Genomic DNA, 57,671 nt, shown 5'->3' with positions numbered 1-57,671 from the left:
GGCCATGCGGTACGACGGTTCGTCCAGATGCTCCTGGTTGCAGATGAAGACGAACTGGGTCTCGCCCGGAAACAGGTCGATGACGTGAGCGATGATCGGCTTGCCGTCGACCTCGATCAGCGGCTTGGGCACGCGATAGCCCGCGCGCCTGAAGCGTTCGCCGAAACCGGACATGGGAACTACGATCTGCATGGATTCCTTCCGTGGATCTGTTCGCGTTGGATGGATCAGTTGTGTGTCCGCACCAGCGAACGTCGGTATTTCTCGGCTTCCCAGTCGATCAGCGCGGCCACGTCGGCCTCGCCCAACCGCACCAGCCCGTCGTCCTCGCACACCCGCAGCGCGACCAACGCCAGGCACTGCAACATCGCCTGCGCACCGTCCGACAGGCCCGGCACGGTCAGCACGCCAGCGCCGGGCACCAGCGCGAACGCCGGGGCGACGCCGCTGTCGCGGGTGGTGCGTTCGACCGCCTGCGACAAGGATTCGCTCTCGCCCACCACCGCCGCGCAATGCCCCAGAAACACCGCGTGATCGGGGTACAGCACGCCGTCGCGCGCGATCTGCAACGCCTGCGCATCGGTCGCCAGTCCGTGCACCGATTCGGTGCCCGGCAGCGCCCACTGCAGATCATTGACCGCAGCCAGTCGCTGCGGCTGCGACGGCGGCGCGACTCGTTCGACGATCGCCACGCGGCGTTCGATCTCGGCCAGCAATGCATCGGCTTGAGCGCGGTCGTTCGCGCCGATCACCAAGCCGTGATTGGCCAGCACCAGCACGTCCGGCGCGCGCGTGGACAGCACTTGCGCGACCGCTCGGGTCAACGGATAGCCAGGTCGTTGATACGCAATCCACGCCCAGTCGAGGCCATCGAGCAATCTCGCCAGCTGCGCTTGCGCGCGTGTGCGTATAGCCCACGCGATCGTGTTCACCGAGTGCACGTGGACCACCAGCGGATGCGGCAGCAGTGCATGCAACGAGGTTTCGATCGACGGACGCAGCGTCAACGCGCTGCCGAGCTGGGCCAGACGCGCTTCGCCATCCTCGTGGCGCAACGCGTCGCGCACCTTAGCTAATGACAGCGGGACGAAGATGTCGCGCTCGCGCGCATGCGCAAGCCAGGTGCCAGAAGCCTTTACCCACAGCACATCATCGCGTTTAAGCGATGTGTTGCCGCCACCACCCTGCACCAACAACGGATCGGCGCCGATCCGCGCTGACAGGTCGATTAGATCGGTCAAAAAGTCGATGTTGGCCACATCACCAACCCATGGGCAATGCTCGTTTCCGGCACGTTTCGCGCCTGTATGAACAGCCATTCCATGCATAGCCCCCCGGCTAAAAAAACTCCTGAAATCCCCTTAACGCAGCGGTATTCGAGAATCGGACGCCCCCGTCCGTTCCCTGCAGCGCGCCGTTGGTCGGCACCGCAATCGTTTCCCCTGCCGAGAATTCGAGGTCTCGACAACCGATTGCGGCCCGCTTTGTGCCTAAGCCCCGTTATGTGGATAGGATATACGCGGGGGGCACAGCCAACAGCATGCCTAGGATGATAGCGGCCACATGCCGTGCGTAACAACATCTCATGGTTTGCGAATAGTGCGTGCCATAAAAACACCGACAGGGTAGGTCGGCTGACGAGAGTCGTCACAAGGAAGGTAGAGGGATGAGCGAGATTGACCATCGCATCGCAGGGTTGTCCCCGGCGAAGCGGGAACTGCTGCGCCAGATCGCGGCGCGCCAACGCGGTAGCAACCAGATTCAAGCCCGGCCACGGCCCGATCGGATCCCGCTGACCTTCGGTCAGCGCCGCCTGTGGTGGCTGGACCAGTTCACGCCCGGCATGACCGCGTACAACTCGCCGGCCGCGCTGTGGCTGGAAGGCACGCTCGATCGCGAAGCGCTGCATGCCGCGGTACAGGCATTGGCCGATCGCCACGAAGCACTGCGCACGGTGTACCGCAAGCACGACGGCGAACCGTTCCAGAAAATTCTCGACCAGGTGCAGGCGCCGTGGCGCGAGTTGCGCGCCGACGGCGCGACGCCGCAGGCGCGGCGCGAGGCCGCGCTCGATATCGCGCGCGCCGAAATCCGTGGCACCTTCGACCTCAGCGCCGACGCGATGCTGCGCGCGGCCTTGATCGAAGTCGAACCGCAACTGCATCTGCTGGTGCTGACCTTCCACCACATCGCCATCGACGGCTGGTCGATCAGCAAACTGCTCGACGAGATGTACACGGTCTACAACGCGCGCCTGGCCGGCGAAGCGCCGAAGCTCGACGCGCTGCCGCTGCAGATCGCCGATATCGCGCTGTGGCAGCAGGAAACCCTCGGCGAAACCGGCCTGCAGCCGCAGCTCGACTACTGGCGCGAGCGCCTGACTGGCGCGGCGACCACGCTGGATCTGCCGGCCGATCGCCCGCGTCCGGCGGTGCAGAGTTTCCGCGGCGCGCTGTATCGCGCGGAAATTCCGGCCGCGCTCAACGAACGCATCGAAGCGTTCGCGCGCGAGAGCAAGTCGACCCTGTCGATGGTGTTCATGGCCGCGTATCAGGCGCTGCTCGCGCGCTACACCGGCCAGGACGACATCACCGTCGCGATGGGCATCGCCGGGCGCAACCGGATCGAACTCGAATCGGTGGTCGGCTTCTTCGTCAACACGTTGGCGCTGCGCACCACCTTCGAAGGCGATCCGAGTTTCGCTCAGTTGCTCGAGCGCGTGCGCGAAAGCGTGCTGGCGGCGATGGAGAACGGCGACGCGCCGCTGGACAAGGTGCTCGAAAGCCTGCGCCTGCCGCGTTCGTCCAGCCATACGCCGCTGGCGCAGGTGATGTTCTTCTTCCAGAACTACCCCGCGATCGAGTCGGAATTGACCGGCCTGCGGGTCGAATCGATGCCGCTGACCGAACTGCAGCCGGGCAACGCACAGGGCGACCTGAGCCTGTTCGTGACCCAGGACGCCAAGCGCGAAATCGTGTTCGAGTACAGCACCGACCTGTTCGACGCCGCGCGCATCGAGCGCCTGGCCGAGCATCTGCTGACCCTGCTCGAGCATGCGGTCGCCGCGCCGGACACGCGCGTGGCGCAGCTGCGCCTGATGAACGACGCCGAGCAAGCCGAACTGGCGCACTGGAACGACACCGTGCGCGAATTGCCCGCGCAGCGCACCTTGTCGACCTTGATCCAGGCGCAGGTCGAACGCACGCCCGACGCGATCGCGCTGAGCTTCGGCGCGCGCGAAATCAGCTATCGCGAACTCGACCGCCGCGCCAATGCGCTCGCGCACGAGTTGCGCGCGGCCGGCGTGGTCGCCGGCGCGCTGGTCGGGCTGTATGTCGAGCGCACGCCCGAGATGCTGATCGGCCTGCTCGGCATTCTCAAGGCCGGTGGCGCTTACGTGCCGCTGGACCCGACCTACCCGGTCGATCGCCTGGCCTACATGCTGGAAACCTCGGCCTCGCGCGTGCTGGTGACCCAGCGCGAACTGGCCGCCACGCCGCCTGCGGAAGTCGAAAAAACCGTGCTCGCCGACGCCGACGCGGTGCTCGGCGACAACGCCGATCATCCGCCCGCCGACGGCGCGAGCGAAGACGATCTGGCCTATGTGATCTTCACCTCCGGCTCGACCGGCAAGCCCAAGGGCGTGGAAATCCGCAACCGTTCGGCGGTGAACCTGCTGCGTTCGGTCGCGCGCGAACCCGGCCTGGCCCAGGGCCAGAAGCTGTGCGCGATCAGCACCTTGTCGTTCGACATCGCGCTGTTCGAACTGGTGCTGCCGTTGACCGTCGGCGCGAGCATCGTGCTGGTCGACCGCGACACCGCGCGCGACGGCATGAGCCTGCGCCGCCTGGTCGACAACGCCCATCTCGACGTCATGCAGGCCACCCCGGCCACCTGGCGCATGCTGTTGGAAGTGGGCTGGCGCGGCAACGACACGATCAAGATCATCTCCACCGGCGAAGCGCTGCCGCGCGAACTCGCCGATCGCCTGCTGCCGTGCTGCGGCGAGTTGTGGAACCTGTACGGCCCGACCGAAACCACGGTGTATTCGGCGCTGTGCCGCGTGCATGCCGGCGAAGGCCCGATCCTGGTCGGCAAGCCGGTCGACAACACCCAGATCCACATCGTCGACCGCAACATGCAGAGGCTGCCGATCGGCGTGCCGGGCGAGTTGCTGATCGGCGGCGACGGCCTGGCCGCGGGTTACAGCGGGCGTCCGGACCTGACCGAAGAAAAGTTCATCCCCGATCCGTTCAGCACCGTTGCCGGCGCGCGTTTGTACCGCACCGGCGATCTGGCGCTGTGGCGCCGCGACGGCACGATCGAGGTGATCGGCCGCATCGATCACCAGATCAAGCTGCGCGGCTTCCGCATCGAACTGGGCGAAATCGAATCGGTGCTGGCGCAGTACGACGGCGTCACCCAGGCGGTCGTGCATTGCCGCGAGGACACCCCGGGCGATAAGCGCCTGGTCGCCTACGTCACCGCCGAAGGCGCCGCGCCCGCATTGATCGCATTGCGCGATCACCTGCGCGCCGCCCTGCCCGACTACATGGTGCCCAGCGCGTTCGTGGTGCTGGATCAGTTCCCGCTCACCCCGAACGGCAAGGTCGACCGGCGCGCGTTGCCGGCGCCGGAAACCGCGAGCGGCGCGCAGGACGGCGAGGCCGACGTGCTCGCGCCGCGCACGCCCGAGGAAGAAATGCTGGTCGAGCTGTGGCAGCAGCTGCTCAATCTGCGCAGCGTCGACGTGCGAGCGAATTTCTTCGATCTCGGCGGCCATTCGCTGCTCGCCACCCGGCTGCTGTCGCGCATCGATCAGGCCTACGGCGTCGAATTGCCGCTGCGCACCCTGTTCGCGGCGCCGACCCTGGAGCAACTGGCCGTGTGCGTCGCCGATGCGCGCGCGCAGTTCCAGCCCGACGATCTCGAAGCGCTGCTCGCCAGCCTGGAAAACCTCAGCGACGAAGAAGCGAGCGCGCAGTTGAACGCGGCCTCGCAGCCCGGAGCCTCGTCATGAGTGAGCTCGACGCACGTCTGGCCGGCCTGTCGCCGGAAAAACGCGCGCTGCTGTTGCAGCAACTGGGCCGCAAGCAGAACGCGGCCCCGAAGCAGGACATCGTTCGCAGGCAGCGGCCGGCGCGTCTGCCGCTGTCGTTCGCCCAGCAGCGCCTGTGGATTCTCGACCAGCTCGACCCAGGCTCGGCGGTCTATAACGTTCCGCTCACCCTGTGGCTGCGCGGTCCGCTCGACCCCGCGCTGATCCAGCGCGCGCTCGACGAGATCCTGCGCCGTCACGAGAGCCTGCGTTCGGTCGCGCGCGCCGACGACGACGGCCCGTTCCAGGTGGTGCTGCCGCCGTCGACGGTGCAACTGGCTCAGCAGGACCTGCGCCATCTGGACGAACCGGCGCGCGAAGCCGCAGCGTTCGAACTCGCGCGCGCGCAGGCGACGCGCTCGTTCGACATCCACAACGGCCCGCTGTTGAGCGCCACGCTGAGCCGGCTCGAGGACGAGCGTCACCTGCTGACCGTCAACGCCCATCACATCGCCGTCGACGGCTGGTCGCTCGGCATCGTGCTGGACGAATTGCAGCAGTTGTACGCGGCCTATCGCGACGAGCGTCCCTCGCCGCTGGCCGAGCCGGCGCTGCAATACGTCGACTACGCGCTGTGGCAGCGCGATCAGTTCGAAAATCAGGTCCTGGCCAAGCAGCTCGACTACTGGAAACAGCAGCTGTCCGGGCGCCTGCCGGTGCTGGAATTGCCGGGCGACCGCTCGCGTCCGGCGTTGCAGAGCCATCGCGGCCAGGTGTTCCGCGACGCGGTGCCGGCCGAGTTGTACGAAGAGGTGAAGCGCCTGAGCCGGCAGGAAGGCGCGACCGCGTTCATGACCGTGCTGGCCGCGTTCAACACGCTGCTGATGCGCTATTCGGGCCAGTCCGACCAGATCGTCGGCGTCGGCATCGCCAACCGCAATCGCCAGGAACTCGAGTCGCTGGTCGGCTTCTTCGTCAACACCCTGGCGGTGCGCAACGACCTGTCCGGCGATCCGACCTTCCGCGAGCTGCTCGCGCGCGTGCGCGACAACACGCTCAACGCCCAGTCCAACCAGGACCTGCCGATCGAACGGCTGATGGAGGAACTCGACCTGGACCGGGCGCTGAGCCATTCGCCGTTGTTCCAGGTGATGCTGTTCTTCCAGAATTTCCCCGGCGAATCCAATCGCGTGTCCGGCCTCGACATGAGCCCGGTGACTTTCGACGCGATCAACCAGGGCACCGCGCGCAACGACCTGTCGCTGTTCGCCAGCGAACACTACGGCGCGCTGCAACTGTTCTTCGAGTACGCGACCGATCTGTTCGACGAAGCCACGGTGGCCGCGTTCTCGCGCCATCTGATCCAGTTGCTGCGCGCGGTGGTCGCCGATCCGTCCAAGCGCCTGAGCGAAATCGACATCCTCGGCGACGACGAACGCCGGCAACTGCTGCGCGACTGGAACGACACCGCGCGCGAGCTGCCGGCCGATCCGACCCTGCATGCGCTGTTCGAAGCCCAGGCCACTCGCACGCCCGACGCGATCGCGGTCGAGCAGAACGGCGCGCGCGTGAGCTACGCCGAACTCGACGCCCAGGCCGAGGCCATCGCCCGCGCGCTTGTCGCGCATGGCACCGCGCGCGGCGACAGGATCGGCCTGTTTGTCGAACGCAGCCCGCGCATGCTCGCGGCGATGCTCGGCGCGCTCAAGGCCGGCGCGGCCTATGTGCCGATGGACCCGAGTTATCCGAGCGAGCGGCTGCGCTTCATGCTCGAGGATGCCGCGCCGCGCGTGGTCCTCGGCGAACGCGCCCTGCTCGCGCAGTTGCCGGCATCGACGAGCCCGACTCTCGCGCTCGAGGACGCGCTTGCCACACCCGCGGGCGAACGTGTCCTCGCAGGCGTCGGTGCGGACGACATCGCCTATGTGATCTTCACCTCAGGCTCGACCGGCCGTCCCAAGGGCGTGCAGATTCCGCACCGCGCCGCCGCGAACTTCCTGAGCTCGATGGCGCGCGAACCCGGCCTGAGCGCTGGCGACGCGGTCTGCGCGGTGACCACGCTGTCGTTCGACATCGCCCTGCTCGAACTGATGCTGCCGCTCAGCGTCGGCGCGCGCGTGGTGCTTGCCGATCGCGACACCGTCGGCGACGGCGCCGCCCTGGCGCGTTTGATCGAACGCTCGGCCAGCACCGTCATGCAGGCCACGCCGGCAACCTGGCGCATGCTGCTCGATGCCGGTTGGCGCGGCGCGCCGCAGTTGCGTCTGCTGTGCGGCGGTGAAGCGTTGCCGCGCGAACTCGCCGATCGATTGCTGGCGTGCTGCGGCGAACTGTGGAACCTGTACGGCCCGACCGAAACCACGGTGTGGTCGACGGTCGAACGCGTGCAGCCCGGCGACGAAGCAATCAGCATCGGCACGCCGATCGCCAACACCCAGGTCTACATCGTCGATCGCCAGATGCAGCCGGTTCCGGCCGGCGTGCCCGGCGAATTGCTGATCGGCGGCCTCGGTGTCGCCCGCGGCTATCTCGACCGGCCCGAACTCACCGACGAAAAGTTCATCGCCGACCCGTTCGGTGCTGAGGCTGGCACGAATCCCGACGCACGCCTGTACCGCACCGGCGATCTCGCCCGCTGGCGTCGCGACGGCCGGCTGGAAGTGCTCGGCCGCATCGACCATCAGGTCAAGCTGCGCGGCTTCCGCATCGAACTGGGCGAAATCGAATCGGTCCTGGCCGAACAGCCCGATGTGCTGCAGGCCGTCGTTATCTGCCGTGAAGACCGTCCCGGCGACAAGCGCCTTGTGGCCTACATCGTGCCGCGCGCGAGCGACACGTTCGACACCGGCGCCGCGCGCGCCGCGGCGCGTCAGCGCCTGCCCGACTACATGCTGCCCTCGGCCTGGGTCGTGCTGGCGCAACTGCCGTTGACTCCGAACGGCAAGGTCGATCGCCTCGCCTTGCCGGCACCGGAGGCCGGCGCGATCGAAGCCGATCGCTACCTCGCGCCGCGCAACGGCGAGGAAGCCACGTTGGCCGGTCTGTGGGCGGAAGTGCTGGGGCTCCAGCGCGTCAGCATCGACGGCGATTTCTTCGAACTCGGCGGCCACTCGCTGCTCGCGACCCAACTGGTCACCCGCATCAACAAGGCCTTCGGCGGCGAAACCCCGCTGCGCGCCTTGTTCGAAGCGCCGACCGTGGCCGGCTTCGCGCAGTGGCTGATGCAACAGCGGGTCGACAGCGTCGATGCCGACGATCTGCTCGGCATGCTCGATCAGCTCGAAGGTTTGTCCGACGACGAAATCCAGGCCCTGCTCGCCGACGCCGGCGCTTGATCGCACTCTCAAGGACGAACCGCACCGCATGAACCAGTCTTCTTCCAATCCCGCCGACATCGCCGCCGGCACCGGCGCCGACACCGTCGTTTCCGACGCGGCGGCCGAGCGGCTGGCGCGACTGAGCCCGCAACAGCGCGAGCTGCTGTTGCGTCAGCTCGCCGCGCGCAACGCCGCGGCCGCGCCGAAGCCCGACGCGGTGACGCGTCGCAGCGTCGCCGGCGTGCCGTTGCCGTTGTCGCCGGCGCAGCAGCGGATGTGGTTCTTCGAGCGGTTCCAGCCGGGCACCGGCGCGTATCACGTCTGTGATCACCTGCGCCTGCGCGGCGCGCTTGACCTCGCCGCCTTGCGCAACGCATTCGCGCGGATCGTTCGCCGTCACTACACCTTGCGCACCGGCTTCAGCGAAGTCGCCGGCGAGCCGCGCCAGACCGTGTTCGACGAGGTGGCCTTCGATATTCCGACCATCGACCTGAGCGCATTGGCGCCGGACCTGCGCGAGCAGGAAATCCAGCGTCTGGTCGACGCCGAGACTGAGCGTCCGTTCGATCTGGGCAAGCCGCCGCTGATGCGCGCGAGTCTGCTGCGGGTCGATGCGCACGATCACGTGCTGATGGTCGTGCTGCATCACATCATTTCCGACGCCTGGTCGATCGGGGTGATCTACGACGAACTCGGCCGCCTGTACGCGGCCGGCCTCGACGGCGCCTCGCCCGATGCGCTCGACGCGGCATTGCCGGAACTGCCGGTGCAGTTCGGCGACTGCGTGCTGTGGCAGCGCGAACCGGCGCAGGAACAAAAAGTCGCCGCGCACATGGCGTTCTGGCGCGATGCGCTGGCCGGTCACGCCGGCCTGCTCGATCTGCCGACCGATCAGCCGCGTTCGGCGACCGCGCTCGGCCGCGGACGCCGGCAATCGCTGCGGCTGCCCAAGGCCTTGGCCGACGGCGTGGCCGAACTCGCGCGACGCGAAGGCGCGACCTTGTTCATGGCCTTGCTGGCGGCGTTCCAGACCTTGCTCGCGCGTCACAGCGGCCAGGACGACATCGTGGTCGGTTCGCCGGTCGCCAATCGCGGCCTGGCCGAATCGACGCCGTTGATCGGCCTGTTCGTCAACACCGTGGCGCTGCGCGGCGATCTCAGCGGCGATCCCTCGTTCCGCCAGTTGCTGGCGCGCACGCGCTCGCATTGCCTGGATGCGTTCGAACACGTGCAGGCGCCGCTCGAACGCGTGGTCGATCAACTGCGGATCGAACGCGTGCCCGGCCGCACGCCACTGTTCCAGACCATGTTCGTACTGCAGAACGCGGTCGGCGCGCCGCTGACCCTGCCGGGCCTGGAACTGGACTGGATCAATCCGCAGACCCAGGCCGCGCGCTTCGAACTGACCTTGTCGCTGGCCGCCGGATCCGACGGCATCAACGGCGTGCTCGACTACGACATCGACCTGTTCGACGCCGGCACCGCCGAGCGTCTGCTGCGCCAGTTCGAACATCTGCTCGGCGATGCGGTCGCGCATCCCGACCGGCCGCTGTCGCAGCTCGCGCTGCTGAACGAGGCCGATCGGAATGAATTGCTGCACCTCGGCCACGGCGGCGACGCCGAACTCGACGACACGAACGAGCATCTGTACACGATGTTCGCGCAGCAAGCAGCGCGCACGCCCGATGCGGTCGCCTTGATCGAACCCGGCCGCGAACTCACTTATCGCGAGCTGCTGCAACGCGCCAACGGCCTCGGCCTGGCGTTGCAGGCGCTCGGTGTCGGCGCCGAATCGCGGGTCGGCGTGCTGACCGATCGCTCGATCGAAGCGCTGGTCGCGGTGCTCGGCGTGCTCGCCGCGGGCGCGGCCTATCTGCCGCTGGACCCGGCGCATCCGGACGAACGCCTGCATTTCCTGCTCGACGACACCGCCGCGCTGGCGCTGCTGGCGCCGCCGCAGTGGCGCGCGCGCGCCGAGGCCTTGAACCTGCGCGTGCCGGTGCTGATCAGCGACGAAGTCGCCGCATCGGCCAGCGCGCCGACGGTCGAGTTCGCGCCCGAGCACGCCGCCTACGTCATCTACACCTCGGGCTCGACCGGCCAGCCCAAGGGCGTGGTGATCGAACACCGCGGCGCGGCCAATCTGACCCGCGGCTTCATGGCGCGGCACGATTTCAAAGACCAGCGCTTGTTGATGATCCCGCCGCTGGTGTTCGACGCCTCGGTCGGCGACGTGTTCCCGGCGCTGGCTAGCGGTTCGGCGCTGGTGCTGCATCCCAACCCGACCGAGCTGGGTCCGTTCGAACTCGAAGCGTTCTGCCGCGAGCACCGGATCAGCGCGATCGACGCGCCGGCCGCGCTGTGGCGGCGCTGGAGCGAAGGCTGGTCGACGATCGTGCGCAGCGAACCGCTGCTACCGCATCTGCGCCTGATGATGATCGGCGGCGAGAGCGTCGCGGTCGAACAGGTGCGCCGCTTCGCCCAGATCACCGACGGCCGGGTCGCGTTGAGCAATCACTACGGCCCGACCGAGACCTCGGTGTGCGCGGCCATGCTCAGCACGGTCGACGCCAGCGAATACGTCGCGCGCGAGTTGCCGATCGGCCGGCCGTTGCCGGGCGTGCGGCTGTACGTGCTCGATCCGCACGGCGCATTGGCGCCGCGCGGCGTGGTCGGCGAGCTGTGCATCGGCGGCCTCGGCGTGGCGCGCGGTTATCTCAATCAACCCGAACTCAGCGCGGCGAGTTTTCCGCCCGATCCGTTCGCGGCCGATGGCCGGCTGTACCGCACCGGCGATCTGGCGCGCTGGAACAGCGATGGCAGCCTGCAATTTCTAGGCCGCCGCGATCATCAGATCAAGCTGCGCGGCTTCCGCATCGAACTGGGCGAGATCGAAACCGCGCTGGAATCGCATGCGCAGGTCGAAGCCGCGGTGGTGCTGCTGCGCGAAGACCGGCCCGGCGACAAGCGCCTGGTCGCCTACGTCGTCGCCGACGAGGCCAGCGGGCCGAACCAGTGGCGCGAGCATCTCGCCCGCAGCCTGCCCGAAGCGCTGCTGCCGTCGGCGTATGTGCGTCTGCCGGCGATGCCGCTCAACCGCAACGGCAAGGTCGATCGCAAGGCGCTGCCCGAACCGAGCGCTGAACTGCTGGTCGAGCGCACCCTGATCGAAGCGCAGACCGACACCGAACGCGCCGTGCTCGCGGTGTGGCGCGAGGTGCTCGGCCGCGAGGAGATCAGCGCCGACGACGATTTCTTCTCGATCGGCGGCGATTCGCTGATGACCCTGCCGCTGGTGTTCAAGCTGCATGCCGCGCTCGGCGTGGAACTGCCGCTGGCCTCGGTGTTCGCCGCGCCGACCCTGTCGGCGCAGGCACGTCGCATCGACGAACTGCTGTCGGGCGAAGCGGTCGACGAATTCGATCTGGCCGCGCAGGTCCAGCTCGCCGACGATATTCACCCGCGCAACGCCGCGTTGCCGGCGGTCGCGCGCGCCAATCCGCGTTCGGCCTTCATCACCGGCGCCACCGGTTTCCTCGGCGCGTACATGGTGCGCGAGTTGCTCGACGTAACCAGCGCCGAAGTCATCTGCCTGGTGCGCGCCGCCGATGCCGACGAGGGCCTGGCCCGGATCCGCGCCAACCTGCACGGCTACGGCCTGTGGCGCAGCGGCGACGAAGCGCGTCTGGCGATCGTGCTCGGCGACCTCGCCCAACCGCGCCTGGGCCTGGACGAAGCCGCCTTCGATGCGCTTGCGCAGCGCGCCGAAGTGATCTTCCATAACGGCGGCCAGGTCAATTTCCTCGCCCCGTATCAGCATCTGGAAGCGGCCAATGTCGGCGGCACCCGCGAAGTACTGCGGCTGGCCACCTTGCGCCGGATCAAGCCGGTGCATCTGGTCTCCACCCTCGGCGTGTGCCTGACCGGGTCGAACCTCGATCGCACCGTGTTCGAATCCGATCCGCCGCCGAGCGCCGACGAGCAATACGGCGGCTACAACCAGAGCAAGTGGGTCGGCGAACAACTGGCCCTGGTCGCGCGCGAACGCGGCCTGCCGGTGGCGATCTACCGGCCGGCGCGGATCACCGGCGACAGCCACACCGGCGCCAGCAATCTCGGCGATTATTTCAACGCCTGGCTCAAGGGCTGCGTGCAGATGGGCCGCGCGCCGCATCTGCCCAACGAAGCCTTCGACATGGCGCCGGTGGACTATGTCGGTCGCTCGATCGTGCGTATCGCGCTCGGCGCGGGCGACGCCAACGGCAACTTCCATTTCTACAATCGCCGCCGCCTGCCGATCCCGACCGCGGTCGCGACCTTGCGCGAGGCCGGCTTGGCGCTGGAAGAAATCGACTACTTCGAATGGCGGCGCGAATTGCTGGCGAACGCGGCCGTCTCGCGCGACAACGCGCTGGCGCCATTCGCCGGCCTGTTCCCGTCCAACCCCGATCCGCGCGAACCCAGCTTCGATTGCAGCGCGACCACCCGCGCGGTCGAACCGCTCGGCTTGATCTGTCCGCCGGCCGACGCCGCCTTGCTGCGCCTGTACGTGCGCTTCCTGCAATCGCGCGATTTCTTTCCCGCCAACACTCACGCGGCCGCCGAGGTGAGCGCATGAATCCGTGGGCGGGTCTGCGCAATTTCCTGCTGATCTGGTTCGGCCAGCTGGTCTCCGGCGTCGGTTCGCGCCTGACCGCGTTCGCGCTGGGCGTGTGGGTGTTGCAGACCACCGGCTCGACCACGCGCTTTGCGATGGTGTTCGTGGCGATGGCTGTGCCGTCGCTGCTGATCTCGCCGATCGCCGGTGCGCTGGTCGATCGCTGGGACCGGCGCCGCACCATGATCGTGTGCGAGGCGATCTCGGCCATCACCATGCTCGTGATGGCCGGCCTGCTCGCGAGCGGTCATCTGGCGATGTGGCATATCTACGCGGGCGTCGGCATCACCGCGCTGGCCAACGCGTTCCTGCAACCGGCTTACGCGGCGAGCATTCCGCTGCTGGCCACCTCCGATCAGCTGACCCGGGTCAACGGCCTGGTGCAGACCGGTTTCGCGATCGCCCAGGTCGGCGGTCCGCTGCTGGCCGGCATCCTGGTCAGCACGATCTCGATGCAGGGCGTGTTGATCGTCGACGCGCTGACCTTCGTGACCGGCCTGCTGGCGCTGGTGTGGGCGCGGATACCGCGGCCGCAGCGCAGCTCCGACGACGAGGATCGCGGCCTGTGGCACGAAGCGGCGACCGGCTTCGCCTACGTGCGCGATCGCCGCGGCCTGTTCGGCCTGCTGATCGTGTTCGGCCTGAGCAACTTCATGTTCGGCATCGCCAGCATCGCGATCACGCCGCTGATTCTGTCGTTGGCCGATCCGGCATTGCTCGGCATCCAGATGGCGATCGGCGGCGTCGGCCTGTTGCTCGGCGGCGTGGCGATGACCACCTGGGGCGGCCCTCGCCGGCGCGTGGTCGGCGTGCTCGGCTTTTCGATGCTGGCCGGCCTGTTCCTGGCCGCGCACGGGCTGCGGCCGTCGTTCGCGCTGGTGGTGGTGGCCGGGTTCCTGTTCTTCCTCAGCGTGCCGATCATCAACGCCAGCAACGCCACGCTGTGGCAGAGCAAGGTGCCGGCCGATCTGCAGGGCCGCTGCTTCGCGATCCAGCGCGTGCTCGCCGAGGCGGCGATGCCGTTGGCGTTCTGCCTGGCCGGACCGTTGGCCGAGCACGTGTTCGAACCGTTGATGGCCATCGACGGTCCGCTCGCCGGTTCGATCGGTCTGTTGATCGGCACCGGCCCCGGCCGTGGCCTGAGCCTGATGTTCATCGTGCTGGGCTTGTCGATGGTGGCGATCGCCGCGGTCGCCTGGTCGGTGCGTTCCATTCGCGAAGTCGAACAGCAGTTGCCCGACGCGCCGGTCGCGGTCGAGCACGGCGAGATCGACGAGCCCCCCATCAAATGCGTGGCCTGAGTCGCTCAGGCATCAACAAGGAGTCGTTCATGCAAGAGCCAGCCATCGATCCAGGGCCGTATCGCGCGGTACGCGACCGTCGCGACCCAAGCTGTACACCGCCGCTCGACGACGCGTTCGCCGGCGGCCAGCGCGGGTAAGGATTCAAACGCAGTGCCTCGCCGATGCCGGCGAGTTATGGACGGACTCGCGCACGCGCATACATCGCGGCACGGTCTGAGCTAAGCCAAGTGATGCAGGGATGAAATGGCAATGACCCCAGACAACGACTCGACTTCGGTCATCGACTCCGACCGCCTGCTGATGCAGGGACAGGCTTTCCTCGAGAGCCCGATCGCCGCGGTGCGCGGCAAACTGCTGCAGGCCTCCGTGGTCGAACGCGAACAGGACCCGAGCGCTCCGCTGCCGCAGACCGTGGCGTGGATCCGCACCTTCCTCGCCCGTCCGCACCCGGACGTGGGCCGGCCGGGACCGGTGTGTCCGTTCACGCCGACCGCGCTCGCGCTCGACACGATCTGGCTGGCGGAAATCCACGACCGCGATGTCAGCGTCGACAGGATTACCCAACTGATCGGCGAATACCGCGACCTGTTCGCCGAAATCGAGCCGCGCACCGGCCAGGTGGCGATCAACAAGACCGTGCTGATCGTGTTCCCGCATCTGGGCGACGAAGCGGCGGCGTTCATCGACGAAGTGCAGCAGCAGTTGAAGCCGAGCTTCGTCGACCTGGGGCTGATGCTCGGCGAATTTCATGCGAGCAACGAAAGCCCCGGCTTGCGCAATCCGGACTTCCGTCCGCTGCGCAGCCCGGTGCCGATGCTCGCGATCCGGCACATGGTCGAAACCGACCTGCCGTTCCTGCGCCGCTCGCTGGATACGCCGCAGGTGCGCGGCCAGTACCTGCGTTCTTACCTGCGCCGGCTCGGCCCGACGGTGCGGCGCAACTACTTCGAGCAGGCGGTCACCGCGCTGGTCGATGCGGAACTGGAAGTGCGCGCGCTCAAGCGGTCCAAGGCGGACAAGACCGCCGACAAAGCCGCCAAGACCGACAAAGCGGCGCGCGCCTGAGTCGCCGCCGATACCTTCGAATGTACGGATACTCACTTCGATGACTGAGCAAGACATCAACGCCGGCGGACGCGTGGCGATCGTCGGTGGCGGCCTGGCCGGTTCGCTGCTGGCCTTGTCGCTGGCGCGCCAGGGCGTGGGCGTGGACGTGTACGAACGGCGCCCGGACCCGCGCGTCGGCCTGAGCGAGGGCGGACGCTCGATCAACCTGGGCCTGTCCAAGCGCGGCATCCAGGCGCTGACCGAGGTCGGCCTGATCGATCAGGTGATGCCGCTGTCGGTGGTGATGGGCGGCCGCGTGATCCATGCGCCCGACGGCAGCACCCGCTTCCAGCCCTACGGCAAGGACCGCGGCGAAGTGCTGCACTCGATCGACCGCAACGAACTCAACCGGCTGCTGCTCGATCACGCCCAGCGCCATCCGCAGGTGCGCCTGCATTTCAACCATCGCCTGGAGCGGATCGACAAGGCCCGGCGCGAGCTGGAATTCGATCACGACGGCGAGAAAGTACGCGCGCAGCCGGCCTGGGTGGTCGGCGCCGACGGCGCGTTTTCGCGCGCGCGCCAGGAAATGCAGCGCGGTGAACGCGCCGACTACCACCAGGAATACCTGGAATGGGGTTACAAGGAACTGAGCCTTGCGGCGCTGCCCGGCGGCGGCTCGCAGATCGAACTCGAAGCGCTGCATGTGTGGCCGCGCGTGCATTGCTTCTTCGTCTCGCATCCCAATCGCGACGGCTCGCACACGCTGACTTTGTTCCTGCCGCATGAAGGTCCGGACAGCTTCGCCACCACGCGCACGCCGGACGAGGTGCGCGCGCTGTTCGGCAAGTATTTCCCCGACTTGATCCCGCTGCTGCCCAACTTGGTCGACGACTGGGTCAGTCATCCGACCGGCTCGCTGATCACCACCCGCACCGCGCCGTGGAGCATGGACGAGTGGATCGTGCTGGTCGGCGACGCCTGCCACGCGGTGTATCCGTTCTACGGCCAGGGCATGAACTCGGCGTTCGAGGATTGTTCGGCGCTGATGGCCGCGTTCGCCGCGCATCCGCGCGACCGCCGCGCCGCCTTCATCGCCTACGAGCAATCGCGGCGGCCGCACACCGACACCCTGGCCGAGTTGTCGAAGGCCAATTTCATCGAGCTCAAGCAGAAGGTGCAGTCGTTCTGGTTCCTCGCGCGCAAGCGCGTCGACGCCGCGCTGAACCGGCTGCTGCCCAAGACCTGGCTGCCGCTGTACACCATGATCGCGCACACCACCATGCCGTACGGCGACGCGCTCAAGCGCTCGCGGCAGCAGGAGAAGATCCTGCTCGGCGCGGTCTCGGCGCTGGCGCTGGTGGTGGTCGGCGCGGGCGTGTGGGTGGGCCGGCTGCTCTGAGTCCGGTCCGGCGGTGAGCCGCTTGCAGTAGGCGGCTTTCATCGGATCGACACGATCTTGCGATAAGGATATCGGCATGAACGAGAACTCTGCGACCCAAGCCAACTTGCCCCAAGCCGCCCTGACCGACGTCGGGGCCATCGAAATCGGTGTGAGCCAGGACGGGCTCGCCCGCTGCGGCGAGCGCGAACTGGGGCTGTTGCGCGCATTGCACGGCTCGCGCGACGACGCGGCCATCCGCATGCCGTCTCACGGCGGCGCCGAGGCAAGCCTGGGCGGCGGATTGAGCCCCGATGAGCAGGCGCTGCTGCTGGCCGCGTTCGGCATCGATGCGCGCACCCGCCCGTTGAGTCTGCTCGCGGTCGACTTCATCCGCACTCGCCGGCGTCTGCGCGACGCGCGGCCGCGGATCGCCGGCGCGACCTGCTGAGTCGGCCGCGGCGAAGCACGACTACACTGATGGCGTCCAAACCGCCGCCATCGCGTACCGATCGATGATCCGCCGCAAGACCCAGCTCGACCGCACCGGTTGCGGCCTGGCCTGCGTGGCCATGCTGGGCCACATCGGCTACGCGCAGGCGCGTTCGCTCGCGCGGCAGCTCGGCATCGTGCCGAAAGCGCCCGGCGAAGCCAGCGGCGGCGCCACCCGCGGCAGACGCAAGGCCTACTACACCAGCGCCAGCGAACTGGCGCGGATGCTGCGCCTGCTCGGCGCGCGCCCTGGCCGCGAGCGCATGCTCGAGCGCGCCGACGCGCTCGACAGCGACGGCATCCTCGGCATCAATCCCAACCCGCGCGACGGCAGCTGGCATTGGGTGGTCTACATTCACGACGACGCCGGCGGCTACGTGCTCGATCCGAATCCGCGCGTGCGCAGCGAACGCCGCAACGATCTGCGCCGGATGCGCTGCCGCAGCTTCCTGCCGGTGCATTCGCGCACGGACTGATCGCGACGCGATCGCGCGCCGACCGCGCCGGTTACAACGACTTCAGCGCGCGCCGAACCTTTCGCAACGCCACGCCGATCTCATCGGCATCGATCACCCCATAACCGAAGGTGATGGCCGGCCGCGGCAACGGCGCGATCGCGTAGTCGTCGATCGTCTGCGCGCCCGGCAACAGCGGCAGCGCGCGCGCCATGATCGCCGGCGCGAGCGCCGGGTCGCGGATGCGCGCGGCCAGATGCAGGCCGGCCTCGCACGGAATCGGCTGCATCCACGGGTCCAGTTCGTCGCGCAATCCCGCCAGCAAGGCCTCGCGCCGCTCGCCGTAGATCGCGCGCATGCGCCGCACATGCCGGGCCAGATGGCCGTCGCGAATGAACGCGGCGAGCACCGACTGGGTGACGGTGTCGCAATGCGAATCGGCGCAATGCTTGACCGTGATCAAGGCATCGCGCGCCCACGCCGGGGCGACGATGAAACCCTTGCGCAGCGCCGGGAACAGGCTTTTGGAAAAGGTGCCGACGTAGAACACCAACGCATCGCGGTCCAGCGTCTGCAAGGCATCCAGCGGCCGCCCGCCGAAGCGGAACTCGCCGTCGTAATCGTCTTCGATCACGATCGCGTTGCGCCTTCGCGCGAAGTCGAGCAGCGCGCGCCGTCGCGACAGCGACAAGGCCACCCCGGTCGGTGACTGATGCGACGGGGTCACGCTGATCACCCGCACGTCCTCGGGCAACTGCTCCACGCACAGGCCTTCGTCGTCGACCGGCATCGACACCAGCCGCGCGCCGGCCGCGGCGAACGCGGCGCGCACCGGCGGATAACCGGGCTCCTCGACCGCGACGTTCGTGACACCCGGCGTCACCAGCACACGCGCGAGCAGATCGAACGCCTGCTGCGCGCCCGAGATCACGATCACATCCTCGGCCACGCACGCCACCGCGCGCGCGAACGCGACGTGCTGGGCGATGGCCTCCCGCAAGGGCGCGATGCCTTCCGACGGCGGATAGCTGAAACCGGTCTTCGACCACGCGCGCAACGATTGCGCCGACAGGCGCCGCCATACGTCATGCGGGAAATGGCGATGATCGGGAATGCCGAGGCGGAAGCAGCGCTCGGGCAGGTGACGCGGCGGTTCGGGGCGCAAAAACGGCGTGCGCCACAACGGATTGAGCCGCGGGTCTTCGATGCCGGCAGCCAGCGACTGCGGGCCGCGCCGGTCGCGCCGTCCGGCGACGTCGGCGACCACCGCCTTGGCGCCGGCGCGTGGGGTCGCGTAGCCCTCGGCGATCAACAGGTCGTACGCGGTCACCACGGTGTTGCGGGCGATCCCCAGCGCGCTGGCGACCTGGCGCGTGGCCGGCAGCGCCGAGCCCGCGCTCAGGCGGCCGTCGAGGATCGCCGCGCGCAGTTGCTGGTGCAGCGCCTGGGTCAGGCTGCCCTGGCCGCGCTCCGGCAGGGCCAGCGGAAACTGGAAAACTGGTTCCATGGAATCTATCCAATCTGGACCAACCATGGCACCAGCTTACCCCTAAGCTGACCCCATGAAAGCGGCCCCTGCCGCGCGGAGCGCCCCCATGATCGACCTGTATTTCGCCGCCACGCCCAACGGCCTGAAGCTGCGCCTGTACCTGGAAGAGACCGGCCTGGCCCACCGCGTGGTGCCGGTCAAGCTGTCGGCCGGCGACCAGTTCCAGACGGAATTTATGGCGATTTCGCCGAACAACAAGATCCCGGCGATCGTCGACCACGCGCCCGTCGACGGCGGCGAGCCGCTGGCGGTGTTCGAATCCGGCGCGATCTTGCTCTACCTCGCGCGCAAGACCGGCCTGCTGTGGCCGCGCGAAGAGCGCGCGCAACTGCAGGCCACCCAATGGCTGTTCTGGCAGATGGCCGGACTCGGGCCGATGGCCGGCCAGGCCGGGCACTTCCGCGCCCACGCGCCCGAAGCGGTGCCGTATGCGATCGAGCGCTACACCCGCGAAGTGAAGCGTTTGTTCGGTGTACTCGACCGGCAGTTGCAGGGACGCGACTTCATCGCCGGCGACACCTATTCGATCGCCGACGTCGCCTGTTATCCGTGGATCGTGCCGCATGCCGGCCTGGGCCAGACGCTCGCCGACACACCGAATCTGCAGGCCTGGTTCGAACGGATTCGCGCGCGACCGGCGACGCAGCGCGCGTATCAGGGTGTCGAAGACCCTTATGCGAAAGCAGCGAATTTCACCGACGAGGAGCGCAAGGTTTTGTTCGGTCAAGGCGCGAAGACGTAAGCGGCCATCGCAGCGCAAGCGGTGATGCGGCTCGCACATCAGCGCCGTCGTGTCGCATGAATAACGCCGCTGGCCGCCATCGCCCACCAAGACCGCAACTCCGCTTCATCTGGCAACACCGACAAGTCACTGGATCCCCGCGTTCGCGGGGATGACGGAATCGGGAAAAACGAATCGCACTCAAGACGGCCAACGCCGTCACGGCAGCGCTTTTCCCGCTCGAACCCCAAACCCACATCGCCACCTCGACGAGGCCCGCCATGCATCCGATCTGCGAAACCTGCGGCACCCAGTTCGCCGAATCCTCCGCGCCGCCCGAGCACTGCCCGATCTGCGAAGACGAACGCCAGTACGTCGGCTGGAACGGCCAGCGCTGGACCACCCGTGAAGCGATGGCGCAGCGCTACAGTCTGCGTTTCGAAGACGATGCCGGCGTGCTCGGCATCGGCCTGAGCCCGGACTTCGCCATCAACCAGCGCGCGGTCTATCTGCAGACCGACGCCGGCAACATCCTGTGGGAATGCCTGACCCTGGTCACCGAGGAGGCCGTCGCCGAACTGAAGGCGCGCGGCGGCGTCGATCTGATCGCGATCTCGCACCCGCACTTCTACGCCTCGATGGTCGAATGGAGCCAGGCGCTCGGCGGCGTGCCGATCTACCTGCACGAGGCCGACCGCGAATGGGTGCAGCGCGACTCGCCGCTGATCCGCTACTGGAGCGGCGACGAACTGGCGCTGTCGCCCGACGTCACCCTGATCCGCTGCGGCGGCCATTTCACCGGCAGCACCGCCCTGCACTGGCGGCGCGGCGGCGAACGCGGCGATGCGTTGTTTCCCGGCGACGCGCTGCAGGTCGTGTCCGACCGTCGCCACGTGACCTTCATGTACAGCTACCCGAACTACATCCCGATGAAGCCGAGCGACGTGCATGCGATGCAAGAGCGCGTGTCGCACTACGACTTCGAGGACGTGTACGGGTACACCTGGGGCCGCAACATCATCGGCGGCGGGCGCGATGCGGTGGATGCTTCGTTCGAGCGTTATTACGCTGCGATTTCGGCTTAAGCAGCGTTGCGTGATCGGAGTACGCGCGAGCGATGCCGGCGTAGGCGAGTGGTTTGCGCTCGTTGAACGCCGCGTCGGCTCTCGGAGTTCTTCGGTCCCTTCTTGATGTTCGACCTTTCAATGGAGCTGTTGCCATGACGCTTGGTCCCGACACCCTGCATCAATACCTGCCGGCGCGCATCAGCACCAGCGCCGATCTTCCGTGGATTCCCTCGGCCACGCGCGGCAAGTACGCCAAGCCGCTGCGCTTCTTCGCCGAGGACCGCGGCTTCGTCGAACTGCTGCGCATGGACCCCGGCGTGACCATGCCGCTGCACCGGCATACCGGCGAGATCCACGCCTACAACCTCAGCGGCACCCGCCAGCTGTGCACCGGCGAACTGATCGGCCCGGGCGATTACGTGTTCGAACCGTCCGGCAACGTCGACTGGTGGAAGATCGTCGGCAACGAACCGATGATCGCGCTGGTGGTGGTGATGGGCACGGTCGAATTCCTCGGCCCGGGCGGCAGCGTTCGCGCGCGCGCCAACGCCACGACCCAACGCGCGGAGTACGAGCAGTACTGCCGCGAGCATCGGCGGGCGATATTGGACCTGACCGATCGCTGAAACATGGCTAGTTTCGGCCGCATGCGCGATACCGGCCACCTTGCGTGCCCGAAGTCCAGACCCTCGCCACACTGGCGATCGCCGCATCAATCCTGCCCGTGATCTTTCGCGGCCTTCATGTACCCGATCAGTTCCTGTATGGACTCGATCAAGCCCACAAACGCGAAAATCACCGTCGGCGCGAACCAGACCGTGAATCGGGTGGACGACGTGGCACCGTGATCGATAACCGGCCACAAGAAATACAAACCGAGCCCTATCAAGGCCCCGCCGGCGAGGCCGATCAAGGGATAAATGGCCATCAACAACAATAAGGTCTTCTTGTTCATCGATTGGACCAAAAAAGGACTATTGGCCACGCAGGTGCCCACTCACCTGCTCGTGGCATGCCCAGGGTCATGTATCTGCGGTCGATAAAGCTGAAGGTAATCGACGGCGGCCCCAAAGCAAAGGACGAACTCGTGGACGCCCGACATTAGAAAGCAACGAGACGCAAGGTACGGGCTGGATGGCTCGGTCCGCGCCACTGGATCGGCCTGACTGGGTCGATTCCCTCCACCCGCGAGCGCCGCATGTGCCGCGGACGCTCAGCCCTCGACGAACGCCTGCAACCGCAACAACGCCTGCTCCCACTGACCGGCGATACTCTCCAGCGACCGTCGCGCCTCATCGATCTGCGACGGTTCGAACTCCCACAAGCGCTCGCGTCCGACCTTCAGATCGCGCGCCAGCCCGGCTTCGGCCAAGACCTGCAAATGCTTGGTCACCGCCTGCCGGGTGATCTGCGTGGTCGCGGTCAACTGCGCGATCGAAAATGCACCGCCCGCGCACAAGGCCACCACCAAGCGCAGCCGCGTTTCGTCGCCGAGCGCGCCGAACACCCGCGCCGACTTGCGCAGCGCGGGCGCTTTCAACGCCGCCGGCTTAGCTGACATAGCGTTCGATGTTCCCGATCTGCTCGTCCCACCCGCCGGAATTCATCCGGAACGCTTCTTCGCGGCGCGCCACCGGCACCTTGTCGAAACCGGACTCGACCGTGCGCAACAGCGTGCCGCCCTCGACTTCCTCAAGCATGAACTCGACCAGGGTAGGCTCCTCCGTGGAGTAATCGACCGCCGGATCGACCGCATACGGATGCCAGTTGAACGAGAACAGCCGCTGCGGCTGCAACTCGCGCACCGTCACCTGCATCAGCAGATGCTCGAAACCCGGATAGGTGATTTTCCCCTCGGTGACTTCCCCGGGCACAAAGCGTTGGCCCTCGAACTTCACGCCGAACCACTGGCCGAAGGACTCGGCGTCGGTCAGCGCGTGCCAGACCTTGGCGCGCGGGGCCTTGAGCAGGATCTGGCGTTCGATGCGATCGGTGGATGATACGTTCATGACAGGCAACCTCCTGGGTGCATTTGGTAGCGGCATGCTGCCACAGCCTAAATGCAACCGTCAAGTTGCTTGTCGATGTTCGCCGTGGCGCCCGAGTTTCGGTCGGCACAGGACTGCCGAGAATGATCGGAAAGGCCCACGACCGCCAAGATCACCTCGGTTGCCAGGTTCATGAAGTCTGTAACGCAGGCATGAGCGAGCTCGAGCGCGCACGCTGGAGCCCGTGGGCGATTCAGACGACGAGCAGACACGAAGCCTGGCCCCGTCTCCATCGACGCATCCGATTTCAATCCACGGCGATGGTTCTGGATACGCCGAACCTCACCCCGCTCAACCGCACCGACCGCGCGACCGTCCTGAGCTCCTCGGGAAGCTCGTTGCAGCGAATCGGAGCGGCGGGCACCGCCATCAATTCATAAGCATCGAGGTGTCCGGAACCTCGGCTTATGTCGGTCCAGTCGTACACATACAAACCCCTGCTGGCCAACTCGATGTAAGAGTCCGGTCGCGGCACCTTGACCAGCATCTCGACGCCTTGACGATCTCTGACGCCCATGTCCAGAACCCTGGGTTCGACCTCGATGACAGGGAAGAACTCGCCGTTCAACGCCGCACTCGCGATCGGTCCTTCACCCGCGGTAATGAATATGCCGACATTGCCCTCATCGTCGGATGCAATCCAGCCAAAATCCTTGGCGTGCGGATACGCTTGCTGATTCATATCGCTCCTTGCCTGTGAATCATTCGCCGGGTCATGACCTTGCAGGAAAAACCGGCCGTGTCGGGACCGAACCCGCGCGAACGCTCAGAACGGCCACTTCCTGCCGACAATTTCATCGATCGACCGGAACTGCTTGTGATCGCATTGACTGAAGTGTTCCACACAATCGTAGCCGCGGGTATGCGTGGGCCCTAGCGTAGGCCGCAGTTCTTCGCCGAGTTGGGCGACGGTCATGCGCAGATCATTGGCCTCCACGCCTATGCGCGCCTGCCCGTCGTCGAGATAGCGAGCGATCTTGCGCAACGCATCGTTCGCCAGCGGATACAACGAAGCACTGACGAGCGGATCGCGCCGGAACCGATTCATCAGCTTCAGCCGCACCAGCCGCGGCACTGAACTGAGCCGATCGTTCGCGTCCAGGCGGATGCCGCTCCAGAAAAAATCGCACACCACACGCGGTATCGCGCTGTGCTCGCGCAGATAGTTTGTCAACACGCGACGTGGATGGCCGGCGGCCCGATGCAGGGACAGATCGACCTGCAGCAGGTAGGCGCCCAGACCGATGGCAACCAGGCGATCGACTTTCTGGTGCTTCATGCAAACCATCTCCTTGGCCACCAGGCATTACGCATAAAGAATCGGATCCAAGCGCCTGGAAAATTCTTCACTGCCAGATCCCCTCCATGGCCTAGCCCCCCCGGATCGGTTGATGCATCGAGCGCGCGCCGCTTCGGCTAATTAGCATGCCCGCCGCGAACGCAGCAAGCGTGGGCGGGAACCCTTGGCGAGCGGGTATCGAACAGCATTCAGTCGTCGGGCCAAAATAATCCGCAACGAACACCAGCCTAGTCTCGCTGCGCACGCCCGATCGATGAAGGCGACGATTCCATCCGCGAGCGCGTCGACACCATCGCCCGTCGACCGTGCGAACGCCGGAACGCGGATCGCCCCCACGACGCTCGCATGACGTTTGTCATCGATCGCCACTGCGCCGCGCCTCAGCGCCGGCATCCCGTCAATGCGAGCGTCACGCCGCATACAATGCGCGGGTCGCCACGCGCGATGCGGATTCGCACGCGCACTCGTCGATCCAGGCTTGCAACCTATCAGCCGCTCGCGGCATCACCACTATCAACGCCCCCGCCAGACCGATACTGGATGCCCCCATCGCCGCGTCACCGATACGATGGACAGTCGCCCGGCTCGTCCCCTCGACGCATCGTCCGCCGCCTGCATGCGCGCGTTCGTCAGGCCAGGCGCATGCCGAACGATCGCGACGTGTGCGCCGGATGCGCTTGTTCGTTTTGCCCCGGCCGACCGCGGCGGCCGGGGCTGCCCCGCCGGCTCGCATGAGGTGGCCATGAACAAAGTGCTGCTGATCGAGGACGACGCCCGCCTGGCCGGGTTGATCTCCGAATACCTGCAACGTTACGACTTTCGAACCTCGGTGGTGCTGCGCGGCGATCAGGCGCTGACCGCGATCGAGACCGATCCGCCCGACGTGATCGTGCTCGATCTGATGTTGCCCGGCATGGACGGCTTCGATGTCTGCCGCCAGATCCGCAAGCAGTCGGACTTGCCGATCGTGATGCTGACCGCGCGCGCGGATCTGTTCGATCAGGTGACCGGGCTGGAAGTCGGCGCCGACGATTACGTGCTCAAGCCGGTTGAACCGCGCCTGCTGTTGGCGCGGCTGCGCGCGATCCTGCGTCGTAGTCAGGCGCAGCCGCAGGCCGCGATGCCGTCGCTGTTGAGCTACGGCGGGTTGCAGATCGATATGAGCGCGCGCCAGGTGTATTGGCGCGGCGAGGAAGTCGACCTGAAGACCGCCGACTACAACCTGTTCGTGATCCTGGCCCAGGCCGCCGGCCGCGTGCTCAGCCGCGACGAACTGCTGCGGCGCTGGCGCGGCATCGGCTTCGACGGGGTCGATCGCACCGTCGATGTCAGCATCTCGCGGCTGCGCCGGCACTTCGCCGACGACGCGCACGAGCCGCGCAAGATCAAGACGGTGTGGGGACGCGGCTACTTGTTCAGCCCGATCGCCTGGGAGGACTGAATGCTGCAGATGCTGGTGCGGCTGTACCTGACCGTGGCCGGCTTGCTGCTGTGCTCGTTCCTGTTGGTGCAGCAGGTGTTTCCGTATGTGTTCCCGGACCAGTACGGCGAATCGGCGCGGCAGGAATTCGTCGGCGAACTGGCCTTGCTGCGCGAACGTCTGGCCGGCGCCAGCGGCGAGGAACTGCGCGCCCGCGTCGCCGCGCTCAACCGCGTCACCGCCGACCGTTATCGACTGTTGCCGGTGTCGGGCCTGAGTGCATTGTCGGCGCAGGTGCGCGACGACCTGCGCCGGTCCGACACCGCCAGCGACCACGGTAACAACGATCACCATCACGTCTACCTGCGCCTGCACGGCGGCGAGGTGATCCAGATCGGCTACGACGAAGGCGATTTCCCGATCCGCTACATCGCCTACTTCACCGTGTTCACGATGGTGCTGCTGGGGCTGATGATCTGGCTGCAGCCGCACTGGCGCGACCTGGAGCGCCTGCGCGACGCGGCCGCGCGCTTCGGCGACGGCGACCTGAGCGCGCGCGCGCGATTGCGCGGCGGTTCCTCGATCCGCCATCTATGCATGTATTTCAACAACATGGCCGATCAGATCGGCCGGCTGATCCAGTCGCAGCGCGACATGGTCAATGCCGCCTCGCACGAGTTGCGCACGCCGATCATGCGGCTGGAGTTCGGCCTGGCCAATCTGGCCGACACCGTCGACGACCGGGTCGCACGCGCCCGCGTGCATGCGCTGCGTTGCGACGTCGAAGAACTCGATCTGCTGGTCGGCGAGCTGCTGACCCTGGGCATGATGGAACGCAATGGCCCGCTGCCGACCCTGGAGCATGTCGACGTGGGCGCGCTGTTGCGCGCGTCTACCGGGGTCTCGGCCGAGGAACTGCGGATTCGCGCGACCACGATCGAATGGGCGATCGCGCCGGGGCTTGAGCAGATCGCGGTGGAGCCGCGCAGCCTGGCCCGCGCGTTCTCCAATCTGATGCGCAATGCGCTGCGCTATGCCGACAGCACCATCCGGGTCAGCGCCGAAGGCGACGGCGCGGCCTGGCGGCTGATCGTCGAGGACGACGGCGTCGGCATTCCGGCCGAGGACCGACACCGGGTGTTCGAACCGTTCTATCGCCTGGACCGCAGCCGCGACCGCGCCACCGGCGGCTTCGGCCTGGGCCTGAGCATCGTGCGCCAGGTGATCGAGCGCCACGGCGGCGAGATCCAGGTCGACGGCTCGAGCCTGGGCGGCGCGCGTTTCGTCGCGCGCCTGCCGCGACATCAGCCGGGACCGTGGGCGGGCCGCAACCGGGGCGAGGGCGAGGATCTGGACGAGCTGGAGCATTCTTTCCATATTCAGTGACCCTTTTTTGCCGCAAGCGGCGTTATTTCGTTACGCAAGCTCCCTTTACCGCCCTACCGGCTTCCAGGATGGAATCCCAAGGACATCTCAATGCATATGGATATGAATGCGTTCCGCGACGACACCCGCCACGACGGCGGCGCCACCGAGTTGCTGTTCGACGACGTCGAGTCGCAGGTGCTGGACCTGGCCAATCAGGCGATCGGCTACCTCGCCAGCGAACAACCCCGCCAGGCCGCCCAGCACTGGGCACGCGCCATCGCCCTGGCCGACGCGGGCCTGCCCGGCGACGAAATCCGCTTCTGGTTGCGCAGCGGCGTGGCCGAGGCTTATTTCCAGTTGGGCAACGACGCGGCCTGCATCCACGCCGCGCGCGAGGCGCGGGCCTGGTGCCTTCAGCAGCAGGCGCCGTTGGCGACTCTGCTGCTGGGTCAGGCCTTGCTGCGCAGCGGCCAGGTCGATGCGGCGCTGGACGCGCTGCGCGAGGCACGCTCGCTGATCGGCGCCGGTTTCTTCGAAGCGCTGGACCCGTCCTTGCGCGATAGCATCGCCGAATTGCTCGCGCAGACCCGCGCGGCCTGAGCGGCGCGCGTCGCCTCAACAGCAACCGGCGAACGCCAAGATGCGCTACGCGACGCGGTTCAGAACCGCGTCCACCACTGCACCGAGCGTTCGAAATAGCCGATCAAGGTCTGGCTGAGGCGCTGCCGGTCGGCCGGTTCGCCGCTGGCGATCACCCGGTCGACCGCGCTGTGCATCGCGGTGAAGAAGATCACCGCGGTCAGGCGCGGGTCCGGCGCGACCCACACCCGCGCGGCGATCCCGCCTTCGAGCAGTTCGACCAGCCGCTCGATCACCGGGTTTTCCTGCCAGGCCTGGCGGTCGTGGCTGCGCTGGTCGTGAAAGACCACGTCGTGCAAGGCGACGTGATCCAGGTAACCGTCGACGCCGGTGCGCACGAAGGTACGCAGGCGCGCGCTCCAGTCGCCCGGCGGGCAACGCGCCATCGCTTCATCGAGGTGCGCGCAGTAATCGCTGACGAAGCGATCCTGCATGGCCTGCAGCAACTGCTCGCGGGTGGCGTAGTGCCCGCGCGCCGCGCGCGCCGGCAGGCCGGCGGCCGCGGCGATGTCGGCCAGGCCGACGCGCTCGACCCCGCGTTCGATGAACAAACGCTCAGCCGCATCCATCAACGCGATCGCGGCGGCGGGCGACGTGGGCGATGCGGGCGGCGGCGAAACGGCGAGCGCGGACGACCGGAACGTCGTCATCGGGACATCCATCAAATGAGAATGGTTCTCATCATAGTCGATTTGTCAATTCTGTGCCGGGCCGGTCCAGTCCGGTCCGCCCGACACCATCATGTGGCTAAGCATCCGCGCTGCGAATCGTCGATCGATAACGGTCCAATTTTCCCGCGACGATAAATTTTCACCGTTGCTCACCGGCGTTTGCGACGGCGATCGATATTCGCATGAGACAAATCCGTTCGCGCGCGCGCAAACCGATCGGCGTTCGCCGGAAACAAATCCGAAATCATCACAACCATTGCGTGAACTCCAACGCGCTTGCGAGCGCGCGAGGAAACACGCGGTTTTTCAGGGAAAAACGCGACGCACAACGGGTTGTCCGGATTATTCGCGACGCAGTCGATCGCTGTATAAAAAGCTTCACATATCCGTCTTGTGATCCGGCTCTCACCGCACGCTTCGTAAATACTCGACTTGTGATCCGGCTCTCACCGATCTCGATGGACACGGCCTGAGCGCTCGGGGATATTGATTCCGCAGGTGGCGAACGGCACTGCCGATGTGTCACTTGCGAATCAACCGCTTTGGAAGCGAGCCGCTTTTTTCGCACGCCGCGCTCTGAAGATGCATCGCCTCCTTAAGCACGCGCCACGCAGGACCGTCAGCACACCAATAACAACTCTAGGCCCACCGTTCGCGCGCAAGCGCGCTGGATGCATACGGACAGGGTCATGCCCAAGCGCGCTGCGCTCAGGCCATGGCGGTATTTGAATCGCGACACATGGAGAGGGGGCCACTCGTAGGAACGAGGCGGCCGCAGGCTCGCGCGCGTCGAACACACGCGCCGTCGGACAACGTCCGCCGGCCGTCGGCGGCGTGCGGCCCCACGGTCGCTCAAAGGAAGCGCAATGAACGAACTCCATACCCCCGGCCTGCCCCTCACCACCGCCCAGCGCGGCTTGTGGGTCGGGCACAAACTCGCTTCGGTCGAAGCCACGTTGAACATCGCCGAAGCGGTGGAGATCCACGGTCCGATCGAACCGGCCCTGTTCCTGCGCGCGCTGCGTCAATTCACCCAGGAGGCCGAGGCCACCCGGGTGCGCATCGTCGAGCAAGGCGGACTGCCTTATCAGATCGTGCGCGAGCACTACGAATTCGATTTCCCCTACTTCGACGTCAGCCAGGACGCCGACCCGCGCGCCGCGGCCGAGCGCTGGATGCAGGCGGAAATCATCAAGCCGGTCGATCTGGTCCACGATCCGCTGTGGGTCGGCGCGCTGTTCAAATTCGCCGACGACCTGTTCTGCTGGTATCAGCGCGCGCACCACACCGTGTACGACGGCTTCAGCGGCGGCATGGCCGCCAAGCGCATCAACGAACTGTATTGCGCTTACCTCGACGGCCGCGAGCCCGAGCCCAACGACTACGGCACGCTGGCTTCGCTGGTCGAGGCCGAGGCCGCCTATCGCCAGTCCGAGCGCTGCCGCCGCGATCGCGAGTACTGGCTGGAACAACTCGCCGACCTGCCCGAAGCGGTGACGCTCGCGCGTCGACGCGTGCGCAACAACGGCGGCCTGCGCCGGGTCAGCGGGCATGTGCCGGAGCATGCGCGCGAGCGCCTGTCGCAGATCGCGCGCGACTGCGGGGTCAGCCTGCCGCAGGTGCTGATCGCGCTGATCGCGGCGTATTACCACCGCGCCAGCGGCGCCAATGACCTGGTGTTCGGCATGCCGGTGACCGGGCGCGTCAATCACGCGCTGCGCAACACCCCGGGCATGGTCGCCAACGTGGTCGCGATCCGTCTGGCGATGCGTCCGGACATGGGCATGAGCGAGTTGTTCGGACAGGTCTCGCGCGTGGTCAAGTCGGCGCTGCGCCATCAGCAGTACCGCTACGAAGACCTGCGCCGCGACCTGGGTCTGGTCAACACCGACCAGCACATGGCCTGGCTCGGCATCAACATCGAACCTTACGACTACGGCAGCTTCGGCGGCCACCGCGCCAGCGGCCGCAACCTGCACAACGGCACCGCCGAAGACCTGACCGTGTTCGTGTTCGATCGCCTCGACGGCAACGGGCTGAGCTTCGATTTCGACGCCAATCCGACCCTGTACCCGGCAGCCGAACTCGACCAACACCTGCGCCGGTTGATGCGCCTGATCGACGCGGTGCTGGACAATCCCGATGCGACCCTCGGCGCGATCGACATTCTCGGTCAGGACGAACGCGAACGCCTGCTGCTGGGCTGGAACGACACCGACGCGCCGTTGCCGGAAGCCACCGCGCTGGCGCAGTTCCAGCAGCAGGCCGAGCGCACGCCCGACGCGGTCGCGGTGATCAGCGGCGACACCAGCCTGAGCTATCGCGAACTCGACGAAGGCAGCACGCGCCTGGCCCAGCGCCTGATCGCGCGGGGCGTGCAGCCCGGCGCGATCGTCGCGATCGCGCTACCGCGCGACGAGATCCTGATCGCCGCGTTGCTGGCGGTGTGGAAGGCCGGCGCGGCCTACCTGCCGCTGGATCCGGAAGCGCCGATCGAACGCATCGCCATGACCCTGGACGATGCCGCGCCGAGCCTGCTGCTGACCACGGCGAATTACGCCGACGCGTTCGGCGCGCACGGCGTGCCGCTGTTGTTCGCGCACGAACAGGACGAACGCTACGACGCCGACGCGGCGACGCCGCTGCCGCATGCGCACGCCGATGCCGACGCGTACCTGATCTACACCTCCGGCTCGACTGGGCGGCCCAAGGGCGTGCGCGTGAGCCAGGGCAACCTGAGCAACTTCCTGCTCGCGACCCAGCGCCTGTTCGCGCCGACCTCGGCCGACCGCTTCCTGGCCCAGACCACGGTCGCGTTCGACATCGCCTGCTTCGAGCTGTTCCTGCCGCTCAGCGTCGGCGCGCGGATCGTGCTGACCACCGCCGAGGTGATCCGCAATCCGCTCGCGCTCGGCCGTCTGATCGCCGAGCACGCGCTCAACTTCGTCCAGGCCACGCCGTCGCTGTGGCGCATGCTGCTGGCCAATCCCGACGTGCGCCTGGACGGCGTGCACGCCTTGTCGACCGGCGAAGCCTTGCCGCCGGAACTGGCCCAGCGTTTGATCGCCGCGGCCGCGCGCGTCACCAATCTGTACGGCCCGACCGAAACCACGGTGTGGGCGAGCGCGATCGAACTGAGCGCGCTCGACGTCGCCGACGGCGCCGCGCCGCCGATCGGCCGGCCGCTGCTCAACACCCGCGCCTATGTGCTCGATTCGCAGTGGCAGCCGGTGCCGACCGGCAGCGTCGGCGAGCTGTACATCGGCGGCGCCTGCGTGGCCCAGGGCTATCTCAATCGCGACGATCTGACCGCCGAGCGCTTCCTCGCCGATCCGTTCGCCGCCGACGGCGCGCGCATGTACCGCACCGGCGACCTGGCACGCTGGCGCGACGACGGGGTGATCGAATACCTCGGCCGCGCCGACCAGCAGGTCAAGATCCGCGGTCATCGGGTCGAACTGGGCGAGATCGAAACCCTGCTCGGCGCCGACGATAGCGTCGCCGAGGCCGCGGTCGCGCTGCACACCGACGCGGCCGGCCACGCCCTGCTCGCCGCGTACGTGGTGCCGACGCCCGGCGCGCGGCTCGACAGCGACGCGCTGCGCCGCCGTCTGGCGTTGAAACTGCCCGACTACATGGTGCCGAGCGTGTACACCGAACTGGCCGCGTTGCCGCTGAGCGCGAGCGGCAAGCTCGACCGCAAAGCGCTGGCGCCGCCCGAACGCAGCCGCAGCGCGCGCTACGTGGCGCCGCGCAGCGAGACCGAGCACAAGCTGGCGCTGATCTGGCAGCAGATCTTCGGCCTGGACCAGGTCGGTATCCACGACAACTTCTTCGAACTCGGCGGCGATTCGCTCAGCGCCGCGGAACTGGTCGCGGCGTTCCCGCGCCACTTCGGCAGCGAGTTGTCGCTGGGCGCCTTGTTCGAAGGCTCCACCATCGCCGGGCTGGCCGCGCATCTGGAACGCAACGGCGGCGAGAACGATCCGCTCGCCGGCCTGCTGTCGCTGCGTCCGTCCGAACGCGACCGGCCGCTGTTCTGCATCCACCCGGTCACCGGCTTCAGCTGGTCGTACGCCGGCATGCTGCGCCATCTCGACGATATGCCGGTGTACGCCTTGCAGTCGCGCGGATTGCGCGGCGGCGGCGCCCTGCCCGGCAGCATCGAGGAAATCGCCGCCGACTACATCGCGCAGATGCGCAAGGTGCAGCCGTACGGGCCGTACCGTTTGCTCGGCTGGTCGCTGGGCGGCCTCATCTGCCACGCCATCGCCGCGCAGTTGCAGGCCAACGGCGAGCGGGTCGAGTTGCTGGCGATGATGGATTCGTACCCCTTCGTCGCCGACAACGCCGATGCCAGCGAAGCGCAGCAGGCGCAGGCAGTGCTCAAGTTCCTCGGCTTCCACCAGCGCGCGCGCGAAAACCCACCGCAGGACATGCGCGGGCTGGCCGATCTGCTGTGTCAGGAATACGAGGTGTTCTCGATTCCCTTGGTGCAGGAAATCATGAAGGCCGATGCGCGGTTGATCGAGAACGTCGCCGCGGTGACCCGCAATAACCTGATGCTGGCGCGGCGCTACCGGCCCAGCGCGATCGACGCCGACGTGGTGTTCTTCAATGCGCGACTGAAGGAACACGTCGACCTCGACGGCCTGCTGCACTACCACCCCAAGGCCTGGCAGCCCTTCGTCGGCGGACGCATCGATGTGCACGACATCGACTGCCATCACCAGAGCATGCTCGAGCCGCGCGCCGCCGCGCACATCGCGCGCCTGCTGCGCGAACGCCTGCAACCGCCGCAGGCCGAGCCGCAACGGCTGGAATCGCCCGTGCCGACGGCCGCCGCGCCGCGCGCCATCGCCGCTTACTCGTAAGGAGACGCACGTGTCCGCACCGACCTTAGCCATGCCCGCCGCCGGCCCGGCCGCCAACGATCACAGCGTCGACGGCCCGGTCCAGCCCGGCGCGATCGTGATCTTCACCGTCGGCACCCAGGGCGACGCGCGCCCGTGCATCGGCCTGGGCCAGGCGCTGCATCGCGCCGGTTATCCGGTGCGCATCGTCACCAGCGACAACTTCGCTGCGCTGGTGCGCGAGGCCGGGCTGGAGTTCTGCGCGATCAGCGCCGACTTCAGCGATCTGTTGACCAACAATCCCGAGACCGTCGACAAGGCGCTCAATCCCTGGTTCCTGGTCAAGCACACGCGGGCCAAATTCGCCGAGTGGGCGGCGACCTGGGCCAAGGAAGCGCGCCCTGCGTGCAAGGGCGCGGCGCTGTTGATCGGCAGCGGCATCGTCACCCAGCTCGCCAAGGCGCTGGGCGAAGCCGAGAACGTGCCGTTCCTGCAAGCGCATCTGCAACCGTTCACGCCGTCGCGCAAACTCTCGCCGCTGTCGTTCTGGTCCAAGCGCGAGTTTCCCGGCTGGGCCAACATGGCGCTGTTCTCGGTGATGAAGCTGCTGGCCTGGTACACGCTGAAACCGGCGGTCAACGGCGCGATCCGTCCGCAGCTCAAGCTGCCGCTATATCCGTGGTACGGGCCGTACTTCGACAAAGACCCCGAGCGCATGCGGGTGTTGTACGGCTACAGCCGGCACATCCTGCCGCGTCCCGACGACTGGCCCGAACAGGTCTGCGTCACCGGCAGCTGGTTCCTCGATCAGGCCGGCGAATGGCAGCCGCCGCAATCGCTGACCGACTTCCTGGCCGAAGGCGAGAAACCGATCTACATCGGCTTCGGCAGCATGCTGGCCAACAACGCCGAAGCCTTCACCGACATCGTGGTCGACGCGGTGCGTCTGAGCGGCCGTCGAGCGGTGCTGGCGACCGGCTGGGGCGGCCTGCGTCGCGAACCGGGGCGCATGGACGATCAGATCTACGTGATCGAAGCCGCGCCGCACGACTGGCTGTTCCCGCGCATGGCGATGGCGATGCATCACGGCGGCGCCGGCACCACGGTGGCAGCCGCGCGCGCCGGCATTCCGTCGGTGTTCGTGCCGTTCTTCGGCGATCAACCGTTCTGGGCGCGGCGCATGAACGAACTGGGCGTGGCGCCGCCGGCGCTGGATCGGCGCACGGTCGACGCGCAGCAGATGGCGCAGGCGATCGCGCAGGCGCTGGAACCGCAACGCGTCGACGCCGCGCACGCACTGGGCGAAAAAATCCGCGCCGAGAACGGCAACGCGACCGCGGTGCGAACCTTGGGGGAGTGGGGCCTGCTGCCGCCGTTGCGCGGCGGCCACGAGGCGGCGACGCCGGCCACCGCGCCAACCAGCGAACCGCTGGTGCAGGTGGCCTGAGCGAACGCGCCGGCCCGGGCGTGAGCGCTGCGGCCTCTCTCATGGCGTGAGCGAGGCCGCAGCGCGGCGAGCACAACGCGTTACCCGCCATGCCCTCTGCAGGAGCGGCGCGAGCCGCGACCGGGAAACTTGGCTGACGTCGTCACTTCATTGCCGCGGTCGCGGCTTGTGACCGAAGGAAATCCAGCAGGACGCCGCTCCTACAGGGAGCATCGCGGCGACTGCATGACCTTGCAGCCGTTGAGCCCCTCTCCCGCTTGCGGCGACCGTAGGAAGTGCAGAGCTGAGAGGGGTTGGGGTGAGGGACAGTGCGCTTCGAAATCGCAGCCTCAGCGACACCCCTATCGGACAATAACCGGCTGCCAGCGCGGTCCCCCGCCGCGCCGCAAACCGCGAGGGCGTCCGCGATGAAAAGCACCGATGTCGAACTCGAACGCCTGCGCATCCGCCGCGAGGCGCTGCGCGCCGAACTGGCCGCCGACACCCGCCGCGCGAGCGAACGCGAAGGCCGCGCGCTGTGCCTGTCCGGCGGTGGTTACCGCGCCGCGCTGTTCCACCTGGGCTCGCTGCTGCGGCTGCACGAAACCGGCCTGCTGGCCGGCACCACCTTATTCAGTTCGGTCTCCGGCGGCAGCATCGTCTCGGCCTGGCTGGCCTGCCGTTACCTCGACACGCGCACCTCCCGCGACGAATCCTTCGCCGCCTGGAGCGACCGCATCGATTTCCGCGCGACCGTGGTCGAACCGTTCCGCGCCGTGGCCGCGCGCGACCTGCGCACCTGGCCGGTGCTGGCCACCCTCGCTCACAACTGGCTCATGCCCTCGCACCGCATCGCCCTGCTCGAACGCGGCTATATCCACGCGCTCGGCGAACGCACGCTCGACGATCTGCCGGATGCGCCGGCGTTCGTGTTCTGCGCGACCGACCTGACCTTCGGCGTGAACTGGGAATTCTCGCGCCGCCGGGTCGGCGACTACCTCGCCGGCTATCTGCGCGACGGCGCACAGCGCACGCGCCTGAGTTGCGCGGTCGCCGCCTCGTCGTCGTTCCCGCCGGTGTTCGGCCCGGTGCGCTTCGCCGCCGCGCCCGGCGGCTACCAGCGCGGCAATTACCAAGGCGACGACGCGCCGTTGCTGCGCGCGCGCATCGAGCTCAGCGACGGCGGCGTGTACGACAACCTGGCCACCGAACCGAGTCTGCGCCGCTACCGCGAAGTGCTGGTATCCGACGCGGGCGGCCCGTTCGTATTCGAAACCAAGCGCTGGTGGCTGCAAACGCTGATGCGCTACACCCAGGTGATGAGCAATCAGGCCGAAGCGCTGCGCAAGCGCCTGTTCTTCGGCCAGGCCGGAAGCGGTGCGATGATCGGCGTGTACTGGGGCTTGACCGGTGGCCGCGACGAAGGCGCCGACGGTTACAGCCCGGCGCTGGTGCGCGAGGTGATCGGGCGGATCCGCACCGATCTGGATCGCTTCCTCGATCCGGAGTTCGAAGTGCTGGTCAATCACGGTTATTTCGCCTGCGTCGATGCGTTGTGGCGGCAGGACGATTGGATCTCGCCGAATACGCAGGCCGCGACGTGGCCGTATCCGCAACGCGCCAATGAGAGCGAGGTGCGGCGATGGTTGCGTTATAGCCATCGGCGCGTGTTGCATCGGCGCTGGTGGGGCGCGACTTGATTCAATTGGCGGGTGCGGTGATGCGGTAAGTCGCTGCCTCGGGCCTAAGCGCTTTTAGTCGTCATTCGTGGGAAAACAGGTTTCGCTTTACTTCGGTGAAGTTGAATATCCTGCGACTTCAAGCGCTCTCGCACGAAAGGCACTGGATATTCGGCTTCGCCGAAGTAAAGCGAAGCCCGCTTTCGCGGGAATGACGGACTGGAGAGATGAAGCTGAAAGCATGGGATATTCGGCTTCGCCGAAGTGGAGCTGAGCCCGCCTTTGCGGGAATGGTGGACCGGCGGGATAGCGCTGAAGGCTCTAGATATTCGGCTTCGCCGGAGTAGATAAGAGCCCGCCTTCGCGGAAGCAACGAGCAAAAGATATTGCGAACCGGCTCTTACCTCTTCGCCACAATCTTGCCATCGCACGGCGCGAACAAATCCAGCCGCTTCTGATACACGCCGGTCTCCACCTGCATCAAGCCCAGCACCGAGTGGAACAGGTTGTCCTGGCTCGCCGGCTTGGCCGCTTCCTCGCGCAGGCAGCGCAGGTCCAGGCCGCGCGCGGCGCTGAAGCCCGGCGAGAACCACATCACCATCGGCACCCGGGTCTGGGTCTTGGGCGCGATCGCGTACGGCACGCCGTGCAGGTACAAACCGTTCTCGCCCAGCGACTCGCCGTGATCGGACAGGTAGATCATCGCGGTATCGCGCGTACTGTCCTGGGCCAGGTAACGGATCGTGCGCGCCAGGAATTCGTCGGTGGCCAGCACCGCGTTGTCGTAGGCGTTGACGATCTGCTGCTGGCTGCACTGGCCCAGCTCGCTGGTTTCGCAGGTCGGGGTGTAACGGCGCAGGCGCTGCGGATAACGCAGGTAATAGCTCGGGCCATGATTACCGAGCTGGTGCAGGATCACCACCGCGTCGCCGGGCTTGGCGTCAATGCGCTCGCGCAGGCCCTGCAGCATGACTTCGTCGAAGCAGCCTTCGGTGGTGCAGAACTTGGGATCGGTGCCGTGTTCGAACGATTCGAACGCCAGGTCCTTGCACACGTTCTTGCAACCGGTCTGGTTGTCGCGCCACAGAGTCTGGATACCGGCGTACTCGAGCACGTTGAGCAACGACTCCGAGCCCTGGATTCGATCCTTGTTGTAATTCTCGCGTCCGTACGGCGAGAACATGCACGGCACCGACACCTCGGTGCTGCTGCCGCACGCGGTCATGTCGGGGAAATTGATCGGTGCGATCCGCGCCAGTTCCGGCGTGGTCTGGCGCGCGTAGCCGTTCAAGCCCCAGTTCTGCGCGCGCACGGTTTCGCCGACCACGATCACCAACAGGCGCGGCTTGCTGCCCACCGGCCGCGCGGCGACGCGCGCATCAGTGCCGATCGGCGTGCGTCCGCGCACTCGCGAGGCCGAGTCGTCCAACACGACCCGGGTCAGCGAGACCAGGTAATTGGCCGGCGTCACCAGATGACGGATTTCCTTGTGATTGCGCAGCAGCGAGGAAATGTCCTGGTAGGAGCCCAGCAAGGCCAGTGCGGCGATCACCAGCGAGGCGAGCAGCAAGCCCACCCGGACCAGCACCGCGCGGCCCAGCGCGCGTGTCTTCAGCCGCACCCGCCACAGCAGCGACGCGGGCAGCAGGCCGTACAGCAGTACCGAAAACAGCATGCCACCGGTGATCAGCTCGCGCGATTCCTTGGTATCGGACTGCAGCACGTTGCGGATCATGCCGGTGTCCATGTAGACGCCGTAGTTGCTCATGAAATAGGCCGCGCCCGCGCTGACCAGCAGCAACACCGTCAGCAGCGGCTTCAATGTCCATCGATTGAGCAACAGGCCCAGCAGCAGGAAGGTGATCGCCACCACCGCCACGAACACGCATACCGCGACCCAGGCGCCGTGCGCGCCGCTCAATACGCCGGTCGCCGCGGTCGCGCGCCAGAACGCGCTGTTGGCGCATAGCGCGAAGTAGACGCTGGCCATCAGAACCAGCGCGTCGACGCCGAATTCGGGCCGGTACGCGAACCACGCCGGCCAACGCAGCTGGGTGCGTGCAATCACGTTCATCGCGCGGCGCCTCCCGACAACGGCAGCGCATCACGCGCGGCTATCGGCGCCTCGCGCGGGACCATCGCCAGATACAGCGCAAGCGCGACGAACCAGCTGATCGCCAGGGTCCACACGTCGTGCGAAAGAAAATGCGCGCCGCGCAACTGCTGGGCGAAACCGAACAGCAGGCCTAGCCCCAGACCGGTCGCGAGCCCGGCCCAGCGCAGGCGCGGCCGCAGCATCATGAAAAAGAAGTACAAGGCGACCCAGGCATAGCCCGCGCTGGCGTGGCCGGCGGGGAAGCACACACCGCGCGCGAGCGCGGCCGGTCGCGCGTCGAACAGACCGAAGAACTCGCGATCGCCGCCGTAGCGGCTCAGGTCCCAGGGGCAGTCCATGTTGGTCAGCGACTTGAGCCCCGACGCCAGCACGATCGCGATCAGTGTCGACAGCAGCAGATAGGCCAGCGGCCGGCGCCAGTGCGCCAACGCCGGACGGCTGCGGGCGAACAGCCACAGCGCGAACACGCCGATCCACGCGGCGGTGCTGGCGTCGCGGCCGAAGCGATGGATCACGTGCTCGGTCAGGAACGCGTTCTGCAGGCTCCAGTGCCCGCCCTGCCAGGCGTAGAAGCGATCGGCGAGCCAGAAGTCGCCGCCCAGGCCCATGCTCAGCAACGACAGCGCCAGCCACGCCAGCAGCGGCCACAGCGCATGCCGCAGCAGGAACATGCGGGGCGACGGCACGGACGACAGCACATGGGACGACGGCACATAGGACGACGGCTGCGGCGCGAAGCCGGGCAAGGCAGGCGAAGCGGCCACCGTCGGGCGGGGCCAGGAAGCGGAACGGTTCATCGACGGCAGCGGGCTCGAAGGCGATCAGGGAACCGGTGCAACACACGGACGTCGTGGAACCGGGTGCGGCGATGATCGAAACGGTGCTGTCGGAGCGCGGTCGGAGCGGAGTTGCGGCTTCGTTAAAAGCACTTGGCACGTGGAAAGGATGTGGCTGATCGTTCAGCCTTGGGCGGCGATCGCACCCACTTGGCTGAATCCCCGCCAGATTCCGACAAGGTTCCGACGCTTGCGGCCGCAAGCTGGCGGTTTGGTTCGACGCCGCCGTCGGCGCCGACCCTCGCCGGCCCCGATCCAGACTGCTCCGACCCGGACTGTTCCGACCCGGACTGTTCCGATGCGGGAACCCCAGCGGCCCCGCGGATGGGGCACTATCGCAATCGCCGCTCCCGCGGCATGGAGAACCCGGCGCATGCGCCTGTTGGTGGTGGAAGACAACCGCAACCTGGTCGCCAACCTCTTCGATTATTTCGAAGCGCGCGGCTACACCCTCGACGCCGCGCCCGACGGCCCGACCGGCCTGCACCTGGCGGTGACCCAGCGTTACGACGCGATCGTGCTGGACTGGATGCTGCCGCGCCTGGACGGGCGCGAAGTGCTGCGCAGCCTGCGCGAGGAGGCCGGCTCGGACGTACCGGTGCTGATGCTGACCGCGCGCGACGAACTGCCCGACAAGATCGCCGGCTTCCGCGCCGGCGCCGACGACTACCTGACCAAGCCCTTCGCCCTGCCCGAACTGGAAGTGCGGCTGGAAGCGCTGGCCGCGCGCGCCGCCGGCCGCGGCCGCAGCCGGGTACTGCAGGTCGCCGACCTCAAGCTCGACCTGACCACGCTGGAAGTCAGTCGCGGCGGTCGCGCCCTGCACCTGTACCCGGCCTGCCGCAAGCTGCTGGAGGTGCTGCTGCAGTCCAGCCCCGGCGCGGTCACCCGCGAGCGCCTGGAACACGCCTTATGGGGCGACAGCCCGCCTGACGGCGACATGCTGCGTTCGCATATCTACGAATTGCGCCGCGCGGTCGACGGCCCCTATCCGGTCAAACTGATCCAGACCTTGCCGCGCGTGGGCTACCGGCTCGCGATCCCGCCGGCCGCGGACGCCGCGAGCGATGACAGCGTCGGCTGATTCCAGTTCCAACGGCGCGGCGACCGCCACGCCGAGCGCGCGCAGCCCGCGCTCGAGCCTGCGCAATCGCATTCTGCTGGGGTTGTTCGGCTATACCGCGCTGCTGTCGATCGCGGTGGTCGTGCAGGGCGTGATCGTCAACGAACACGCCGAGCATCTGGTGTGGACCTCGTTGATGGACACCGAGCTCGATCATTTCGTCGAGCGCAGCCGCCTGGATCCGGATTACCGCTGGACCGACACCCCGGCGCTGCACCTGTACGACGACGCCACCCGCCCGCCGCCGGCCGAGCTGCGTTCGCTGGAGCCGGGCGTCCACGACGAGATCGTGGTCCACGGCACCGAGTATGTCGCGCTGGTGCGCGACGTCGACGGCCGCCGGCTGACCCTGGCGCTCGACATCGACGACATGGAGCATCGCGAGTTCGACCTCGCCCTGACCATCGCCGGCTCGGCGATCACCACCTTGCTGCTGCTGTGCGCGGTGATCGCCTGGGGCGTGCACCGGCTGGTGCGACCGCTGAGCAACATGGCCCGGCGCATCGGCAACTTGCAGCCCGACCGCGCCGGCCAACGCATCGACGTGCCCGAATCGGCGAGTTCGGAACTGGTCGTGATCGCCGACGCGGTCAACGATTACGTCGAGCGCCACGATCGTTTCGTCGCGCGCGAACGCGCCTTCATCGACAGCGCCAGCCACGAACTGCGCACGCCGATCGCGGTGATCGCCGGCTCGACCGAAATCGCGCTCGACCAGCCCGACCTGTCGCCGGCCACGCGCAATCAGCTCGGCCGCATCCACCGCACCGCGCGCGATGTCGAGCAACTGATTTCGCTGCTGTTGGTGCTGGCCAAGGACCCCAAGCGCCTGACCGCGAGCAGCGACCGGTTTTCGCTGGATCAGCTGCTCCCGGAGATCATTGAGGATCACCGCCACCTGACCCGCGACAAGGACCTGACGATGGTGCTGGCGCCGATGGCGCCGTGCGAGATCGTCGCGCCGCTGCCGATCGTGCAGGCCGCGATCGGCAATCTGCTGCGCAATGCGATCGAGAACAGCGACCGCGGCGAGATCACCGTTCGGTTGGAAGCCGACGCCACCGTGGTGATCGAAGACCCGGGCCACGGCATGACCCCGGAGGAAATCAGCGAGATCTACACCCGGGTCGCGCGCGGTGGCCGCGAAGGCGGCGGCATCGGCCTGGACCTGATCTCGCGGCTGTGCGAACACCTGGGCTGGAATCTTCGCTTCGACAAGGCCGAGCGCGGCACGCGGACGACCTTAGTGCTGCGCGGCAGTCAGTAAGGCGTCGGGTTCGGAGTAATCCGGGAAGTGGCGTGGGACTGATGCCGCTGTCACACGCGCCGCATCGCATCGCCTGATGCCGACGCGAAGGTCGGACGTCTTGCGCGCAATCCCGGCGAATCCCCAACCCTCATTGCGAGAGAGACTCCAGCGCCGACGCCGCGCGTGAGGATCGGCGCGTCAATCGCCGCCGTGCTGCAACGCCGGCAACGCGCCCTCGCCCGCCTTGACCTGGCGGTACGCCCGCTCCACCGCATCCGCGCCGTACTTGCGTTCCAGCCGCTTGACGATGAAATGCCCGCGCGCCATGTCCTGATAGTGATTGGTGAACAGCACATTCATCGTCGCCGCGGTCGCCGCGCCGATCACCGGCACCAGTTGCGCGGCGGTCTTCTCGGTGATGATCACGCCGAAGCGCGTGGCCACCGCGTCGATCAGCTTGGCCATCCACGCCGCGCCCTGCTTCTTGGCATAGGCATGGGTGACCTGTTCCGCGCCGCGATGCCCGGCCAGATGCACCAGCTCGCGGGTGGCGTTCTTGGTCAGTTCCGACAACACGCCGCGCGAGGCGTAATACCCCGACTCCGACGCATCGTCGTCCTTGCTGTTGCCGCCGAACGCGAACACCTCCACGCAGGCCGCCTGCACCCACGGCTCGGACACCGAGAAGCCTTCGCTGCGGGCGATATCGGCGACCGAACGCATCATGATCACGGTGGTGACCGGCAGCTCCAGGGTCAATCCGAGCGCGCCGAACATCCCGCCGGCCACGCCCGACGCCGCCGCCGCGAGTTTGTGGGTCTTGGTCGACGAGCCCTTGTTCGGCACGTCCTTGACCGTCCACAACGCCGCCGATGCGGCCTTGTGCAAGGCCGCGTGGACGGTCTTCTGGATGCCGCGATGGGCGAACTTCGGCAGCTTGGACATGCCGAACTCGATCGGCGCCCCGGCCAGCGCGGCCATGCGCGCGGTCAGCGACGGGGTTTCCAGCAACGCGACCGCGCGCTTGAGGTCGGACGCGTCGCGCGCATCGTCGAAGAGGTTCGGTCCCTGCTCGCTCATATCCATCTGGGTCATATCGCTTCGCTCGCTCCTGCCGCACGATGCCGCGGCCGGACGGCCTGGGCCTGTGAAACATAGGGACGATGCCCGAGTACGGCAAGGTCGACGTCGGCGTCCGCTCGATGGTCGTCAAGGCGAAACGTGGTTGGCTGGTGGCCGCGGTTTATTCGTGACCCGCTTTCGCCAGCAGTCGATCCAGCAATGGCCGGTACAACGCACTTCCGCGCAATCCGGTGCGCCAGCGTTCGGGTATCGCGCCGATCCCCTCGCGCAGTCCGGCTATCCCACCGGCGATGCAGGCCGTCGTATCGGTATCGCGACCCAGCCCGATGGCGGCCCGCACCACTTGCTCGTACGTCGGCAGCGACGACGCCCACAGCGCCGAACGCAAGCTGTCGACCACATAGCCCGAACCGTGGCCGATGGCCTGCTCGTCCGGCCGCAACGACCACTCCAACTCTTCCAGCGCCTGCGCGTTATCGACCCACAACGCGCGCAGGGTCGTCACCGCATCGCGCCACGGATCGTCCACTGACTGCAATATCCGCCGAGCCCACAGGCAATACAGCGCGCAGCACACTTGCGAGCGCACATGCCCGTGAGTGACCCGCGACTGCAGTTGCGCATCACCTACCAGCTCGGCATCGCTACCCCGGTGCCACAGCGCCAGAGGCAGCGAGCGCATCAGCGCGCCATTGCCGTGGCTGCTGTGCTCGCCATCGCGGTGCCCGGCGGCCAACGGCGACGCGCCGTCGCGCAGCGCGAGCAAAGCGCGACCGGTCGCTACGCCGACATCGAACACCACGCCGTCCACGGCCAGATGCCCGTCGTCGTACCAGCGCACCAGGCGGCGCCCCAAGTCGTCGATATCCAGACGATCGCATTCGAGCAGGGATTCAAGCAGACACAGCGCTTGCGCGCCGTCGTCCGACCACGTGCCCGGCTGGATCGGCTTGTGCGAGCGATCGAATCCCGGCGGCGGCGTGTACTCGATATCGTCGGCGGATGGAATCTCGTGCGGCGGATGGAATTCGTAGGGCACGCCCAGCGCATCGCCCACCAGCAGGCCGACCAGCCCTCCAGCGATGCGATCGCGTCTATCGAGTCGTTTCGATTCCATCAGCGGCGCCCCTGTTCCGAGTCGGTGCGAGTTCGATGCACCGACGCTTCGCTCATTCGAAACTTCAATCGCGCGGCGCGGCCACCCGCACCATCCGCTGCAACAAATGCTCGACGATCGCATCGGCCTGCAGGCAGCGGCCGGTGTGCACCGGCGAGAGCTGGATGATCGAGCTGCGCTTGGCGGTCAGCCAATGGAAACGCGCGCGCGGCGGCAACTGGCCGATCGGGCCGGAATCGGCGCCGCCTTCGCAGATCTTCGCGATCGCCTGCAAATGCAGGCGCACCGCGTCGATATCGACGTTGGGATCGAGCGCGAGCAGCCGCCGTGGATCGAGTTCGATACCGGCGACCAGCAACTTGGCCTGCGGGCACGAGACCAGCACGCCGACGTTGACGAATTCCTCGCGCTCGACCCGCGGCACCACGCGGATCACCGCGTAGTCATAGCTGGAGCGAACGAGCATGCAGCGCCTCCTCGACGAAAGCGCGCGGCGCGAGCACGCGGCGGTTGAGGTAGTCGGCATAGGCGCGGCGGTGGGCGTCCGCGTCGCCGAAGCCGGGTTCGTCGATCAGCCAGCTGTCGGGAATCAGTTCGACGATGGCTTGCACCAGTTCGGGGGTGATCTGCGCGGCCAGCGCTTCGTCGACCTGCGCGAGTCGGTCGGCCAGCGGCAGCAGTACGTGGTCCTTGATCGGCGCAAAACGGCTCGCCGCGGCATCGGCCGCGCCGGCCCAGTTGTGATGGAAGTACAGCGCCGCGCCGTGATCGATCAGGGTCAGGCGACGGTGCCACAGCAGCATGTTGGTGTTGCGCGCGGTGCGGTCGACGTTGGTCACGAACGCATCGAACCAGACGATGCGCGAGGCCAGTTCCCCGTTCGGCCGATCGACCAGCGGGTCGTAGTTGACCGAGCCGGGCAAGTAATCGAGGGCGAGATTGAGGCCCGCGCTTTCGCGGATCAGGTGCTGGATTTCCGGATCGGGTTCGGTCCGCGCCATGTCGGGGTCGAGCTCGATCAGCACGATTTCGGGCACCGGCAGGCCGAGCCGGCGTGCGAGTTCGCCGCCGATGATCTCGGCGATCAGCGCCTTGCGGCCCTGGCCGGCGCCGCGGAATTTCATCACGTACAAACCGTCGTCGTCGGCCTCGACCACGGCCGGCAACGAGCCGCCCTCGCGCAGCGGGGTGACGTAACGGGTGGCGCACACGGTTCTCAGCACGGCGGGGTCATCGGTCGGTTCTCGCGCGACGGCGATCGCGGCGGGCGACGCGATCCGGTCGCCCACCTTAGGTCCGGGCGGTGAAAAGTCCAAGCCCGGGCCGTGCCGGACCTTGCCGATCACGCGTGCGCGGATCGCTTGCGATTCGTCACGCGGCGGCTCGGGTCGCGCGTTCGTGCGAAAGCCGCTGCACCAAGGCGTCCACCTGCGCTTCGGCGCGCTCGATCGAGGCGCGCAGATCGTCGCCGCCGAATTCGTCGTACTCCACCGCCGCGCCGTGACTGTCGGTGATGCCGAGGTAGCGCATCGGCGTCAGCACCGCTGGTTCGACGTGGTTGATATGGGCCAGGCGTTCGCCGGCGCCGTAGCCGTAGTCGCCACGCGAACTGAGCAGCACCAGGGTCTTGCCGGCGTCATCGAGCATCGGCCAGTACGGCTCGCCTTCGCGCTGACGGTCGAAGCCGAAGGTGCGGCCGACCCGCACCACGTTGTCGATCCAGGCCTTGAACGGCGCGGGTACGCCGAAGTTGTACATCGGCACGCCGGCGACGACCAGGTCGGCGGCCAGCAACTCGTCGATCAGGGCGTCGCTTTCGGCCAACACCTGGGTCATCCACGGCTCGCGCCGGGCCGCCGGGGTGAATGCGGCGTGGATCCAGCGGTCGCTGACCGGGGTCGGCGGCGCGAGGCCGACGTCGCGCACGACGATCTCGTCGGCGGGGTTGAGTTCGCGCCAGCCGCGCACGAAGCGCTGGCTCAGGCGGCGGCTGTGCGAGCCGTGGGGGTGGCTGTCCGAGCCGTGCAGGCGGGCGCTGGCGTCGATGTGCAGAAGGCGGGTCATGGCGGAGTCCGGGTTGCTGATGGATGAGCAGTGATTGCCGTGAAGCGGGCAATCGGCGGTATAAGCGCATGTTGAATCTGCCGATACGGCCGTACAAACTCCGATTTCTCAGCCAACGCATGAGTGAATTTCATCCATGAACGGACGCCGCCTGCCCCCGCTGGGCACCCTGCGCGCCTTCGAGGCCGCGGCCCGGCTGCGCAGCTTCAAGCGCGCCGCCGAGGAGTTGTCGGTCACCCCGACCGCGATCAGTCACCAGATCCGCGCGCTGGAAGCGCAGCTTGGCCTGCGCCTGTTCGAGCGCGAGACCCGGCGGGTGCGGCCGACCGCCGAGGCCGAGCGGCTGTACCCGGTGCTGCGCGACGGCTTCGACGCCTTCGCCCAGGCGATCGCCGAACTGACCGCGCGGCCGCGGCGGCAGGCGCTGACGATCTCGGCGACCTTGTCGTTCACGGCGAAATGGCTGGTACCGCGGGTGGCCTCGTTCCACGCCGCGTATCCGGACCTGGACCTGCGCCTGCATGCCTCCGACGATCCGGTCGATCTGCACGGGGGCGTCGCCGACGCGGCGATCCGCTACGGCCGCGGGCCATATCCGGGCCTGGTCGCCGAAGCGCTGATCGACAACCGCTTCGCGCCGGTGTGCAGCCCGCGCCTGGACCTGCGCGGCCCCGACGATCTGCGCCGGCACAGCCTGCTGCATTCGGAATGGCGGCACCCGACCCAGGATTCGCCGACCTGGCGCGGCTGGTGCGCGCAGGCCGGGCTGGACGGGCTCGATGTCGACGCCGGCCTGCGCTTCACCGACGAAAGCCACGCGATCCAGTCGGCGATCGCCGGCCACGGCGTGGCCCTGCTGAGCCTGACCCTGGTCGCCGACGACCTCGCCGCGGGCACGCTGGTGCAGCCGTTCGGGCCGGCGCTGCAGGGCCATCCGCACTGGTTCGTGCATGCCGATGCAAATCCCAGTCCGCAGGTGCGGGCCTTGCGCGATTGGTTGCGGGCGCAGGTGGCGCTGGGGGATTCGGTTTGACGCGCAGCGATTCGCCGAACTTGCGAGCGAATAGCCGCGGACATGTTCGATCTCCCGAGGTCTCTGTGGAATAGGCGTCCGCCCCGATGCTGTTCGATCCGACGCGGCGATCCGAGACAAAAGCGTCGGGGCTGAAGCCCCTCCCACAGAGACCTCGGCGACCACGCCGGTCGCGTCGATCGAGCAGATCGGTTCGATCAATCTTTCGTACTCAACTGGGCGAGCTGATACCGCCGCTCCTGAGTCAACCCGCCATAGCCATAAGCCGCCGCACGCGCGTCGATCACATGGATGTAGGAGGTCTCATGCACCTCGCCGATCAGCGCCGATAGCTGCGCATGCACCTGTTGCAGATAACGCGCTTTCTCGCCCTTGGTGTTGGTCTCGTCGGTGATGCTGATGTCGAGATGAAACGCGTCGCGGCCCCAATCAGTCAGCGAGCGCCCATCGATAAACCAGTGCGCGCGGTCGACGTAATGGATTGCGATCGCGATCAACTCGCGCGGTTTGCCCAGCACCTCGACGGTGAGGTCGGCGATCAAGGCCGCGGTGCGACGGCTGAGGTCGGGGTTCGGCGATCCGGACAGTTGCAGATTCAGGTGCGGCATGGCGGCGGGCTCTGAGGCGGGCCGGCATGACTCGGCCCCGGGATGCAGGTTCACATTAGGCTTGCCACAGCCATCGGAATAGCGGGAAGATCTGATCCCATCCATCGGCCTGGCCGATAGCAGGAACGCCCATGCGCAGCCTCGATCTGGAACAGCTCCGTGCCCTGGTCGCGGTCGCCGACGCCGGCAGCATTTCCGGCGGCGCCGGCCGGGTGTTCCGCTCGCAGTCGGCGATCAGCGAACAGATCCAGAAGCTCGAACTGGCGGCCGGCGCACCGCTGCTGCTGCGTTCGCGCAACGGGGTCGTGCCGACGCCGGCCGGCGAGCGCCTGCTCGGGCATGCGCGGCAGATGCTCGCGCTCGGCGAACTGGCGCTGCACGACGTGCGCCGCGAGCTGCATCGCACCCAGGTGCGGCTGGCGATCAGCGATTACTTCCGGCCCGACGAGATCGCCGCCCTGCTCGGCCATCTCGCCCGCCACTGCCCGCAACTGCAGTTGCAGGTGACGATGGGCCAGAGCGCGGCGTTGGCGCGCACGCACGCCGAGGGCGGTTTCGATCTGGCCCTGACCATGGACCTGGAAACACCCGCGCAAAGCCGCCAACGCGGCCGCAGCGACGTGCTGCGGCGCGAACCGTTGGCGTGGGTGGCCGCGCCCGGCCTGGATTTGCGCGGCGAATCCGAACTGCCGCTGATACTGTTGCCGGCCAGTTGCAGCCTGCACCAGACCGCGGTGCGGCGTTTGCAGCAGCAGCGGGTCGGGCACCGCATCGCGCACATCGGCAGCGGCGTCGCCGGCGTGCAGGCGGCGCTGCGCGCCGGGCTGGGCCTGGGCTGCCTGAATACTTCGGCGATCGCGCCGGGATTGGCGATCGCGCGCTCCACGCGCTTGCCCAGCTTGCCGAGCTGTCGCTTCGTGCTGTTGCCGCCGCCCGCCGACGCGGCGCCGGGATTGCGCGAGGCGGATGCGGTATTGCGGGCATTTTTTCGCTGACCGCGATCGCGTTGTCGCCAAGCAGCGCTGGCGGGCAAGCTTGCGTTTGAGGCTTGTGCTTGGGCATGTGATCGAGGCTCGCGCCCGAGTGCGCGCGGCGTTCGCACGCGCTGGCCTTTCGAACCCAGCTCATCGGCCGGACGCGGGTGCCGGCGTGGGCGAAGTCTTGCCGGCGTCGCGAACCGATTACGCGGAAACGGTTCGTCCTGAGCGCCTCATCGAAGCCGATCCGTGGGCATGGCTCCGCGGAGTTGCCGCCGCAACCGGATTAGCCGCGCCGACTCGCGAGAGCCGACTTGCGGCACGGTCGCGCCGCGCCTTGTACTGGGTGGTAAACCATCGCCGGCCCGATTGCGATGAACGAGCCTGATTCGATGGGGTAACGGATTGGGCCGAAAGCTGTCATGCAATGTCGCCGCATCTTCCGGTATGCGGCGGGGCCATAGTCACATCATGCGGGTCATGCAGGTCACAACAGCATCAGTTCGGAACGCTCCTTGGTGCTGTTGTCGACGAAGAACATCTTCTTGCCCTTGTCTGCACGATCCTCGACCACCTGGTACAGGCGCAGCGCCTGACGGATGGCCGCGGTCTTGCTGACACCCTTGCGCACACACAGCTCTTCGAGAAACTGCATCTCGCTGCCGGCCAGATTAAGGGTCATACGGCGCCGGGTCTCTTTCATTGGTACACCTCATTGTTTAGCTGAATTGGCCAGAAGTCGTGCCTTGCTTGGCACGACCGAAGGTATCGACTTGTCGCTCCTGTTCTCTTGCTTGCCTTCCTTGCGGGTACCGCACTTGCCATGCGCATATGTTCGCCGTGTCACCGGAAAACCCATCCGCATCGTGGGCGCAAAGGCCCACACGTCCACGGCCGGGGAGCGGCCGCTTCCGGAAATCGGCATCGCCGCGAGCCAGCGAGGCTGGACCGCGCCGATGCATCAGTAACTGCCGACCATGTTGAGGAACCAGCCACGATGGTCGTAATCGAAATTGGTGAGGTCGTCGCTGAACTCGGTGAAGTTGTAGCCCACGCCGACGCGGAAGTTCTTGCCGATGTCGCGATCGATGCCGATCAGCGCGCCCTGCTTGCGGCCGCCGTCCTTGACGTCGAGCCATCGGTATTCGGCCAGGCCGTGCCAGACTTCCTTGAACTCGTAACGCGTCTGCACCGCGGCGAAGGTGGTCGCTGAATCGACCCACTCGCCCTTCAGCCGGCCGAAGCGCACCTCGCCGACCCGCCGCGCCAGCTTGCCGGCGAACTCCCAGCGATGGTTCGGGTGATAGATGCCTTCGAACGCGAGCACCTGGCTGCGCTGATCGTAATCGGCGATGTTGGGACCGACCTGCTCCAGCGCCGACACGTCGTACAGGAAGGTGTACTTTCCCAGCAGCGCCCAGCGCGTGTTGTTGTAGGGGCGCCATGAGAAGCCGACATTGCTTTCGACGAACTTGGCGCCGGCGTCGCGGTTGATCTGGTCGCGAGTCTGCGAATAGTTCAGCCGGCCGGCGACGCGGAAGCTGTCGTTGAGCTTGTGCAGGAAGCGATTGCTCGAGGTCCACTGCTCGCGCCGCTCCGCGCCGCTGTCGCGCCGCCATTCGAGCTTGCTTGACCATTGGGTGTCGACCGAATTGCGGCCGCCGCTGAGGCTGACCGCGCGGCGGTTGACCTGACCCAGTTCGGCGGCGCGATCGAGCGTCGCCTGCTGCAGGGTGAAGCCCAGGTTCCAGCCTTCGCCCGGATAGAAATCCATGCCGTAGGTGTGGGCCAGGCCGGATTCGTTCGGCGCCTTGATGAACTGGCTTTCGTTGAACAGGTTGACCTGGTTCGACAGGCGCCAGCGTTGACCCAGGGTCCAGCCGCTGTTGAGGCGGTCGTTGAACAGCGGATCGTGCTCGGTGGTGTCGGTCGAATAGGTGTAGCTGCCGTACAGGCTGTGATCGGGCGCGAGCCGGTATTCGGCGTTGACCTTGGCCGCGTCGCCGCGGTCGCCGGTGGTGAGTTCGGCGCCGACGCTGGACAGTTCGCCGAACAGGTATTTGGCGCCGACGCTCAGGGCATCGTTGTCGGCGTAGCGGCCGTCATCGTCGTCGACGGTGACCTGCGCGGTGCCGAACAGCTCCAGCTGGGTGCTGACCTGCTGACGGTACTCGAGCGCGGCCAAGGTGCCGTTGGCATCGCCGCTCAGGCGCTGCTCCTGCACCCGCCGCACTTCGCCGCTGACGGTGATGTCGTCGTTGAGACGCCATTCGCCGGTGAGCTGGGCCTGGGTCAGCGATTCCTTGCCGCGTTCGGCCACGCTGTAGCGGCCGAACAGGCGCAGCGCCGGGGTCAGTTCGCCGTTGAACTCGAAGCCGCGCTCTTCGATCGGCTCGCCGATGTCGTAACGCGAAATCGAATAGCCGGCGTCGACCTTGCGCCACCACGAGCCCAGCGTCCAGTCGTTTTCGGTCCAGCCCAGTTCGCGCAGATTGGCCCGCGCCTCGACCGAGCGCGCCTTGCCCTCGCGGTCATTCAGGCCGGAATTGAGTTCGGTGAAGCTCAGGCCGCCGTTGTCGGAGAAGAACACCGGCGCGCTGGTTGCCTGGGTTTGAGTTTGTTCGAGCTTGAGGTAGGTGCCGCGGCCGGCCTGCAGGGTGAGGTCGGCGCCCTTGAGGCTGTAGTCCTCGCCCGAGCGTTTTTCGTCGATGTAGGTGCCGCCCACCGCGACGTGATCGCCGAACCAGTGCTTGCCGCGGAAACCGGTCGCCATGTCGTCGGCATCGAAACCGGTAGGGACGTATTCGTAATCGACCAGCAGGATCTGCTGGTAGCCGTCGAGCGGCGTGTCGTGGGTCAAGGTACGCAGGCCGTCGCGCGACACTTGCGACAGCGGCTTGTCGAGCAGGATGCGGCCTTGCAACTCGTCGATTTCGTAATCGGCGCCGCGCACCAGATCGACCCGGTTCTCGACCCGGCCGGTGGTGGGATCGCGCACCTCGACGGTGAGCTTCTCCGAGCCCGGCAACACGTCGCCGTGCTTGAGGTAGTACAGGCGCGCACCGGTGCCGAGCAGTTCGGTATGCCCCGGCGCGGTCTGCGCCTGCGAGCCGAACACGCGCAGCTGCGAACCGGCTTCGCCGATCGCGGTGGTGCGACGGCTGCGCCAGTCGAGCGCGCCGCCGTACAGCGAACGGTTGTACTGGGCGTATTCGGTGCCGGTGATGCCGGTGTTGAAGTTGCCCCACAGCGCCTGGTTCTTGTCCCAGTCCACGCGCAGGTACAGGCGTCCCATGGTGTCGACGTCGCGATAGGTCACCGAGTCGTCGCCGTACACCGGGTAATACAGGTCCGGGTCGAGGCGGCGGAACACGTCCTGCGGGTCGGCGTCCCAGAAGCCGTTGAACAGCTCGCTGATCTCGCGTTCCTGGGTGTCGGCCTGGGCGGTGACGAGGTACTTGCCCTTGACCTTGCCCTTCAGATAGAACGCCAGGCGGCCGTCGATCAGGAAGTTGTCGTCATAGCGATCGTCCGGCGTGACCGGCTCGACCGAACCCGAGGCGCTGTTGTCCGACACGGTGACGTCGGCCATCGCGACCGCGAACAGATAGCGGCCGGTGACGTCGACGTCGATCGCGTGCTGCAGGGCCGGCTCATCGTTGCGGCCGGCGACTTCGATATCGAAGCGATGTTGGCCGACCGGCACCAGGTATTCGGCGACCAGCTTGCGTTCCAGATCGACCGGATGCATGCGGCCGTTGATCTTGATCGACATGCCGTCGGGGATGTTGCGTCCCTGCAAGCGCACGCGCGAGCCGTAAATCGGGATGTTCTGCTGGCGCAGGTTGTCCTGGCCGAAGATGCTGTCGATCTGGTTGCGCTGTTCGGCGTCCTGCTCGCTCAGCGAGGCGCCGAACTGGCGCTCGGTGGCATCGCGCAGGATCCGCGCGCCGCGTTCGGCTTCTTCGGGCCGGACCAGCTGGATCCGCCGCGGAAAGGTTTCGTCGAAGCTGCCGTCTTCGCCGTAGGCGCGGACGATGTAGATGAGTTCGTCGTCCGCGCGCAGCTTGAGCTCGGCCGGCATCGCGCCGTCCCATTCGACGTCGCTGACCGCCGCGAGCGGCATCGGCACCGTCGCGATCGGGCTGACCAGATCGGAGTCGCTGGCGCGATAGATCAACACCTCCGCGCGTTTGATGAACGCCGCGTAGTTGTTGTAGGCGTAGAAGCGCACCGGCTTGACGATCCGGCTGCCGTCGAAGGCGACCAGCGACGGCGCCGATACGGTCATTTCCGGCTGGCCGAGGTTGGGATCCTCGGTCGCCCAGATCACGCCGCCACCGGGCAGTTGCATCGACCATTTGCCGACCACGACCGCCTTGCCGGGCGCCGGGTTCTGCTGCCAGGCCGAGTTGCTGTCCTCGGCTTCGATCGTGACCCGGCGGTCGGGTTGCAGCGTCTCCGACGAGGACCGTTCGGTGGTGCCCTGGGTGACCGGCTGACGCTTGCCGCGCGTGCGCAGTTCGAACAGCACGCCCTGGCCGCTGCCGCAGCCGGCGTCGTTGCACTCCACCTCGCCGCTGTCCTGCGCCGTGTCCGGCGCCGGGCCGGGAGGGGTCGCCGGCGGCGCGGTTTGCGCGCCGGCGACCTTGACCAGACCACTGAGGATGCAGATCAGGGTGTAATCGAGCAGTTTCATTTTCATGGCAGGCCCCCTCACTTGCCCGGCTTATCGGCAGGGGCTGCCGGGTCGTTGCTGATGTCGACGCGCAGGTGCTGGCGCAGCTCCGGAGTGGCGTGGGCGACGATTGCCTCGAACACCGCCCGCGTGCGGCGCATGCCGAGCGCGACGTTGTATTCGTCCGAAGCGCGCAGGTCGGTGTGGCCGGTGATGACCACGCGCGTCCCACGCAATTGCTCCAGTGCCGCGGCGACCTTGGCGATCACCGGCAGGTACCTGGGCTTGATCGTCGCCTTGTCGGTATCGAACAGCACCGTGCCCAGCAGCGGCCACTCGGCGAAACCCACCACCATCGTGGCCGGGTCCTGCGGATCGGTGCGGACACTGATCTGCAGGGCCTTGAACAGCTGCGGATCGACCAGGGTCTCCAGCGACTTGCGCACCGCCAGGGCACGGTCCATCGCCAGCGTCTCGTTCTCGCCGTTCGCGGTGATGACGATTTCGCCGCCACCGTACTGCTTGATCTTCGACGCCATGTTCTCGATCGCCGGCAGGTACTGCGGAGTGACCTGCGCGCTGGACGGCGAAAACATCACCTCGCCGATCCGCATCTCGACCTGCTCCTGCCTGCCGGGGATTTCGCCCGGCGGCAGCTTGACGCCGAAGTCGAAGCGCACCGGGATGCCCGGGGTCAGACGCCGCACCAACGGGTTGTCGGTGGTGAACGTCGCGCCCGGCGGCAAGGTGGCCGGATCGACCTTGAGGATGAAGTTGCGGCCGCGTTCCCACGGACCGCCCGCCACGCCCTCGAGGTGATAGCGGCCGAACTGGTCGGTTTCGATCAGCAGGCCTTCCACCGACGCGATGCGCACACCCGGAATGCCGCGTTCGTCGATGCCGTGATTGCTCACGATGTAGTCGACGCGGTAGCCCTCGGCGGTCTGCGCGACCTGGCGTTCGACCTTCGGCTCGGCGGCCGTGAGGTTCTTGGCCGCGTCGCCGCTGAGCTCGGTGCGGGTGTTGCCGGCCGCATCCATGCGCACGGTGATGCCCTGCGCCGTGGTCAGCGCGAAGCCGTCGTCGAACTTGGGCTCGCGCAGCGTCTGGCTGATCACCACGCGATGATCGGCGACCGGATCGGCCTCGGACTGGCGCGCGCTGATCTTGCCCAGGTCGATGCCGTGCAGCATCGGCGAGCTCGCATCGGGCTCGGGCCTGGCGCCGTCGCCGCGATCGACCGTGGTCGAGTTGGCGACGTAGGCGTCGGCCGCGAAGCCCCCCTGCACGCGCACCCGGCTCAGGTCGGCCGAATCCTGCCAGCCGTCGCCGTCGCGATCGTCGAACACGCTACCGACCAGCAGCGACTCGTCGAGCAGCGGATCGGCGATCAGCTGCACTTCGGCGGTCGCCTCGTTCGACCGCACGTCGCCGTCCTCGGCGAAGGCGCGGTTGACGTGGGTACCAGGACGCACGCCGGCGCCGACCCGCAGCAGGTACATCACGGTCGCGCTTTCGCCGGCCTTGATGTCGATCTGGTCGACCTTGATCGGATAGCTGCCCACTTGGCGGCCGCCGCCATCGCGATCGGCCACTTGCACGCTGCCTTCGACCAGGGTGAAGCCGGCCGGCGGCGTGTCGGTCAGGGTCGCGTCGACCGTGTCGACCTGGCCGACGTTCTTGATCGTCAGCGTGTAGCGGACCAGGTCGCCGATCTTCACGTCGCGCGGATTGGCCTGCTTGGTCACGAACAGATCGCTGCTCGCCTCGGGCTCGACCTGGACGATCGCGGCCGCGTTGGCGGTCGCGGTGCCGGTGGCGCCGCCGCCGATGTTGCCGTAGCGCGCGGTCACCTTGACCACGTTGTCCAGCGTGCCGCCGGCGTTGGCCTCCTCGCGGGTGATGGTGTGCGAGTACGCATTGCAGTCCGTGCTCGCACCCGGCGCCAGCGACGTCACGCCGCAGCTCAGCGTGGTGGCCGGATAGTTCTCCAGCACGTCGCTGGTGGCCATGTCGTTGAGGGTGATGTTGCCGGTGTTGCTGATGCGCACCGCATATGTGATCACGTCGCCGGCATTGCCCACGCCCTGCTTGCCTTGGTCCAGGGTCAGGGTCGCGACCTTGACGATGGTCACGGCCGGACGCGCCTCGATCGGCACGGTGACGGTGGGATGGCAGCGCGCTTCGGTCGAACCCGCCGGGCAGACGTTCGGCGTGCTGGTGCTCACCGTCGCGGTGTTCACCACCGAGCCGTTGTCGGCGTCGGCCTGCAGGACTTTGTAGGTACCGGTCAGCACGCAGGTGCCGGTCGGCGCGACGCTGGCGCAAGTGATCGTGTTCGGCGTGATCTTGTCGTCGCTGACGACCACGTCGGTCAGATCGATGTTGCCGGTGTTGGTCGCGGTGACGGTGTAGGTCAGCGTGTCGCCCACGCTCACCCGTCCGTCGCCGTCCTCGTCGGCGTTGCCGGTCATGGCCTTGGCCGAGCTGAGGTTCGGCATCTGGGTCACCGGCACATCGACGCGCGGGTTGCACTTCGGATCGGCCGAACCGCTCGGGCAGACCGGCTGGCCACCCGGCGGCGGCGTGTCGACCACCGTGGCGGCGTTGCGGATCGTGCCCGCGTTGGCATCGGCCGGCGTGACCTGGTAGGTGCCGGTCAGCACGCAGGTCGCACCCGGCACCACGATCGCGCAGGTCGTCGTGTTCGGCGTGATCTTGTCGTCGGTCACCACCACGTTGCCGAGATCGATGTTGCCGATGTTGGTCACGGTGATCGTGTAGCTCAGGGTATCGCCCACCGTCACCGAGCCGCTGCCGTCTTCGTCGGCGTTGCCGCTCATCGCCTTGGTCGAACGCAACTCGCCGTTACGCGGCAGCGGGGTCTGGGTGGATGCCGGGCCCGAGGTCACCGGGGTTCCGCTGGGCGGCGTACCGGTGGCGGTCGCGGTGTTGTCCGAGGTGCCGGCGTTCACTTCCTCCTGGGTGATGGTGTGGGTGCCGGTGCAGGTGGTGCTCGCATTCGGCGCCAGCGTGGTTGCGTTGCAGACCGCCGGCGCGTCCAGCTTGGCGTCGTTCACCACCACGTTGGTCAGGTTCACGTTGCCGGTGTTGGTGATCACGAAGGTGTAGCCGATCGTGTCGCCCGCATCGGTCACGCTGGCGTTGGCGCCCAGGTTCGTGGTCGGCGCGCTCGCGGTCTTGGTGATGGTCAGCGCGGGGTTGACCACGACCGGATGGGTCGTGGTGCAGGACGTGCATTCCGGATCGGGATCACCGCCGCCTGTGCCGACGACGCTGTTGCCGACCGTGCCCGATGCATTGGCATTGATCGTGGTCGTGTAGCTGAGTGCGTAGGTGCCTGGTGCGGTACCGGCCGGCAAGGTGCAGACCACCGGGCCGGTGCCCGTGCAGGCGTATGCGCCCGGCGCGGTGATCGCAGCGAACGTCTGATCGCCGCTGATCGTGTCGGTCAGCGTGTAGACATCCGTCAGCGCCGCGGTGCTGATCGTGGTGGTAACGGTGTAGGTGATCGTCGCACCCGGATTGACGTTCGTGCCCGATGCCGGGTCCGACGCCTTGGTGGTGCTGATCACCGGCAACGCCACGGTGTGGGTCGTGGTGCAGGACGTGCATTCCGGATCCGGGTCACCCCCGCCACTGCCGACGACACTGTTACCGACCGTGCCCGATGCATTGGCATTGATCGTGGTCGTGTAGCTGAGCGCGTAGGTGCCCGGGGCGGTACCGGCCGGCAAGGTGCAGACCACCGGGCCGGCGCCCGTGCAGGTGTATGCGCCCGGCGCGGTGATCGCAGCGAACGTCTGATCGCCGCTGATCGTGTCGGTCATCGTATAGGTCGAGGTCAGCGCCGCGGTGCCCACCGTGGTCGTGACCGTGTAGGTGATCGTGGCGCCCGGATTGACGTTCGTGCCCGATGCCGGGTCGGACGCCTTGGTGGTGCTGATCACGGGCAACGCCACGGTGTGGGTCGTGGTGCAGGACGTGCACTCCGGATCGGGATCACCGCCGCCGCTGCCGACGACGCTATTGCCGACCGTGCCCGATGCATTGGCATTGATCGTGGTCGTGTAGCTGACCGCATAGGTGCCCGGCGCGGTACCGGCCGGCAAGGTGCAGACCACCGGACCGGTGCCCGTGCAGGTGTACGCACCCGGCGCGGTGATCGCAGCGAACGTCTGATCGCCGCTGATCGTGTCGGTCAGGGTGTAGGTCGACGTCAACGCCGCAGTGCCCACCGTGGTGGTGACCGTGTACGTGATCGTCGCACCCGGATTGACCGTGGTGCCGGTCGCCGGATCCGACGATTTGCTGCTGCTGATCACCGGCGCGGC

Annotated in this window: 41 protein-coding genes (1 of these 41 running past the window's edge); 21 read left to right on the top strand and 20 right to left on the bottom strand. The window is 67.3% G+C overall.

All coding sequences use genetic code 11. From position 1 onward, the window contains the following. On the bottom strand, window positions 1–192 hold the beginning of the coding sequence (locus tag AC3A4T_RS19600; RefSeq protein WP_487676917.1) for an NTP transferase domain-containing protein. The gene continues 1,467 nt to the left of window position 1, outside the view; the window shows 192 of its 1,659 coding nt (coding positions 1–192); the start codon lies at window positions 190–192; its stop codon lies beyond the left edge, outside the window. 35 nt (window positions 193–227) lie between these two features. Continuing rightward, window positions 228–1,241, bottom strand: coding sequence for a class II aldolase/adducin family protein (locus AC3A4T_RS19595; protein ID WP_487676916.1), 1,014 nt, complete (start codon window positions 1,239–1,241; stop codon window positions 228–230). A 425-nt stretch (window positions 1,242–1,666) separates the two neighbouring features. Between AC3A4T_RS19595 and AC3A4T_RS19590 the strand changes: the two genes are divergently transcribed. The 8 genes from AC3A4T_RS19590 (at window position 1,667) to AC3A4T_RS19555 (ending at window position 17,712) form a co-directional block, all read left to right on the top strand. Next, window positions 1,667–5,020, top strand: a complete 3,354-nt coding sequence (locus tag AC3A4T_RS19590; protein WP_487676915.1) for a non-ribosomal peptide synthetase — start codon at window positions 1,667–1,669, stop codon at window positions 5,018–5,020. Next, window positions 5,017–8,373, top strand: a complete 3,357-nt coding sequence (locus tag AC3A4T_RS19585; RefSeq protein WP_487676914.1) for a non-ribosomal peptide synthetase — start codon at window positions 5,017–5,019, stop codon at window positions 8,371–8,373. Before AC3A4T_RS19590 ends, AC3A4T_RS19585 begins: the two co-directional genes overlap by 4 nt. Window positions 8,374–8,401: 28 nt before the next feature. Beyond that, window positions 8,402–12,973, top strand: a complete 4,572-nt coding sequence (locus AC3A4T_RS19580; protein WP_487676913.1) for a non-ribosomal peptide synthetase family protein — start codon at window positions 8,402–8,404, stop codon at window positions 12,971–12,973. Continuing rightward, window positions 12,970–14,313 carry an MFS transporter gene (locus AC3A4T_RS19575; protein WP_487676912.1) on the top strand — a complete coding sequence of 448 codons (1,344 nt, stop codon included), beginning with the start codon at window positions 12,970–12,972 and terminating at the stop codon, window positions 14,311–14,313. The genes AC3A4T_RS19580 and AC3A4T_RS19575 overlap by 4 nt, the downstream gene beginning before the upstream one ends. 252 nt (window positions 14,314–14,565) lie before the next feature. Then, window positions 14,566–15,381: a DUF6875 domain-containing protein gene (locus AC3A4T_RS19570; RefSeq protein ID WP_487676911.1), complete on the top strand. Its 816-nt coding sequence runs from the start codon at window positions 14,566–14,568 to the stop codon at window positions 15,379–15,381. Between the two features lie 40 nt (window positions 15,382–15,421). After that, window positions 15,422–16,765 (top strand): FAD-dependent oxidoreductase, encoded by a 1,344-nt coding sequence (locus AC3A4T_RS19565; RefSeq protein ID WP_487676910.1) that lies wholly within the window; start codon window positions 15,422–15,424, stop codon window positions 16,763–16,765. Window positions 16,766–16,841: 76 nt separating this feature from the next. Continuing rightward, window positions 16,842–17,195: a hypothetical protein gene (locus AC3A4T_RS19560; protein WP_487676909.1), complete on the top strand. Its 354-nt coding sequence runs from the start codon at window positions 16,842–16,844 to the stop codon at window positions 17,193–17,195. Window positions 17,196–17,259: 64 nt separating this feature from the next. Beyond that, window positions 17,260–17,712 (top strand): hypothetical protein, encoded by a 453-nt coding sequence (locus AC3A4T_RS19555; RefSeq protein WP_487676908.1) that lies wholly within the window; start codon window positions 17,260–17,262, stop codon window positions 17,710–17,712. Between the two features lie 31 nt (window positions 17,713–17,743). On the opposite strand, the gene pdxR is transcribed toward AC3A4T_RS19555, so the two are convergent. Continuing rightward, the gene (gene pdxR, locus AC3A4T_RS19550) at window positions 17,744–19,198 is read right to left on the bottom strand and encodes a MocR-like pyridoxine biosynthesis transcription factor PdxR (protein ID WP_487676907.1); all 1,455 of its coding nucleotides are present in this window, start codon (window positions 19,196–19,198) and stop codon (window positions 17,744–17,746) included. Window positions 19,199–19,286: 88 nt separating this feature from the next. On the opposite strand from pdxR, the gene AC3A4T_RS19545 reads away from it, so the two are divergent. The 3 genes from AC3A4T_RS19545 (at window position 19,287) to AC3A4T_RS19535 (ending at window position 21,654) form a co-directional block, all read left to right on the top strand. Next, window positions 19,287–19,982, top strand: coding sequence for a glutathione binding-like protein (locus AC3A4T_RS19545; protein WP_487676906.1), 696 nt, complete (start codon window positions 19,287–19,289; stop codon window positions 19,980–19,982). A 260-nt stretch (window positions 19,983–20,242) separates the two neighbouring features. Then, window positions 20,243–21,046, top strand: a complete 804-nt coding sequence (locus tag AC3A4T_RS19540; RefSeq protein ID WP_487676905.1) for an MBL fold metallo-hydrolase — start codon at window positions 20,243–20,245, stop codon at window positions 21,044–21,046. Between the two features lie 134 nt (window positions 21,047–21,180). Further along, on the top strand, window positions 21,181–21,654 hold the full coding sequence (locus AC3A4T_RS19535; protein ID WP_056106923.1) for a cupin domain-containing protein: 474 nt from the start codon (window positions 21,181–21,183) through the stop codon (window positions 21,652–21,654). Window positions 21,655–21,740: 86 nt separating this feature from the next. Here AC3A4T_RS19535 and AC3A4T_RS19530 read toward each other — a convergent pair whose 3' ends face one another. The 5 genes from AC3A4T_RS19530 to AC3A4T_RS19510 form a co-directional block, all read right to left on the bottom strand. Continuing rightward, window positions 21,741–21,983, bottom strand: coding sequence for a hypothetical protein (locus AC3A4T_RS19530; protein WP_487676904.1), 243 nt, complete (start codon window positions 21,981–21,983; stop codon window positions 21,741–21,743). A gap of 258 nt (window positions 21,984–22,241) precedes the next feature. Then, entirely contained in the window at window positions 22,242–22,589 is a 348-nt protein-coding gene (locus tag AC3A4T_RS19525) for an ArsR/SmtB family transcription factor (RefSeq protein ID WP_487676903.1), read from the bottom strand. Continuing rightward, a complete protein-coding gene (locus AC3A4T_RS19520; protein WP_487676902.1) occupies window positions 22,579–23,037 on the bottom strand; it encodes an SRPBCC family protein in 459 nt (152 codons plus the stop codon). Before AC3A4T_RS19520 ends, AC3A4T_RS19525 begins: the two co-directional genes overlap by 11 nt. A gap of 286 nt (window positions 23,038–23,323) precedes the next feature. After that, complete coding sequence (locus AC3A4T_RS19515; protein ID WP_487676901.1) at window positions 23,324–23,758, bottom strand: hypothetical protein; 435 nt, start codon at window positions 23,756–23,758, stop codon at window positions 23,324–23,326. 84 nt (window positions 23,759–23,842) lie between these two features. Further along, window positions 23,843–24,355: a hypothetical protein gene (locus tag AC3A4T_RS19510; RefSeq protein WP_487676900.1), complete on the bottom strand. Its 513-nt coding sequence runs from the start codon at window positions 24,353–24,355 to the stop codon at window positions 23,843–23,845. A 763-nt stretch (window positions 24,356–25,118) separates the two neighbouring features. Between AC3A4T_RS19510 and AC3A4T_RS19505 the strand changes: the two genes are divergently transcribed. The 3 genes from AC3A4T_RS19505 (at window position 25,119) to AC3A4T_RS19495 (ending at window position 27,764) form a co-directional block, all read left to right on the top strand. Continuing rightward, window positions 25,119–25,817 (top strand): response regulator, encoded by a 699-nt coding sequence (locus AC3A4T_RS19505; RefSeq protein ID WP_487676899.1) that lies wholly within the window; start codon window positions 25,119–25,121, stop codon window positions 25,815–25,817. After that, a complete protein-coding gene (locus AC3A4T_RS19500) occupies window positions 25,818–27,182 on the top strand; it encodes an ATP-binding protein (protein ID WP_487676898.1) in 1,365 nt (454 codons plus the stop codon). Window positions 27,183–27,272: 90 nt separating this feature from the next. Next, the gene (locus tag AC3A4T_RS19495) at window positions 27,273–27,764 is read left to right on the top strand and encodes a hypothetical protein (protein WP_487676897.1); all 492 of its coding nucleotides are present in this window, start codon (window positions 27,273–27,275) and stop codon (window positions 27,762–27,764) included. Window positions 27,765–27,823: 59 nt separating this feature from the next. Here the strand turns inward: AC3A4T_RS19495 and AC3A4T_RS19490 are convergent, their stop codons facing one another. Then, entirely contained in the window at window positions 27,824–28,453 is a 630-nt protein-coding gene (locus AC3A4T_RS19490; protein WP_487676896.1) for a TetR/AcrR family transcriptional regulator, read from the bottom strand. 887 nt (window positions 28,454–29,340) lie between these two features. On the opposite strand from AC3A4T_RS19490, the gene AC3A4T_RS19485 reads away from it, so the two are divergent. The 3 genes from AC3A4T_RS19485 (at window position 29,341) to AC3A4T_RS19475 (ending at window position 36,453) form a co-directional block, all read left to right on the top strand. Continuing rightward, window positions 29,341–33,348: an amino acid adenylation domain-containing protein gene (locus AC3A4T_RS19485; RefSeq protein WP_487676895.1), complete on the top strand. Its 4,008-nt coding sequence runs from the start codon at window positions 29,341–29,343 to the stop codon at window positions 33,346–33,348. 10 nt (window positions 33,349–33,358) lie between these two features. Further along, window positions 33,359–34,774, top strand: a complete 1,416-nt coding sequence (locus AC3A4T_RS19480; RefSeq protein WP_487676894.1) for a glycosyltransferase — start codon at window positions 33,359–33,361, stop codon at window positions 34,772–34,774. A gap of 407 nt (window positions 34,775–35,181) precedes the next feature. Beyond that, window positions 35,182–36,453, top strand: coding sequence for a patatin-like phospholipase family protein (locus AC3A4T_RS19475; RefSeq protein ID WP_487676893.1), 1,272 nt, complete (start codon window positions 35,182–35,184; stop codon window positions 36,451–36,453). A gap of 379 nt (window positions 36,454–36,832) precedes the next feature. On the opposite strand, the gene AC3A4T_RS19470 is transcribed toward AC3A4T_RS19475, so the two are convergent. Then, complete coding sequence (locus tag AC3A4T_RS19470) at window positions 36,833–38,506, bottom strand: phosphoethanolamine transferase (RefSeq protein ID WP_487676892.1); 1,674 nt, start codon at window positions 38,504–38,506, stop codon at window positions 36,833–36,835. Then, the gene (locus AC3A4T_RS19465) at window positions 38,503–39,219 is read right to left on the bottom strand and encodes a phosphatase PAP2 family protein (protein ID WP_487677099.1); all 717 of its coding nucleotides are present in this window, start codon (window positions 39,217–39,219) and stop codon (window positions 38,503–38,505) included. Before AC3A4T_RS19465 ends, AC3A4T_RS19470 begins: the two co-directional genes overlap by 4 nt. A gap of 538 nt (window positions 39,220–39,757) precedes the next feature. Here AC3A4T_RS19465 and AC3A4T_RS19460 point away from each other — a divergent pair. Further along, complete coding sequence (locus tag AC3A4T_RS19460) at window positions 39,758–40,468, top strand: response regulator transcription factor (protein ID WP_487676891.1); 711 nt, start codon at window positions 39,758–39,760, stop codon at window positions 40,466–40,468. Then, the gene (locus AC3A4T_RS19455) at window positions 40,452–41,774 is read left to right on the top strand and encodes a sensor histidine kinase (protein ID WP_487676890.1); all 1,323 of its coding nucleotides are present in this window, start codon (window positions 40,452–40,454) and stop codon (window positions 41,772–41,774) included. Before AC3A4T_RS19460 ends, AC3A4T_RS19455 begins: the two co-directional genes overlap by 17 nt. Window positions 41,775–41,954: 180 nt before the next feature. Here AC3A4T_RS19455 and AC3A4T_RS19450 read toward each other — a convergent pair whose 3' ends face one another. From AC3A4T_RS19450 to AC3A4T_RS19430, 5 genes are all read right to left on the bottom strand, one after another. Next, a complete protein-coding gene (locus AC3A4T_RS19450) occupies window positions 41,955–42,851 on the bottom strand; it encodes an EcsC family protein (protein ID WP_487676889.1) in 897 nt (298 codons plus the stop codon). 148 nt (window positions 42,852–42,999) lie between these two features. Further along, window positions 43,000–43,956 carry an ADP-ribosylglycohydrolase family protein gene (locus AC3A4T_RS19445; RefSeq protein ID WP_487676888.1) on the bottom strand — a complete coding sequence of 319 codons (957 nt, stop codon included), beginning with the start codon at window positions 43,954–43,956 and terminating at the stop codon, window positions 43,000–43,002. A 64-nt stretch (window positions 43,957–44,020) separates the two neighbouring features. Further along, window positions 44,021–44,422 carry a DUF3037 domain-containing protein gene (locus AC3A4T_RS19440; protein ID WP_487676887.1) on the bottom strand — a complete coding sequence of 134 codons (402 nt, stop codon included), beginning with the start codon at window positions 44,420–44,422 and terminating at the stop codon, window positions 44,021–44,023. Then, complete coding sequence (locus AC3A4T_RS19435) at window positions 44,400–45,176, bottom strand: HipA family kinase (protein WP_487677098.1); 777 nt, start codon at window positions 45,174–45,176, stop codon at window positions 44,400–44,402. The genes AC3A4T_RS19440 and AC3A4T_RS19435 overlap by 23 nt, the downstream gene beginning before the upstream one ends. A 151-nt stretch (window positions 45,177–45,327) precedes the next feature. Continuing rightward, on the bottom strand, window positions 45,328–46,020 hold the full coding sequence (locus AC3A4T_RS19430) for an FMN-dependent NADH-azoreductase (protein WP_487676886.1): 693 nt from the start codon (window positions 46,018–46,020) through the stop codon (window positions 45,328–45,330). A gap of 136 nt (window positions 46,021–46,156) precedes the next feature. On the opposite strand from AC3A4T_RS19430, the gene gcvA reads away from it, so the two are divergent. Then, window positions 46,157–47,053, top strand: a complete 897-nt coding sequence (gene gcvA, locus AC3A4T_RS19425; RefSeq protein WP_487676885.1) for a transcriptional regulator GcvA — start codon at window positions 46,157–46,159, stop codon at window positions 47,051–47,053. A gap of 197 nt (window positions 47,054–47,250) precedes the next feature. On the opposite strand, the gene AC3A4T_RS19420 is transcribed toward gcvA, so the two are convergent. Beyond that, window positions 47,251–47,715 (bottom strand): tautomerase family protein, encoded by a 465-nt coding sequence (locus tag AC3A4T_RS19420; RefSeq protein WP_487676884.1) that lies wholly within the window; start codon window positions 47,713–47,715, stop codon window positions 47,251–47,253. Between the two features lie 77 nt (window positions 47,716–47,792). On the opposite strand from AC3A4T_RS19420, the gene AC3A4T_RS19415 reads away from it, so the two are divergent. Then, window positions 47,793–48,656 carry a LysR family transcriptional regulator gene (locus AC3A4T_RS19415; protein ID WP_487676883.1) on the top strand — a complete coding sequence of 288 codons (864 nt, stop codon included), beginning with the start codon at window positions 47,793–47,795 and terminating at the stop codon, window positions 48,654–48,656. Between the two features lie 469 nt (window positions 48,657–49,125). Here AC3A4T_RS19415 and AC3A4T_RS19410 read toward each other — a convergent pair whose 3' ends face one another. From AC3A4T_RS19410 to AC3A4T_RS19400, 3 genes are all read right to left on the bottom strand, one after another. Further along, entirely contained in the window at window positions 49,126–49,341 is a 216-nt protein-coding gene (locus AC3A4T_RS19410; protein WP_036110112.1) for a transcriptional regulator, read from the bottom strand. A gap of 258 nt (window positions 49,342–49,599) precedes the next feature. Further along, complete coding sequence (locus tag AC3A4T_RS19405) at window positions 49,600–53,343, bottom strand: TonB-dependent receptor (RefSeq protein ID WP_487676882.1); 3,744 nt, start codon at window positions 53,341–53,343, stop codon at window positions 49,600–49,602. An 11-nt stretch (window positions 53,344–53,354) separates the two neighbouring features. Continuing rightward, the coding region (locus tag AC3A4T_RS19400) for a DUF7507 domain-containing protein (RefSeq protein ID WP_487676881.1) at window positions 53,355–57,671 on the bottom strand (4,317 nt) is incomplete at its 5' end.

The sequence above is a fragment of the Lysobacter sp. Soil_N_51 genome, assembly GCF_057655755.1.
Note: the sequence above shows the minus strand (reverse complement) of the source record. Positions and strands in the feature narration are given on the sequence as shown.

Coding starts and splice junctions, on each gene's coding strand:
- AC3A4T_RS19590 (WP_487676915.1), top strand. CDS start 1,667: ATGAGCGAGATTGACCATCGCATCGCAGGGTTGTCCCCGGCGAAGCGG.
- AC3A4T_RS19585 (WP_487676914.1), top strand. CDS start 5,017: ATGAGTGAGCTCGACGCACGTCTGGCCGGCCTGTCGCCGGAAAAACGC.
- AC3A4T_RS19580 (WP_487676913.1), top strand. CDS start 8,402: ATGAACCAGTCTTCTTCCAATCCCGCCGACATCGCCGCCGGCACCGGC.
- AC3A4T_RS19575 (WP_487676912.1), top strand. CDS start 12,970: ATGAATCCGTGGGCGGGTCTGCGCAATTTCCTGCTGATCTGGTTCGGC.
- AC3A4T_RS19570 (WP_487676911.1), top strand. CDS start 14,566: ATGACCCCAGACAACGACTCGACTTCGGTCATCGACTCCGACCGCCTG.
- AC3A4T_RS19565 (WP_487676910.1), top strand. CDS start 15,422: ATGACTGAGCAAGACATCAACGCCGGCGGACGCGTGGCGATCGTCGGT.
- AC3A4T_RS19560 (WP_487676909.1), top strand. CDS start 16,842: ATGAACGAGAACTCTGCGACCCAAGCCAACTTGCCCCAAGCCGCCCTG.
- AC3A4T_RS19555 (WP_487676908.1), top strand. CDS start 17,260: ATGATCCGCCGCAAGACCCAGCTCGACCGCACCGGTTGCGGCCTGGCC.
- pdxR (WP_487676907.1), bottom strand. CDS start 19,198: ATGGAACCAGTTTTCCAGTTTCCGCTGGCCCTGCCGGAGCGCGGCCAG.
- AC3A4T_RS19545 (WP_487676906.1), top strand. CDS start 19,287: ATGATCGACCTGTATTTCGCCGCCACGCCCAACGGCCTGAAGCTGCGC.
- AC3A4T_RS19540 (WP_487676905.1), top strand. CDS start 20,243: ATGCATCCGATCTGCGAAACCTGCGGCACCCAGTTCGCCGAATCCTCC.
- AC3A4T_RS19535 (WP_056106923.1), top strand. CDS start 21,181: ATGACGCTTGGTCCCGACACCCTGCATCAATACCTGCCGGCGCGCATC.
- AC3A4T_RS19530 (WP_487676904.1), bottom strand. CDS start 21,983: ATGAACAAGAAGACCTTATTGTTGTTGATGGCCATTTATCCCTTGATC.
- AC3A4T_RS19525 (WP_487676903.1), bottom strand. CDS start 22,589: ATGTCAGCTAAGCCGGCGGCGTTGAAAGCGCCCGCGCTGCGCAAGTCG.
- AC3A4T_RS19520 (WP_487676902.1), bottom strand. CDS start 23,037: ATGAACGTATCATCCACCGATCGCATCGAACGCCAGATCCTGCTCAAG.
- AC3A4T_RS19515 (WP_487676901.1), bottom strand. CDS start 23,758: ATGAATCAGCAAGCGTATCCGCACGCCAAGGATTTTGGCTGGATTGCA.
- AC3A4T_RS19510 (WP_487676900.1), bottom strand. CDS start 24,355: ATGAAGCACCAGAAAGTCGATCGCCTGGTTGCCATCGGTCTGGGCGCC.
- AC3A4T_RS19505 (WP_487676899.1), top strand. CDS start 25,119: ATGAACAAAGTGCTGCTGATCGAGGACGACGCCCGCCTGGCCGGGTTG.
- AC3A4T_RS19500 (WP_487676898.1), top strand. CDS start 25,818: ATGCTGCAGATGCTGGTGCGGCTGTACCTGACCGTGGCCGGCTTGCTG.
- AC3A4T_RS19495 (WP_487676897.1), top strand. CDS start 27,273: ATGCATATGGATATGAATGCGTTCCGCGACGACACCCGCCACGACGGC.
- AC3A4T_RS19490 (WP_487676896.1), bottom strand. CDS start 28,453: ATGACGACGTTCCGGTCGTCCGCGCTCGCCGTTTCGCCGCCGCCCGCA.
- AC3A4T_RS19485 (WP_487676895.1), top strand. CDS start 29,341: ATGAACGAACTCCATACCCCCGGCCTGCCCCTCACCACCGCCCAGCGC.
- AC3A4T_RS19475 (WP_487676893.1), top strand. CDS start 35,182: ATGAAAAGCACCGATGTCGAACTCGAACGCCTGCGCATCCGCCGCGAG.
- AC3A4T_RS19470 (WP_487676892.1), bottom strand. CDS start 38,506: ATGAACGTGATTGCACGCACCCAGCTGCGTTGGCCGGCGTGGTTCGCG.
- AC3A4T_RS19465 (WP_487677099.1), bottom strand. CDS start 39,219: ATGTTCCTGCTGCGGCATGCGCTGTGGCCGCTGCTGGCGTGGCTGGCG.
- AC3A4T_RS19460 (WP_487676891.1), top strand. CDS start 39,758: ATGCGCCTGTTGGTGGTGGAAGACAACCGCAACCTGGTCGCCAACCTC.
- AC3A4T_RS19455 (WP_487676890.1), top strand. CDS start 40,452: ATGACAGCGTCGGCTGATTCCAGTTCCAACGGCGCGGCGACCGCCACG.
- AC3A4T_RS19450 (WP_487676889.1), bottom strand. CDS start 42,851: ATGACCCAGATGGATATGAGCGAGCAGGGACCGAACCTCTTCGACGAT.
- AC3A4T_RS19445 (WP_487676888.1), bottom strand. CDS start 43,956: ATGGAATCGAAACGACTCGATAGACGCGATCGCATCGCTGGAGGGCTG.
- AC3A4T_RS19440 (WP_487676887.1), bottom strand. CDS start 44,422: ATGCTCGTTCGCTCCAGCTATGACTACGCGGTGATCCGCGTGGTGCCG.
- AC3A4T_RS19430 (WP_487676886.1), bottom strand. CDS start 46,020: ATGACCCGCCTTCTGCACATCGACGCCAGCGCCCGCCTGCACGGCTCG.
- gcvA (WP_487676885.1), top strand. CDS start 46,157: ATGAACGGACGCCGCCTGCCCCCGCTGGGCACCCTGCGCGCCTTCGAG.
- AC3A4T_RS19415 (WP_487676883.1), top strand. CDS start 47,793: ATGCGCAGCCTCGATCTGGAACAGCTCCGTGCCCTGGTCGCGGTCGCC.
- AC3A4T_RS19410 (WP_036110112.1), bottom strand. CDS start 49,341: ATGAAAGAGACCCGGCGCCGTATGACCCTTAATCTGGCCGGCAGCGAG.
- AC3A4T_RS19405 (WP_487676882.1), bottom strand. CDS start 53,343: ATGAAAATGAAACTGCTCGATTACACCCTGATCTGCATCCTCAGTGGT.